Source organism: Brevibacterium sp. AGC70, from assembly GCF_057334195.1.
The window spans coordinates 373,767-431,437 of sequence record NZ_JBHFIH010000014.1 but is presented as its reverse complement, the minus strand read 5'-3'; the positions used below and the strand labels follow the sequence as shown (position 1 = coordinate 431,437).

The 57,671-nt window shown below is 61.2% G+C and carries 50 protein-coding genes (1 of these 50 only partly in view); 26 read left to right on the top strand and 24 right to left on the bottom strand.

Annotated elements, in window-relative coordinates; all coding sequences use genetic code 11:
- On the top strand, positions 1 to 839 hold the 3' portion of the coding sequence (locus tag ACE03M_RS12150; RefSeq protein WP_485934136.1) for an AraC-like ligand-binding domain-containing protein. The gene continues 106 nt to the left of window position 1, outside the view; the window shows 839 of its 945 coding nt (coding positions 107-945); the start codon falls outside the window, past its left edge; the stop codon is at positions 837 to 839.
- 80 nt (positions 840 to 919) lie between these two features.
- Here the strand turns inward: ACE03M_RS12150 and ACE03M_RS12145 are convergent, their stop codons facing one another.
- Positions 920 to 1,834 (bottom strand): LysR substrate-binding domain-containing protein, encoded by a 915-nt coding sequence (locus ACE03M_RS12145; protein WP_485934135.1) that lies wholly within the window; start codon positions 1,832 to 1,834, stop codon positions 920 to 922.
- Between the two features lie 137 nt (positions 1,835 to 1,971).
- On the opposite strand from ACE03M_RS12145, the gene ACE03M_RS12140 reads away from it, so the two are divergent.
- The 3 genes from ACE03M_RS12140 (at position 1,972) to ACE03M_RS12130 (ending at position 5,846) form a co-directional block, all read left to right on the top strand.
- The gene (locus ACE03M_RS12140) at positions 1,972 to 5,106 is read left to right on the top strand and encodes a cytochrome P450 (RefSeq protein WP_485934134.1); all 3,135 of its coding nucleotides are present in this window, start codon (positions 1,972 to 1,974) and stop codon (positions 5,104 to 5,106) included.
- 176 nt (positions 5,107 to 5,282) lie between these two features.
- Entirely contained in the window at positions 5,283 to 5,432 is a 150-nt protein-coding gene (locus tag ACE03M_RS12135; RefSeq protein ID WP_485934133.1) for a hypothetical protein, read from the top strand.
- Between the two features lie 45 nt (positions 5,433 to 5,477).
- Complete coding sequence (locus ACE03M_RS12130) at positions 5,478 to 5,846, top strand: MFS transporter (protein WP_485934132.1); 369 nt, start codon at positions 5,478 to 5,480, stop codon at positions 5,844 to 5,846.
- A gap of 242 nt (positions 5,847 to 6,088) precedes the next feature.
- Here the strand turns inward: ACE03M_RS12130 and ACE03M_RS12125 are convergent, their stop codons facing one another.
- From ACE03M_RS12125 to ACE03M_RS12110, 4 genes are read right to left on the bottom strand one after another with little or no spacing between them, the layout of a single operon-like run.
- Positions 6,089 to 7,606 carry a gamma-glutamyltransferase gene (locus ACE03M_RS12125; RefSeq protein WP_485934131.1) on the bottom strand — a complete coding sequence of 506 codons (1,518 nt, stop codon included), beginning with the start codon at positions 7,604 to 7,606 and terminating at the stop codon, positions 6,089 to 6,091.
- Positions 7,607 to 7,660: 54 nt separating this feature from the next.
- Positions 7,661 to 8,440 (bottom strand): amino acid ABC transporter ATP-binding protein, encoded by a 780-nt coding sequence (locus tag ACE03M_RS12120; protein WP_485934130.1) that lies wholly within the window; start codon positions 8,438 to 8,440, stop codon positions 7,661 to 7,663.
- A 46-nt stretch (positions 8,441 to 8,486) separates the two neighbouring features.
- Positions 8,487 to 9,314, bottom strand: a complete 828-nt coding sequence (locus ACE03M_RS12115) for an amino acid ABC transporter permease (RefSeq protein WP_485934129.1) — start codon at positions 9,312 to 9,314, stop codon at positions 8,487 to 8,489.
- On the bottom strand, positions 9,311 to 10,198 hold the full coding sequence (locus tag ACE03M_RS12110) for an ABC transporter substrate-binding protein (RefSeq protein WP_485934128.1): 888 nt from the start codon (positions 10,196 to 10,198) through the stop codon (positions 9,311 to 9,313). Before ACE03M_RS12110 ends, ACE03M_RS12115 begins: the two co-directional genes overlap by 4 nt.
- A 313-nt stretch (positions 10,199 to 10,511) precedes the next feature.
- Here ACE03M_RS12110 and ACE03M_RS12105 point away from each other — a divergent pair, with 313 nt between their 5' ends.
- Entirely contained in the window at positions 10,512 to 11,189 is a 678-nt protein-coding gene (locus ACE03M_RS12105) for a FadR/GntR family transcriptional regulator (RefSeq protein ID WP_143921146.1), read from the top strand.
- A 208-nt stretch (positions 11,190 to 11,397) separates the two neighbouring features.
- Here the strand turns inward: ACE03M_RS12105 and ACE03M_RS12100 are convergent, their stop codons facing one another.
- On the bottom strand, positions 11,398 to 12,186 hold the full coding sequence (locus ACE03M_RS12100; RefSeq protein WP_485934127.1) for a fructosamine kinase family protein: 789 nt from the start codon (positions 12,184 to 12,186) through the stop codon (positions 11,398 to 11,400).
- A 54-nt stretch (positions 12,187 to 12,240) separates the two neighbouring features.
- Positions 12,241 to 13,683, bottom strand: coding sequence for a YfcC family protein (locus ACE03M_RS12095; RefSeq protein WP_485934126.1), 1,443 nt, complete (start codon positions 13,681 to 13,683; stop codon positions 12,241 to 12,243).
- A 165-nt stretch (positions 13,684 to 13,848) separates the two neighbouring features.
- Between ACE03M_RS12095 and ACE03M_RS12090 the strand changes: the two genes are divergently transcribed.
- From ACE03M_RS12090 to ACE03M_RS12060, 7 genes are all read left to right on the top strand, one after another.
- Entirely contained in the window at positions 13,849 to 14,850 is a 1,002-nt protein-coding gene (locus tag ACE03M_RS12090) for a LysR family transcriptional regulator (RefSeq protein WP_485934125.1), read from the top strand.
- A gap of 117 nt (positions 14,851 to 14,967) precedes the next feature.
- Positions 14,968 to 15,231: a (2Fe-2S)-binding protein gene (locus ACE03M_RS12085; protein ID WP_143921150.1), complete on the top strand. Its 264-nt coding sequence runs from the start codon at positions 14,968 to 14,970 to the stop codon at positions 15,229 to 15,231.
- Positions 15,228 to 15,533, top strand: coding sequence for a (2Fe-2S)-binding protein (locus ACE03M_RS12080; protein WP_143921151.1), 306 nt, complete (start codon positions 15,228 to 15,230; stop codon positions 15,531 to 15,533). The genes ACE03M_RS12085 and ACE03M_RS12080 overlap by 4 nt, the downstream gene beginning before the upstream one ends.
- Positions 15,530 to 16,738 carry an NAD(P)/FAD-dependent oxidoreductase gene (locus tag ACE03M_RS12075; RefSeq protein ID WP_485934124.1) on the top strand — a complete coding sequence of 403 codons (1,209 nt, stop codon included), beginning with the start codon at positions 15,530 to 15,532 and terminating at the stop codon, positions 16,736 to 16,738. The genes ACE03M_RS12080 and ACE03M_RS12075 overlap by 4 nt, the downstream gene beginning before the upstream one ends.
- A complete protein-coding gene (locus tag ACE03M_RS12070) occupies positions 16,735 to 17,925 on the top strand; it encodes an NAD(P)/FAD-dependent oxidoreductase (RefSeq protein ID WP_485934123.1) in 1,191 nt (396 codons plus the stop codon). The genes ACE03M_RS12075 and ACE03M_RS12070 overlap by 4 nt, the downstream gene beginning before the upstream one ends.
- A complete protein-coding gene (locus ACE03M_RS12065; protein WP_485934122.1) occupies positions 17,922 to 19,343 on the top strand; it encodes a TRAP transporter large permease subunit in 1,422 nt (473 codons plus the stop codon). Before ACE03M_RS12070 ends, ACE03M_RS12065 begins: the two co-directional genes overlap by 4 nt.
- Before the next feature lie 8 nt (positions 19,344 to 19,351).
- Positions 19,352 to 20,053, top strand: coding sequence for an aspartate/glutamate racemase family protein (locus ACE03M_RS12060; RefSeq protein ID WP_143921155.1), 702 nt, complete (start codon positions 19,352 to 19,354; stop codon positions 20,051 to 20,053).
- Positions 20,054 to 20,136: 83 nt separating this feature from the next.
- Here ACE03M_RS12060 and ACE03M_RS12055 read toward each other — a convergent pair whose 3' ends face one another.
- The 8 genes from ACE03M_RS12055 to ACE03M_RS12020 form a co-directional block, all read right to left on the bottom strand.
- Positions 20,137 to 21,585, bottom strand: coding sequence for a dihydrolipoyl dehydrogenase family protein (locus ACE03M_RS12055; protein ID WP_143921156.1), 1,449 nt, complete (start codon positions 21,583 to 21,585; stop codon positions 20,137 to 20,139).
- Positions 21,586 to 21,603: 18 nt separating this feature from the next.
- Positions 21,604 to 22,503, bottom strand: coding sequence for a macrolide 2'-phosphotransferase (locus tag ACE03M_RS12050; RefSeq protein WP_485934121.1), 900 nt, complete (start codon positions 22,501 to 22,503; stop codon positions 21,604 to 21,606).
- 71 nt (positions 22,504 to 22,574) lie between these two features.
- Positions 22,575 to 23,576 carry a sugar kinase gene (locus ACE03M_RS12045; RefSeq protein ID WP_485934120.1) on the bottom strand — a complete coding sequence of 334 codons (1,002 nt, stop codon included), beginning with the start codon at positions 23,574 to 23,576 and terminating at the stop codon, positions 22,575 to 22,577.
- Complete coding sequence (locus tag ACE03M_RS12040) at positions 23,576 to 24,220, bottom strand: bifunctional 4-hydroxy-2-oxoglutarate aldolase/2-dehydro-3-deoxy-phosphogluconate aldolase (protein ID WP_485934119.1); 645 nt, start codon at positions 24,218 to 24,220, stop codon at positions 23,576 to 23,578. The genes ACE03M_RS12045 and ACE03M_RS12040 overlap by 1 nt, the downstream gene beginning before the upstream one ends.
- 14 nt (positions 24,221 to 24,234) lie before the next feature.
- Positions 24,235 to 25,479, bottom strand: coding sequence for a D-mannonate dehydratase ManD (manD, locus tag ACE03M_RS12035; RefSeq protein ID WP_485934118.1), 1,245 nt, complete (start codon positions 25,477 to 25,479; stop codon positions 24,235 to 24,237).
- Between the two features lie 76 nt (positions 25,480 to 25,555).
- Complete coding sequence (locus ACE03M_RS12030) at positions 25,556 to 26,956, bottom strand: MFS transporter (RefSeq protein ID WP_485934117.1); 1,401 nt, start codon at positions 26,954 to 26,956, stop codon at positions 25,556 to 25,558.
- A 128-nt stretch (positions 26,957 to 27,084) separates the two neighbouring features.
- Entirely contained in the window at positions 27,085 to 28,089 is a 1,005-nt protein-coding gene (locus ACE03M_RS12025) for an L-idonate 5-dehydrogenase (protein ID WP_485934116.1), read from the bottom strand.
- 17 nt (positions 28,090 to 28,106) lie between these two features.
- Positions 28,107 to 29,582 (bottom strand): mannitol dehydrogenase family protein, encoded by a 1,476-nt coding sequence (locus ACE03M_RS12020; protein ID WP_143921163.1) that lies wholly within the window; start codon positions 29,580 to 29,582, stop codon positions 28,107 to 28,109.
- Between the two features lie 185 nt (positions 29,583 to 29,767).
- On the opposite strand from ACE03M_RS12020, the gene ACE03M_RS12015 reads away from it, so the two are divergent.
- Positions 29,768 to 30,547 (top strand): IclR family transcriptional regulator, encoded by a 780-nt coding sequence (locus tag ACE03M_RS12015; protein WP_143921164.1) that lies wholly within the window; start codon positions 29,768 to 29,770, stop codon positions 30,545 to 30,547.
- Between the two features lie 167 nt (positions 30,548 to 30,714).
- Here the strand turns inward: ACE03M_RS12015 and ACE03M_RS12010 are convergent, their stop codons facing one another.
- Entirely contained in the window at positions 30,715 to 31,437 is a 723-nt protein-coding gene (locus ACE03M_RS12010) for a DUF998 domain-containing protein (RefSeq protein ID WP_485934115.1), read from the bottom strand.
- A 149-nt stretch (positions 31,438 to 31,586) separates the two neighbouring features.
- The gene (locus tag ACE03M_RS12005; protein ID WP_485934114.1) at positions 31,587 to 32,762 is read right to left on the bottom strand and encodes a hypothetical protein; all 1,176 of its coding nucleotides are present in this window, start codon (positions 32,760 to 32,762) and stop codon (positions 31,587 to 31,589) included.
- Positions 32,763 to 32,978: 216 nt separating this feature from the next.
- Here ACE03M_RS12005 and ACE03M_RS12000 point away from each other — a divergent pair, with 216 nt between their 5' ends.
- Together ACE03M_RS12000 and ACE03M_RS11995 are read left to right on the top strand one after the other, a co-directional pair.
- On the top strand, positions 32,979 to 33,179 hold the full coding sequence (locus tag ACE03M_RS12000) for a hypothetical protein (protein ID WP_485934113.1): 201 nt from the start codon (positions 32,979 to 32,981) through the stop codon (positions 33,177 to 33,179).
- Positions 33,180 to 33,387: 208 nt separating this feature from the next.
- Entirely contained in the window at positions 33,388 to 33,849 is a 462-nt protein-coding gene (locus tag ACE03M_RS11995) for a nuclear transport factor 2 family protein (protein ID WP_485934112.1), read from the top strand.
- Between the two features lie 149 nt (positions 33,850 to 33,998).
- Here ACE03M_RS11995 and ACE03M_RS11990 read toward each other — a convergent pair whose 3' ends face one another.
- The gene (locus ACE03M_RS11990) at positions 33,999 to 34,526 is read right to left on the bottom strand and encodes a Dps family protein (RefSeq protein ID WP_485934111.1); all 528 of its coding nucleotides are present in this window, start codon (positions 34,524 to 34,526) and stop codon (positions 33,999 to 34,001) included.
- Between the two features lie 125 nt (positions 34,527 to 34,651).
- Here ACE03M_RS11990 and ACE03M_RS11985 point away from each other — a divergent pair, with 125 nt between their 5' ends.
- Positions 34,652 to 35,905, top strand: a complete 1,254-nt coding sequence (locus tag ACE03M_RS11985) for a phospholipase D-like domain-containing protein (protein ID WP_485934110.1) — start codon at positions 34,652 to 34,654, stop codon at positions 35,903 to 35,905.
- Between the two features lie 24 nt (positions 35,906 to 35,929).
- On the opposite strand, the gene ACE03M_RS11980 is transcribed toward ACE03M_RS11985, so the two are convergent.
- Complete coding sequence (locus ACE03M_RS11980; protein WP_485934109.1) at positions 35,930 to 36,859, bottom strand: LysR family transcriptional regulator; 930 nt, start codon at positions 36,857 to 36,859, stop codon at positions 35,930 to 35,932.
- A 223-nt stretch (positions 36,860 to 37,082) separates the two neighbouring features.
- Between ACE03M_RS11980 and ACE03M_RS11975 the strand changes: the two genes are divergently transcribed.
- The 3 genes from ACE03M_RS11975 (at position 37,083) to scpC (ending at position 41,416) form a co-directional block, all read left to right on the top strand.
- Positions 37,083 to 38,495, top strand: a complete 1,413-nt coding sequence (locus ACE03M_RS11975) for an MFS transporter (protein ID WP_485934108.1) — start codon at positions 37,083 to 37,085, stop codon at positions 38,493 to 38,495.
- On the top strand, positions 38,492 to 39,796 hold the full coding sequence (locus ACE03M_RS11970; RefSeq protein WP_485934107.1) for an amidohydrolase: 1,305 nt from the start codon (positions 38,492 to 38,494) through the stop codon (positions 39,794 to 39,796). The genes ACE03M_RS11975 and ACE03M_RS11970 overlap by 4 nt, the downstream gene beginning before the upstream one ends.
- A gap of 114 nt (positions 39,797 to 39,910) precedes the next feature.
- Positions 39,911 to 41,416, top strand: a complete 1,506-nt coding sequence (scpC, locus tag ACE03M_RS11965) for a succinyl-CoA:acetate CoA-transferase ScpC (protein WP_485934106.1) — start codon at positions 39,911 to 39,913, stop codon at positions 41,414 to 41,416.
- 81 nt (positions 41,417 to 41,497) lie between these two features.
- Here the strand turns inward: scpC and ACE03M_RS11960 are convergent, their stop codons facing one another.
- The 3 genes from ACE03M_RS11960 to ACE03M_RS11950 form a co-directional block, all read right to left on the bottom strand.
- On the bottom strand, positions 41,498 to 42,793 hold the full coding sequence (locus tag ACE03M_RS11960) for an ArgE/DapE family deacylase (protein WP_485934105.1): 1,296 nt from the start codon (positions 42,791 to 42,793) through the stop codon (positions 41,498 to 41,500).
- Positions 42,794 to 42,952: 159 nt separating this feature from the next.
- On the bottom strand, positions 42,953 to 44,080 hold the full coding sequence (locus ACE03M_RS11955; protein ID WP_485934104.1) for an RsbRD N-terminal domain-containing protein: 1,128 nt from the start codon (positions 44,078 to 44,080) through the stop codon (positions 42,953 to 42,955).
- A gap of 112 nt (positions 44,081 to 44,192) precedes the next feature.
- On the bottom strand, positions 44,193 to 45,449 hold the full coding sequence (locus ACE03M_RS11950; RefSeq protein WP_485934103.1) for an SLC13 family permease: 1,257 nt from the start codon (positions 45,447 to 45,449) through the stop codon (positions 44,193 to 44,195).
- 328 nt (positions 45,450 to 45,777) lie between these two features.
- On the opposite strand from ACE03M_RS11950, the gene ACE03M_RS11945 reads away from it, so the two are divergent.
- The 3 genes from ACE03M_RS11945 to ACE03M_RS11935 all read left to right on the top strand — a co-directional run bounded on the left by ACE03M_RS11945 (position 45,778) and on the right by ACE03M_RS11935 (position 50,194).
- Positions 45,778 to 46,245, top strand: a complete 468-nt coding sequence (locus ACE03M_RS11945) for a YybH family protein (protein WP_485934102.1) — start codon at positions 45,778 to 45,780, stop codon at positions 46,243 to 46,245.
- Positions 46,242 to 47,612: a purine-cytosine permease family protein gene (locus tag ACE03M_RS11940; RefSeq protein WP_485934101.1), complete on the top strand. Its 1,371-nt coding sequence runs from the start codon at positions 46,242 to 46,244 to the stop codon at positions 47,610 to 47,612. The genes ACE03M_RS11945 and ACE03M_RS11940 overlap by 4 nt, the downstream gene beginning before the upstream one ends.
- Positions 47,613 to 47,941: 329 nt before the next feature.
- Complete coding sequence (locus ACE03M_RS11935; protein WP_485934100.1) at positions 47,942 to 50,194, top strand: HNH endonuclease signature motif containing protein; 2,253 nt, start codon at positions 47,942 to 47,944, stop codon at positions 50,192 to 50,194.
- Between the two features lie 221 nt (positions 50,195 to 50,415).
- Here the strand turns inward: ACE03M_RS11935 and ACE03M_RS11930 are convergent, their stop codons facing one another.
- Together ACE03M_RS11930 and ACE03M_RS11925 are read right to left on the bottom strand one after the other, a co-directional pair.
- A complete protein-coding gene (locus ACE03M_RS11930; RefSeq protein WP_143921178.1) occupies positions 50,416 to 51,102 on the bottom strand; it encodes a response regulator transcription factor in 687 nt (228 codons plus the stop codon).
- A gap of 189 nt (positions 51,103 to 51,291) precedes the next feature.
- Positions 51,292 to 52,575, bottom strand: a complete 1,284-nt coding sequence (locus tag ACE03M_RS11925) for a sensor histidine kinase (RefSeq protein ID WP_485934099.1) — start codon at positions 52,573 to 52,575, stop codon at positions 51,292 to 51,294.
- A 369-nt stretch (positions 52,576 to 52,944) separates the two neighbouring features.
- Between ACE03M_RS11925 and ACE03M_RS11920 the strand changes: the two genes are divergently transcribed.
- The 4 genes from ACE03M_RS11920 (at position 52,945) to ACE03M_RS11905 (ending at position 57,642) form a co-directional block, all read left to right on the top strand.
- Positions 52,945 to 53,892 (top strand): DUF4352 domain-containing protein, encoded by a 948-nt coding sequence (locus tag ACE03M_RS11920; RefSeq protein ID WP_485934098.1) that lies wholly within the window; start codon positions 52,945 to 52,947, stop codon positions 53,890 to 53,892.
- A gap of 334 nt (positions 53,893 to 54,226) precedes the next feature.
- Positions 54,227 to 55,666, top strand: coding sequence for a sensor histidine kinase (locus tag ACE03M_RS11915; RefSeq protein WP_485934097.1), 1,440 nt, complete (start codon positions 54,227 to 54,229; stop codon positions 55,664 to 55,666).
- Positions 55,663 to 56,403, top strand: a complete 741-nt coding sequence (locus ACE03M_RS11910) for a response regulator transcription factor (protein ID WP_143921180.1) — start codon at positions 55,663 to 55,665, stop codon at positions 56,401 to 56,403. The genes ACE03M_RS11915 and ACE03M_RS11910 overlap by 4 nt, the downstream gene beginning before the upstream one ends.
- 87 nt (positions 56,404 to 56,490) lie before the next feature.
- On the top strand, positions 56,491 to 57,642 hold the full coding sequence (locus ACE03M_RS11905) for a fatty acid desaturase family protein (RefSeq protein WP_260847975.1): 1,152 nt from the start codon (positions 56,491 to 56,493) through the stop codon (positions 57,640 to 57,642).
- Positions 57,643 to 57,671: the final 29 nt, after the last annotated feature.

Sequence of the window (57,671 nt, the reverse complement as noted above, 5' to 3'; positions counted from 1 at the left end):
GCCGCCGTTTTGATGATGTCAACCTCTCTCGAATCTCAGCATCGGTGCATCAAGTTGATCGGTTGCCTAAAGACATCAGGTCGGATGAAAACCGGTATTACAAACTGAGCTTGATACTCTCGGGCTCGGGGTTGATTGTTCAAAATGGTCAGCAGGCGACTTTGGGGCCAGGCGATATGGCGCTATACGACACGGGACAGCCATACAGTGCGACCTTTGCTGACCACACGGATTCAATCGTGATGGTCTTTCCGCGAGAAGCAATGAGCGTTCCGCGAGATGATGTCGACAATCTTTTGGCTCATGCTCTTCGGCCTTCCCAGCCAGGTTTAATACGTGTGGCTTCGAGCTTTCTGGAGCAAGTCGGAACTGCTCTCGGAACAGTTTCGGGACATACCGGAATACTTCTGGCGCATAACGCGCTCGACGTAATGAACACTGTGTTATATGCGGAGCTTGGTCTCGACTCAATTGCGTCACCGCGCGCATCAGCAGTCGCGGCAATTAAGGACTATATTGAACACCAACTTGCTGATCCGAGTCTGAGCCCCAGTACGGTTGCCGCTGCTCACTTCATGTCGACGCGACGTTTGCAATATCTGTTTGAAGAGGCGGGAACCACCGTGTCCAGTTGGATTCGTCAACGAAGGTTAGAACATGCGCGGCGGGATCTGCTTGATCCGTCGCTTGCCGATCTTTCGTTGATTCAAATATCAAGTCGCTGGGGTTTGGCAGACGCTCCACATTTCAGTCGCTCGTTCAAATCCGCGTTTGGCGAAGCTCCTAGTGAATACCGACGGACGGCGGAGCAGAACGGTGACCGGGAGCGGAGCTCCTGAGATTGTTGACAGACTGGATTACGTGGGCCATTCCTGTGGAAGTCGAAATCTGACCATGAGTTTGAGTGTTCGATGCAGGATCATTTCCATTTTCGAGAGATGGCAAATTTAATCAGATTCTTCGCCCGCCTGGTCAATGCCCCGCCCGAAGGCCAAATCACCTCAACCCCGACCGGTTCAACCGCTGGCTCAATCTCCTTCACCACCAGCGGATACCCCTCATAACTCGAAATATTGTTCAGCCGCTGAACCAGCACTCCGTAGCCAAGGCCACGCCCGACGAGTGTCCGAACCACTTCATAGCTGGTCGTTCGGTGACGGATCTTCGGTTGCAGGCCGCGGTCGGTGAACATTGACAGCGTGTGCTGGCTTGATGGGGGAGAGTCGAGGAGGATCATGTCGCGTTCAACCAGGTCTTCCAGCCGAACGGTCTCCCGTGAGGCGAACAGGTCATCCGCCGCCAGAACGACGTGTGCCGGCTGAGAGAAGAGCTGCGCATGGTTCGGAGCACCAGGGACGAGCGTCTCGTAGACGAAGGCAACGTCGATCTCGCCTGACTCCAGTTTGCCCGCCATGAGATCCTGCGTCGTTTCGACGATCTCGAGGCTCACACGCGGATGCTGCTGGCCGAACTCAGCGAGGAGGACCGGCAGGATCATCGGTGCCAGCGTCGGATAGCAGCCGATGGTGATCGGCCCGGCGAGCTCGCCATCGCGGGTTTTGAGGTCGCGTTCCAGTTCGTTCGCCTCGTTGATGAGACTTGCTGCTCGCGCTGCCACCTGCTTTCCGGCTGCGGTAAGCACCAGGCCGTGTGCCTTCTTACGGATACACAACTGTGCACCCATCTCATGCTCGAGGGCAGTGATCGAATCAGAAATCGCAGACGACGAAACGTGCAGTTCGGACGCCGCGGCAGAGATCGTGCCCAGCCGTGCCGCCGTAATGAGATACGAGAGCTGGCGCAGTGAGAAGTTCGGGACCTGGTCAATGTACATGTTTGCTTTTCCGGACTAGTTGTTAGATTTATTCCGCTTTTCCTTTTATAGCATCAGTCCCAGACTGGACGGTGAACGCGGTCACACCGACCGCATCCAACAAGTGCATGACGAACTCAACGATGAGGGAGACGACGATGACTTCTGGGCTCCACATGAACACGGACCAAGCGACCACCTCGGTGCCGGTGGCGGACTGGGTGAGGATTCCGGATCTCTATGAGAACCCGTTCCCGATCTACGAACGGCTCCGCGCCGAAGGCGGTGTCCACTGGGTGCCCGCGGTCAACCGCTTCCTCATCACCAGCTACGAGGCCGTCAGCGCCACCGAACACGACCAGAAGATCTTCTCCGCAGACGAAGAGGGCTCCCTTCAAATCCGCGCCATGGGCCACTCCATGCTCCGCCGCGACGACCCCGAACACTACGAACAGCGCCGCGCCTGGCAGACCGTCCTCAAGCCCGGATACGTCAAGCGTGTCTGGACCAAGATGTACCGCGAAGTCGCCGAAGACCTGCTGGCCGAACTCATCGACAAAGGCCCCGGTGCCGACCTGATCTGGGATTTCTCCGCGCCGTACGCCGCGGAGACTCTCCGGCGCATGCTCGGCCTTTACAACGCCGACCAATCCGACCTCCAGCGCTGGTCCCAGACCCTCATCGACGCCACCGGCAACTACGCAGATGACCCCGACGTCTGGGCCAAAGGCGAGAAGTCCTTCAGCGAAGTCGACACGGCCCTCGACGAGATGCTCGAACACCACCTCACTCATCGCGACGACTCGCTCATCTCAGGCCTGCTGTCCATGCCCGGCGACATCATGCCGATCGAGAAGATCCGCGCGAACATCAAGATGACCATCGGCGGCGGACTCAACGAACCTCGCGACGCCCTCGGCGTGGCAGCCCTGGCCATGTTCAACCACCCCGAGCAACGCAGCGCCGCCATCGCCAACCCCGCGCTGTGGCCGACCGTGTTCGAAGAGACAATCCGCTGGATCGCCCCCATCGGCATGTACTCCCGCCAGACCACCCAGGACACCGTGCTTGCTGGCACCCACCTGCCCGCCGGTGCGAAGCTGGGCATCTGCGTGCTTTCGGCGAACCGGGACGAAGCCATCTGGGACCGGGCTGATCAGTTCGACATCCACCGCGAGGCCAAACCACACCTTGCCTTCAGCAAGGGTGTCCACGTGTGCCTGGGCAACTGGGCGGCACGAGCCGAGATTGCCGAGGTGGCCCTGCCGCTGCTCTTCAACAGCCTCGACGGTCTCGCCATCGACGAGACTCAGGAAACCCGTGTGGGCGGCTGGGTCTTCCGCGGAATGCTCAACCTCCCCGTCACCTGGTCCAAAGCCAGCGCCGGGCCCAACTACGGGGTCACGGCCAGCGGGGGAGCCACCTCGGCGGGGGATTCCGCTTCCGCCGAGGGGAGGGGACCGAAGGTTGCGGTCATCGGTGCCGGGCCGGCCGGCTGTTTCAGCGCGAAGGAGATCCTGCGTCAGGTGCCCGGATCCACCGCTGACGTCTACGACCGACTTCCTGTGCCCTACGGGCTGCTGCGCTACGGCGTCGCCGCCGACCACCAGGGCACCAAATCCGTGTCCACACAGTTCGACCGTTTCTTCACCGATCCCCGGGCGACATTCATCGGAAACACCGAGTTGGGCACCGACGTGACCATGGACGAGCTCAAATCCAACTACGACGCTGTAGTCCTCGCCAGCGGTCTCTCCCACGACCGTCCCCTCGGCATCCCCGGCACCGAACTCAAACACGTCTACCGAGCCGGCACCATCACCCGCCTGCTCAACGGCCACCCCGACGAGACTGAGACTGATTCTTCCGAAGTCGAGTCGATGGTGCTCGGATCGCGGGTGGCCGTAGTCGGCCAGGGCAATGTCGCCGTCGACATCTTGCGATTGCTGACCTGTCAGTCGGCGACGTTGGAGGGCAGCGACATCGATGACCTCATTCACGGATCTCTGCGCAGTGACATCGCTCGCATCGACGTCATCGGCCGCTCCGAACCGCGTGCCGCGAAGTTCGACCCCGTCATGATCCGCGAGCTCGCCCGCGTGCCGGGGCTGACCCATGTGCTCCACGGGGTCGACCTCGACGCGGTTCCTGACGGCAAGGATGCGAAGCTCGACGCGCTGCGCGATCTGCTCGACCCGGAGAGTCGGGTGGGTGGTGACTTAGATCAGGGCTACGCCTCGGCGGAGGATATCGAACTGCACTGGTGGTTCGCGAGCACCCCGGAGCAGATCACCGGGTCATCTGTCGGCGAGTCTTCGCCGTCGGAATCGACTGATGCTGTCGCCGGAATCGACTTCACCCATGCTGGTGAGGCGGTCCACCTCGATGTGGACTCGGTCATCACCGCCATCGGCTTCGTCCGTGACCCGATGGCGGTCGCGAAGCAGGGCATCTGCCCGGTCTCGCCCATCCCCACCGACGGGAAGATCAACGACGGACTCTTCGCCATCGGCTGGCTCAAGGGCAATGGCCGAGGTACGATCCCCGACCAGCGCACCGAAGCTCGCGCCTTGGCCGCGACGATTGCCGCCGAGGTGACCGCCGGGTCGATCTCGACCGGTTCGGCAGGCATCGAACCGCATGAGAACGCCACCGACTTCAACGGGTGGCGCCGGATCGATCTCAAGGAGCGCCTCGGCGCTGGTGTCGGTCGATGCCGCGCGAAGATCAGGACTCGTGCGGAACTGCTGGAGGCTGCACGGGACGACAGTCTCGACGAGCAGCTCACGGTCGCCTCCGCGGGTGCTGCGAAGGACCTGGCTCCGGGCACGCCGTTGTCCATCCTCTTCGGTACGGAATCAGGCAACGCAGAACTCGTCGCAGAGGAACTAGGCACGTTCCTGGGGGAGAGGTCAGATCTGGAGGTCTCCGACCTGGCAACGGTGTCTGCGGGGGACCTGGACCCGGAACGGTTCTACCTGCTCGTGAGCTCGACGTATGGAGACGGTGACGTCCCGAGCTCGGCCACACGGTTCTATGACGAGCTGAAAGGGATGGACGTCGACCTCGCAGGAGTGCGCTTCGCCGTGTTCGGGATGGGCGATGCCAGCTACACGAAGACGTACTCGCGCGGAAGCGAGCTGCTCACCGAAGCGCTCGAAGCTCGTGGCGCCACCCGAGTGGGCGAATACGGTCGCCACGACGCCGGGGGACCCGTGCCCGCAGTGGAAGCCGCCAGCGAATGGGCTCAAGGAGTGCTGACGAGCCTGACGACGGAACTCGTGCGGGCCTGAACCGGGCCCACCGTTACATTTCTCCTGATACACCACGAACGACATGACACCGCTGACCAAGGATGTTGCCAGCGGACCGGGACTGGGCGTCGAGATCAACGAGGAAGACGTAATCGAACGCGCTTCTGAGGGGCACCGCTGGCGCAATCCGATCTGGCGCCAAGCGTCATAAGCGGATGCGCTACTTCATCGCCGCCCTACTGTTCATCACTGTCGTGGTCAATGACATGGACCGGGCAAATCCGTCCATTGCGATGCCGGCGCTCTCTGCCGAGTTCGACATCTACACCGCTCAGCAAGGACTGCTGCTCTCGGCATTCGGCTGAATCTACGCCGTCATGAAGCCGCCCGGCGGCTGGCTCGTTGACAGCGTGAGTCCACGCGTTCTCTATGTCTCGTACCTGATTCTCTGGTCACTGGCCACCCTGTTCATGGGCATGTCAGGCGGCTTCATCGCCTTCATCATCCGGGGATTGCTTGTCGGCGGCTTTGAAGCACCGGCATATCCCATCATTAACAAGGTCGCCACGGCCTGGTTCCCGGAGAGCGAACGGGGACGTGTCATTGCGTTCTACACCTCCGGCCAATTCATCGGTCTGGCGCTGCTGGCCCTGTACTGTCGTTGCTGCAGACTGTCGTCACCTGGCACTGGGTCTTCAGTCTCACGGGTGTCGTCGGCATCATATGGGCTGGCATCTGGTGGTTCGTCTACCGCGAGCCGCGGAATAAGGAAGGAGTGAATCAGGCCGAGATCGACTACATTGCAGATGGTGTGGACTGATCGACGTCGAGACCGGGTCGACGAAAGAATCGAAGTCGAAGCTGTCCTGAACCGACGTCAAGGTCGTCCTCTCAAGGCGGAAGCTCTGGGGAATCTACATCGGCCAATTCTGCTTGACATCGACGCTCTGGTTCTTCCTCATGCCTGAGATGGCCAAGCGCTCGCGCCGGTACGCTTCCGCAACGATTCAACGCAATGGGGTCACCCGATCCAAGCCGAACCATCGGATCGCGGGTCCGAGGCTGCAAGAATCTTCGCACCGCGCAGATCGATGACGTTGGCGTGGCCGAGAGAATCGGAATGCTCCGGGGTTGTCCGGACATCCCCTTCGGCGCCGTGACTCAGGATGGTCCTCAGCTCGGTCGACACATCGTCCTCGACCGTGATGGTTCGGGCCGGGTCCTGTTCCGCCTTCGCTCCCGACACCCAGCGGGGCCTGGAAATCGCCTCACTCGGAGAGTCTCCTTGCAGCAGATGGATGAGTAGGCGAGCATGGATCTGAGCCTGGGCTTTACCTCCCATGGTGGATTGCACGATCTTCGGGACATTGGCTTTGTCGGTGATCATGACGGGCATCAGTGTGTGTGGTGGTCGCACTCGGGGCTTCACATACTGAGGCGACGAGGCGTCGAGTGCGAACATCGAGCCGCGGCTCTGAAACAGCACACCGGTCTCGGGATCGAAGCACAGTGAACCGAACGACGAGTACAGGCTTTGGATGAGAGAGATCGATATGTGACCATCCGTGGCAGCCAGTCCGATCGTGTCGCCGCCGGCGGACGGCGCCGGCACTGGATTCGATGCGCTGAGGGAGGGAGAGAGCAGTGCCTCGCCGTTCACTCCCTCAGCAAGTATGGAGTCTCTGATGGCATCGGAACGGGTGAATGAATCGATCCAAACTTCCGCGAGTGCGGCATCGGTCATGGCCGTTACATCAGAATCTGTGCCCAGTGACTCTCTGAGGTCATGGAGGAATCGGAGGAATGAGAATCCTTGTGAAGGTGCACCTCCCGTGTGTACCCGCAGACCGGCGAATTGCATCGAGAGTGACTGCTCCAGCTTCACTTCGTAGTCGGCGAGATCGGATAGGGCGAAATCTGGTCGTATCGAGCGAAGATAGGAATCGATTTTCATCGCTACCTCGCCACGGTAGAAGTCGTCGAGGCCAGCCGCCGCGAGTCGCTCCAGAGTTGCTCCCAAGGCGGGATTGCTCGCGGTTGTGGCAGTCTCGAAATCATTGCCGAACAGTGAAATTATGAGTGCCCGACCGGCTTCCGACTCCTGCGACACCTTCTCGATGAGAGTGCGAACCGAGCGGCCGATTTCGTAGCCGTGGGAATGTTCAATTGCCGGAGCCAGGATGGTCGCCAGTGGCAAGGACCCGTACTCATCGTGGAGGTGCTTCCAGCCCTTCACCGCGCCTGGGACGGTGATCGACTCAGGACCCCGGGAGGGAACTCGCCCCGATGACCCCCATCGTGTGCCGTCGACACCAGCGGGCGCGTAGCCGAACCCATCGACAAGCACGGGGTCGGTCGACCCTGTCGATACAAGCGCGGTGAGGTCACCGCCGATCGAGGTGTTATGGGGATAGACGACCGTCAGTACAGCCGCGGCCGCAAGCGCGGCGTCGACTGCATTGCCGCTCTTGGCGAACATGTGTTCTCCGGCTGAGGTGGCAAGGTGATGGGGCGTGGCGATGGCGCGATCTCTGGTCATGGAACTCCTCCGTGAGCTTCTTGATTCAGGCAAATAAGTGTGGCGGGCGGTCGATCACAGGATGCGAGAGAAGAATGACTTCGTTCTCTCGTTCTTCGGCCGTTCGAAGACTTCTGCCGGTGGACCTTCCTCGACGATTCCGCCATCGGCCATGACGACGAGGCGGTGAGCCACTTCCCGAGCGAAGCCCATTTCGTGGGTGACGAGCATCATCGTCATGTCATCCTCGGCGAGTTCTCGGACGACGTCGAGGACCTCGCCGACCATTTCGGGATCGAGCGCCGAGGTGGGCTCGTCGAACAGCATGAGTCGGGGTCGCATGGCCAAGGCGCGAGCAATCGCCACACGTTGCTTCTGACCGCCAGACAGGCGAGAGGGTTTCGTATCTGCGCGATTCGACAGACCGACCCGTTCGAGCAACTGAAGCCCGCGTTCATTCGCCTCGGATCGCGAGAGACCAAGGACTTTGCGCGGAGCATGGACGATGTTCTCCAATGCGGTCAGGTGTGGAAAGAGATTGAAGTGTTGGAAGACGAATCCGATCTCCTTGCGGGCGTCCCTGAGCTTGGGCCCTTTGAGCTTGCGCGGAGTTTCTTCGCCGTGCTGCCGCTGTTGCACCTCGATTCCGGCAACGTGCACCTGTCCGCTGGTGATCGGGTTGAGTCCGTTGACGGTGCGAAGAAGGCTGGTCTTTCCTGCGCCGGACGGGCCGACAAGGACGACGACCTCTCCTCGGTTGACCTCCAGGCTGACAGAATCGAGGATTTTGACCCCGCCGAGTTCGAGATGGACGTCTTCGATCCGAACCAGGGGAGCAGCAGGAGAACTATTCATGGATCGTGTCGTCTCCTTGGATGATGGTGTAAGAATTTCTGACATATCAGACCGCCGTCCTTGCCTGGTCATTGACAGAGATAGGAGAGATGACGCCGGGGCGGTTCGCCCGACGGCTGGGAACGAGCAGCTCCACGATCCGAGACAGAACTCCTTGCTGAGAATCGATGCCCATGTACTTGTCGAGACGATTTTCGATGAGCCCTTGAACGAGTGTCCAGACAGTCGTCAGCACCAGATAGTACAAGGCGGCGACAAGGAAGATCTCGAAGGTCCGGAAGGTTGCTGCGCTGAATCCCTGGGCCACAAGGAACATCTCACTGACTCCGATGATACTGAGCACGCTCGTCTCCTTCATCAGCTGATTGAAGATGTTTCCCAATGGAGGAATCATTGTGCGTACTGCCTGTGGAAGCACGATGGTGAGCATCGTGTGGTGAGGTTTGAGTGCAAGCACTTCTGAGGCTTCGAACTGCCCCGTGTCGACGCTCGAGATGCCGCTGCGGACGATTTCCGCGATATAGGCCGCTTCGTGGATGGTCAGAGTCACGATGGCTGCCTGAATGACAGCCTGGATGGTGAACGCACCTGCGGTGATGTCGTTGAAACGGTAGATTCCCGCCGCAGCCAATCCCGAATAGACGATGACCAGTTGCACCAGCAGAGGCGTCCCCCTGATCACCCAGATATAGATGTTGCCGATCGTCCTGAGGACGATGTTGCGTGAACGCAGCAACAAGGCAATGAGTACACCCAACAGCAGAGACAGCACCATGGCGACGACGGATATTCCGATCGTCACCCAGAGCCCTTCGATGAAGTCGGCGTTCGGAGTGAGGAGATTTGTCCAGAAGAACGGCCAATCGAATGTCATTTCTTTGCCTCGAGCGCCATGTCGGCCGAATCGTACTGGCTCAGGATCTCCTCGTACTGGCCGGAGGCCATCAGCTCATCAAGGGCCTTCGAGAGCGCATCCTGCAACTGGGCGTTGTCTTTCTGCACAGCCGCACCGATCTCAATGAGTCCGAAAGGCTTGCCGACGACCTGCAATTCCCCATTAGTTTTGCCTGCAGTGTAGACCGAGGCTGAATTGGTATCGATGAAGGTGTCGACCTGGCCTGTCTGAACCTGTTGCATTCCCATCGTGCCGTCTTCGACTTTGACCGTGGCGATCTCTTCGCCTCCGCCTTCGCTGCACTTCTTTATCTGCTTTTTGACATACTCCTCAGCAGTGGTCGAAACCTGGAAACCGATTTTCGCTCCGCACAGGGAATCGTCGTAGCCGGTGATCTTTTTGGGGTTGTCCTTGCTCACCACCACGGCTTGACCGGACTGCATATATGGCACGAAATCGACGATCTCCTCTCGCTCCGGCTTGATGTAGAGAGACGCCATGATGACGTCGCACTGCGTAGCTTGAAGGGTCGGGATGAGGGAGGCGAATTTGGTTTCGTGGAACTGCGTCTCCAGACCCATGAGCGGGCCGAGGACACGAGCGATATCGGTCTCGGCCCCAGTCTCGACATGATCGGAGGTGTAGTACGCATTGGGTGGATTGCCGAATGATGCGCAGACTGTGAGAGCCCCGTCTGTCATCGTCTTGGGTGCGTCGACGACTGCCTTCACATCTTTTCCGAGGTCCTCATTGGCGGTTTCGGCCGCCGGACTGTCGGAGCTCTCAGATGACCCGCACGCTGAGAGGGCTAATACCGCGGCGGCTGCAGCTGCAACCGATGTCCTAAGCAAGGGAGACTTCATCGTCTATACCTTTCAAGTGGTCCGACCAGTTTGCTGTGGTTGACAGTAGCAGGGCAAATGTGACGTGCGCAACAATCCTCGTGTAGATTCAGGCTCATGGCCTGTGTCTCTGGGAATTGTCCCAATGGTCGATGTGAAGCGTCGTGAGTATGGTTGCGCTAGGAGACCTACCGCAGCGTGTTCGAGAGTAGTGGTTGGACCAATGTGTAGAGGTGCGAAGCGATGGTACTAGGAGGATTCGCAGCATGATCAGGGGCTCGGGTGCAGGTATTTTGGAGTCCTGTTGTGTCTATCCCAGGGAGGTGTTCTGACCATGGCGAGTATCGGTCACACTGGTACATCGGCTGTGATGCAAGCGGTCATGAAATCCATCCGTGTTGGAGAGCTCGACCAGGGGGAGAAGCTCGAATCGGAGCGCACCCTCGCTTCTCGGTTCGGGATCAGCCGGACCACTGTGCGTGAAGGTCTCAAGGAGCTGGAAGTGCGCGGCTTCGTACGCCGTGTGCAGGGCAGTGGCACATTCGTCAGCTTCGATCGAGATAACGAACATAAGAAGTCTATGCTGGGAACGGGTACTGAGACCGAACGGCAGTTCCGCGAAGTGATGGATCTGCGGCAGTCCCTCGAGCCTGCAATCGCCTTTCGCGCTGCGAAGCGCAGCAGCGCCGAAACCGACAGTCTGGATGAGATCATTGCCCGCGCAGAATCGCTGGACCCCTCCCACCTGGAAGAGCTCGCTGCGCTCGACACTGAATTCCACATCGCTATCGCCGCTCTGACACTGAACCCACTCCTTGTTGATTTGCTGACCGAGACACATGAGGTCTTTGGTTTTACTCGGCGATCGGAGTTTCAATCGGCAAGCCGAATCCGAACCTCGTTGAGCGGACATCGCGCGATCGCGGATGCGATCAGCCGGGGCGATGGTCCCGCGGCACGAAGCTGTATGGAGGAACATCTTTACGACGTGTCCCAATCAATCGTTTTCTGAACCCCGCTTTCTGAGGATGAGCGGTGCGCTGATGATCGGACTACGAGAGGTTCCTCGCATCGCGCATGCCATTGCTTCAATCGAAGACTTCGACATCCAGCGCCACGGAAAATTCGGAGACCTATCGTCGGTCTTATAGAACAGGAAAAGTCGTGAGACTGAGGTTTCAATACTCGACGCGAATCGTCTTGGAGAGCTGCCTGAGTTGTCAGGCCTCAAGCTCGGCGGCCCGGTCGATGATCGCCCGCGCTGCATCAAGCGTCTGCCCCAGGAACCCCGCTCCGAACAGCTTGACATGGGCAAGCAGTGCGAAGAAGTTATGCACCGGAAGGTCGTCTCTCCACCCCTCGGCCATCGGATGGACCGCCTCATAACCGGTGAAGATCTCCTCAAGGTGGGGTGTGCCGAAGAGCGCCAGCATTGCGAGGTCCTCGAGCCGATGACCACCGTGGGCGGCAGGATCGATGAGGGTGCAGCCCCCTGGCGTCCACATGAGGTTCCCAGACCATAGGTCGCCATGGACTCGAGCGGGCTTCTCCTGCCCGGTCCCGGAGATTCCGTCGAAGACACCAGTGGAGATCGCATCGATCGCCGAGGTGATTGCTGACTGGTGATCCTGCGACACACTCCCGCTGATGGCTGCGGCGATCGGATTCAGCCGGCATTCCACCCAGAATTCGGTGAACGTGGCACACGAGGCGACTTCGACTTCGAAAGGGGAATTGAGAGGGCCGAACCACGCGGGTTCCGCTGGTGCCCAACCAAAATCTGGCGCACCGGAGTCGTGCAGCAGCGCGAGCTGGCGACCGAAGCTGAACGCCGATCGGGCATCTGGTGCAGAAGCCTCGAGACGGTCCAGGCGCAGACCGTTCTGATCCTGATCGACAACACCAACCACAGGAACGACGTCAGGTTCGGCCAACCACTTCAGGCCGGCAGCCTCGGCAGCGAAGAAACCCCGCGGGGCACCGGTACGTTCCTTGTCGAAAGTAGCCATGTTCCCAGGCTAGTAGTTCATCCGGTCAGTTGCAGAAGCGGGGACAGCCGGCGCTCAGCTGTACCCGATGAGGTGTGCAAACACGACGGCGGCGATCGCGATAGCGATCTGAACGGCGATCAGCGGCAGCATCCAGCGAACCCATCGGATCCAGGGAACTTTGGCCAGAGCCAAAGCGGCCATGAAGAAGCCGCTGGTGGGGAAGCAGAGATTGCCGATGCCGTCAGCGAGTTGGAAAGCCAGGACCGCGGTCTGCTGAGTCACGCCGACCATTTCTGCCAAGGGCGAGAGAATCGGCATCGTCAGTGCCGCTTGGCCGCTGCCGGAGGGAACGATGAAGCTGACCAGGCCCTGGAAGAAGAACATGCCGACGGCTGACAGCCACGGCGGCAGGTGACTGATGGCCGCGGCGAGGTTGACCAGAATGGTGTCCAGGATCTGACCGTCTTGGAAGATCACGAGGATTCCGTAGGCGACGCCGATGACGAGTGCACCGGTGACGAGGTCCCTGGCACCGTCGATGAAGGCCTCGGCGGTTCCGTTCATTCCGAGCCCACCGACAATGCCCATGACGATTCCCATGAGCAGGAAGAGCCCTGCGATCTCCGTGAGATACCAGCCCAAGGTGGAGACACAGATGGCGAGTGTCACCAGCGAGGCGATGAGGACAACGAAGACCAGCTTGTGGCGCAGAGTGAAAGTCAGGGTCTCCGAGTCGCCCTTCTGCCTGATCTCGTCGGCGAGGGAGTCCTGACCGTAGAGCATGCCCTTTGTCGGATCCTTTTTCATCCGCTGCGCGTAACGCATGACGAAGATGATCGCGACACCGAGGAGGAGGACCCAGAGGACGAGTCGCAGCCACATGCCGGAGAACAGGGGGAGTCCAGCGATTCCCTGGGCTACGCCGACGGTGAAGGGGTTCATGAATGCGGCCATGAAACCTGAACCGGTGCCAAGGAGCACGACCGCTGCGCCGACCATCGAGTCGTAGCCGAGGGCGACCGCTATCGGCACAAGGATCGTGATGTAGGGGATGGTCTCCTCGGCTAGCCCGAGCATGGCGCCGGTCAGTGAGAAGAACGTCATGAGGACAGGGATGAAGAGGATTTCCTTGCCCCGCAGCTTGCTCGTCATCGCAGCCACCGCAGAGTCGATGGCACCTGTTGCCCGCAGAACCCCGAAGGATGCGCCGACGATGAAGACATAGAAGATGATGTCGGCGGCGCCGATCATCCCGTTGAACACCGCGGTCAGGACGTCCCAGAACGATGCCGGTGTCGGATCGACTGCATGGAATGTTCCATCGATGATGACGTCGCGGCCATCGACCGTTTTACGATCGAAGACGCCGGCCGGCACGAAGTGAGTGAGAATCGCGGCGATCGCGGTGACGGCCATAAGAATGACGAAGACGTGCGGCATCTCGCGTTTTCGCCGAGGTGGGGCAGTGGTTTCACGAACCTCGGTGTCCTGTGATGACTTTTCGGAATCAGCCATGATTCTCCTGCTTCATTGCATAGGCACGACAAGAATATTTCCGTTGAATCACCCTACCCTGGGTGCAATTCGGTGAGACGGCAATCAGCATCGGACCAGTACTGCTGGTTTGAACGAGACCAGATGTACTCTGATGGGGTATCTCGTACGGCAAAGGAGCAATGAGTGGACGCACGGTTCCAGTCCGCGCTTTCGACTGTGAGCTTCACACATGTGCGTGCGCTCAGAGCAGTCGTCGAACACGGGTCACTGAGCTCAGCGGCGAAAGATCTCGGGTACACCACCTCGGCGATCTCACAGCAGATATCTGCACTTGAGCGAAGCCTTGGCGTCCCTCTCTTCGAACGTGGACCACGAAGCGTCCGGGTCACAGCCGCCGGAGAACGGATGTACGAGCTGAGCGCGGAATTGCTGGAAAGCATCGCTGGGATCGCAGACATTATGCGCGGATATGCAAGCGCAGAACAGGGCATGCTCCGACTCACGGCTGCGGGAAGCGGTGCCGCGCAGCTGCTTCCCCGCGCAGTCGCCGGCATTGCCTCGAAACATCCGGCAGCCGAGATCTCCTTGGTCACCCCGGGAACCTCCGACAGCGTTGTCGAGTCGATCAAGGCCGGATTCGCCGATATCGGAGTCATCTACGAATACTCACCGACGCCCCAACAGCTCCTTGAAGGATTGACCAGTACACCTCTCCTTCACGAAGAGATGGTGGTCATCGGCCGCGATCAAGGTCCTTCCGGTGAACGCAGCTCGATCAGAGACTTCGCTGATGAGAATTGGGTCTGCGGAAGCAAGGGGAGTACCCAAGACCAGATTCTCAAGCACCTCGGCGAACGTGAGGGTTTCGTACCGAGGATTGCCCACCGCAGCGACGACCCTGACGTCATTCGAGGATTGGTCAACCAGGGCCTGGGAATCGCATTGGTCCCTGTCCTGTCGCTCGGCATCGACCGCAGCATCCATCTGTATCGACTCACGGATCGCCCGGTGCACCGTCGAGTCCAGCTCCTCCATCGCGCAACGGATCACAACCCACTCATTGCCTCGGCCATTCACGCTTTCGTGAAGGCTGCTGACGACTATCTCACCTGGACTCTGACCGCATTCGGAGTGACCTTCGACCTCCCCATGCTCACCTTGGACACCGAGCTTCAGGGAAACTGAACCTTTCCTTCAATAACCTTCAACCTGAAAATCCACTCGATGTGCGGCGGCATGCGCTTGAATGAGTATCCATACATACTCGTGACACAGCAGTCGCGAACGGGGAGAGGGCCGAGTATGGACGACTACATCGTCTGCCGCTGCGAAGACGTCTCTTTCGACGATATCCGGCACTGTGTCGACGAATCCGACACCATCGATATCCATGAGGCGAAACTCCGACTGAGAGTCGGAATGGGCACCTGCCAGGGCCGTGTGTGCGGGCCGCTGCTCGAACGGTGCTTCGCAGGTCACGCGATCGGTACGCTCGAGCGCAACTCAGTACTCAGGCCAGTGCTTCTGGCCGACATTGCCTCCGAGATGGTTGAGGGCAAAGAATGAGGCGTATCGAGAACCACCCTGTCCTGGGCCCCGATAGTTCTGAAGATGTCGGGATCACCGTCGACGGCCGAGAGGTGACCGCAAAGGCGGGCGACTCCGTCGCCGTCGCGCTGTGGGCCGATGGGCAGAAGGTCCTGCGACGCAGCAAGACGGGTCAGCCGCGGGGAATGTACTGCGGGATCGGCCATTGCTTTGAGTGCCGCCTCCTCGTGACCGGCGACGACGGTGCGAAAGTCAGCGTTCGTTCATGCCTCACACCTGTGCAGCAGGATATGCGCATCACCACGGAGTCCGGAGAATGAGAACCGTTGACGTGGTTGTCATCGGTGCGGGACCCGCTGGGCTGTCGGCAGCCTCCCGCATCGCCGAGGCTGGTCCCACCCAGGTGCTCGTCGTCGATGAAGGACCGACCCCGGGTGGACGACTGCGGTCCCAGCTCTATCGTCGCGGAAGCGATTGGCACATCGGTGCCGAGCGCGCCGCATCCCTGACACAGCGGGCACTCCGAGCCGGCGTCATCATCGAATCCGGTCGGCAGGTCTGGTCACTCGACCCGGAGTTCGTCCTCGGGCTCAGCGGCGGGGAGTCGATCAGCGCCGACTACATCGTCATCGCCACGGGTGCGGCAGAGAAGACATTTGGTCTGCCGGGGTGGACGATTCCGGGAGTCCTTGCCGTCGGTGCCGTTCAGACGATGCTCAATGTCAACCGTGTTCTGCCGGGGGCGCGCCTCGCCGTCATCGGAATCGACCCGCTCTCCCTGTCAATCGTCGACGAGCTCGCCGCCGCCGACATCGGTGTCGCAGGCGTTTACCTCCCGCCCCCAGCCAAGTTCAGCGCGCCGGAACAACCGAGCGCCGTGTTCACACGGCTGGGCAGTCTGCATCGTCTTGCCCCGAACCGGTTGCTCGGCCTGGCTATGAAGGCATTGACGATCTCCGGTATAGCCGAGGTCGTTGCACGAATATGGCCCACTACTGGTGTCCGCATGGCCGGAATGCCCCTCCATCTGCGTGAATGTGTCGTGGGTATCGACGGTGACGACGATGTGCGATCCATCCGCACGAGGCGAGTGAACACGAACGGTGAACCTGTCGGCAGGGAACGTGTGATTCACGTGGACGCCGTCTGCCTCAGCGGCGGTCTGTACCCCCTGCAGGACCTCACTCGTGACTGTCTGCTCGTCGACGTACCGGAGCTCGGCGGGCGAGTCCCCCTCCATGGACCCAACCTGGAGACAGGCACCGCTGGCATGTTCGTCGCCGGCAACATCACGGGAATCGAATCCGCCGAGGTGGCTCGCGCCCAGGGTGAACTCGTCGGGACCGTCATCGCTGAGAAGATCGCGGGCCACGAAGACCAGTCGGAAGCTGTGATCACTGCACGGGCTGACGTCGAAGAGGCTCGTGCCGCTGCACCTCTGACGTTCATGCCGGAGATCCATGCAGGGCGGCGTCGAATGCACGAACTCTGGTGCGATCACCTCGGCCAGGATGTGAGCGCATGAACGACCCCGCCGTCGACGTCGTGGTCATCGGCGCGGGAGTCATCGGCACATCGGTGGCCTGGCGACTGGCTCAGTCAGGTCTGCGCGTTGTCGTCATCGATTCCATGGCCCCAGGAGCTGGCGCATCCGGATCCTGTGACAAAGCGATCTACCTCCAGTCGAAACGGCCCGGGCTGCCGATGCACATGGCACTGGAATCACGTGCGATGTATTCGACCCTGTCCGAAGAACTCGACGCGGACATCGAGTTCGCCCCTGATGGGGGAATGGTGGTGATCGAAACCGAATCGCAGCTGGAGTTCATGAAACGGTTCATCGTCGAACAGAAGAAGGCAGGGATACGGGTTGAACTTCTCAACGGTGACCGTGCCAGAGATCATCAGCCAGCTCTTGCCGAGCATGTTCTGGGAGCCAGTTACAGTCCCGACGACGCCGAGGTGAGTCCGCTGGCTCTCAATGCCGCGCTCGCCGACGCAGCTGTTCGCGCCGGTGCTCGCATACATCGGCATCGAGAGTTCCTCGGGGTCATAGCCAAGCGTGGACGAATCGAAGGTGTGAGGACTGCGACCGGTGTGATTCCGACGCAGATGGTCATCAACGCTGCGGGTCCGTTCGCCGGCCAGGTCGGGGAGCGCGCTGGCATCCGCACGCCGATCACACCGCGGCGGGGGACCATCCTCATCTCCGACGCGCAGCCGCAGATGGTCCGAGGCAATCTGCTGTGCGCTCAGTACGTCGCAGCTAAACATCTGGCAGATATGCCCGGTGCCGAAGAGCCGCCGCCATACGGCATCGGGCTCTCACTGGGCCAGACCGCATCGGGGACCCTTCTGGTGGGTGGAAGCCGCGAATTCGCCGGATTCGATAAGCGTCCGCCCCGGAACGTGTTGACCGCGATAGCTTCCCACGCGGCACGGATCGTTCCGGGGCTGCAGAACGTGCGCATCATCCGCGCGATGACCGGTTTTCGCCCCTACACCGGTGACGGTCTTCCGATCATCGAACGTCATGACGAACTCGACGGGTGGATCACTGCCGCCGGCCATGAAGGCGACGGCATCGCCTTGACTCCGATCACCGGTGTCCTCGTGAGAGACCTTGTGACGGGAGAACGCACAGCAGGAGACTACCTTCCGCACTTAAGCAGAGCACGGTCGACATTGAACCCACGAAAGCAGGCATCATGATCGTCGTCATCGGATCCTTGGTGGTGCTCTTCGCCATCGCGCTGATCAAGAAGATTCCCTATATCGGCGGCAATATCCAAGTCGCGCTGCTCGGTGGTGGCCTCGCTGCTGCTCTGCTGTCCGGAATGGCGCCGCTGAGCTACATACAGGCGACTATCGACGGGATCGACACACTCGCCTGGGTCATCGCGTTGAGCATCTTCGGCAGCATCTACGCCGAGACCCAGGTGAGGATCGGTGCGATGGACACGACGATGTCGTTCCTGCGCATCCTCTTCGGCAGATCACCTCGGGGACTCATCGCCGCGACGTTCGTGACACTCACGCTTGCCGGCTCCCTCCTCGGCGATGCCATTGCCGCAGCCACTGTCATCGGCTTCCTTGTGATCCATTCTCTGGCGGAGATGAAGATCAAACCGGCGCAGATCGGCATGATCATCCTTCTCGGTGCTTCCCTCGGCTCGATCATGCCTCCTATCAGCCAAGCAGTGTATCTGGCAGCTTCGCTGGTGGATACCGATCCTGACCCGGTGACCCTCTGGTCGTATCTCACAGTGACGATCGGAGTGATCCTGGCGATACTCGAATCCTTCCGATTCGTGCGTCGGCCCCGGATCCCAGGAACTGATTCCTCTGCAGAATTCGACCCGGGCGGCAGCTTCACAACGGCAGCTGCAGTCCACGAAGCTCAAGAGACACGATTCAGTCAGCTGCGCACGTTGGGCCGGGAACGGTGGGCCAGCATGATCCCTCTGGCCGTCCTGGTCGTCATAGTTCTGCTCAAGACCGGGCTCGGATATGACATCTTTGCGGAGATCCCTGGGATCAAACAGGCGACGGCGTGGATGAACACCGTGCCGATTCTTGCCGGTCTGGCATTTCCTGTCGTCATGGCAATCATCGTGGCCACAGTCGTCTCCTTCTTCTTCAAGAAGGTGCGTCGGGAACCCATGACAACGGTGAGGAAAGGTCTGAAGAATGTCAGGCAGACCGTCGCTATTCAGCTGTGCGCAGCCTTTCTCATCGGATGTTTCTACGAGAGTGGTGCGGTCGATACAGTCTCTGCCATGGCCGAGCACGTTGCCGGCTCCGGAGTCGCCGTCATCAGCACCATTGCCTTGATGATCCTGGGTATGCTCATCGGCTCGCAGACCGCTGCGCAGACCGTCGTGGTGCCATTCGCTTCACCGATACTGGAGAACGCCGGCGTCGACCCGACGAACATCGCCGTGGGAATGAGCCACATTGCTGCTTCCTCTCAGAACCTGCCGCCTGTTGGCCTCACCGCGTTCGTCGTGTGTGGTTTGGTGGGCGCGACTTTGAAGACCAAGGTTGATCCGGTGAAGGTCATGGTCCTGGCTCTGCCGAACTCGATGTACTTCATCATCCTCGGATTGCTGTTCCTCCTCCTCGGGTGAGAACAAGAATGACACAGAATAATCGACCGCTCGGTGTGCTCATGCTGGAGAACGGATTCGATCGGATTCCCGGCGATATCGGCAACCCGGATACCTTCGACTTTCCCGTCATCTATCGCACCGTGACAGGCGCGACGTCGAAGCGAGTCGTGCACCAACAGGACGCTGGCCTGATCGATCTCTTCGCCGAGGCGGCAATCGAACTCGTCGATGACGGTGCTGCTGCGATGACGACGAGTTGTGGGTTCCTTGCGAGATTCCAAAGCGAGCTCTCCGCCCGGATACCCGTTCCATTCACAGCCTCGTCCATCGACTATCTGAATAGGCTCAAGGGGTTTCACTCTGCGGTGGCAGTGATCACGGCGGATGCCGGCGCACTCAATCCGAACGTCCTGGGCCCGACGGCTCTGATTCCAGCCGCGATCGTCGGGTTGGAGAACTGCCCAGCCTTCAGATCCGCCATCCTTGAAGAGACTGCTCGGCTCGATCCAGCAGTCGTCGCGCGAGAAGTCGCCGGCGTAGCACTTCAGCTCGCTCATGAGCATCCTGGGCTGGACGCCGTCGTCCTCGAATGCACAAATCTTCCGCCCTACCGGGCTGCCATCGCAGAAGTCCTGCAGATTCCGATCTACGACTCGGTGACTCTGGCTCATGATCTTATGGGGGAGACCACCACGGATCACGGAAATGCGGCTGATCGCGACCTGTGAGGGGCGCAGGTCGAAGACGACCAGCCACATCTGATCATGGCGACCGTAGCCTGGTGGGCCTTGCCGGCGTCAAATACGTGTTTTCAACTGCTGAAACGGAGCTGGCGAGGCAATCCCTCCAGCAACGGCAGCCACAGTTCAGAAGCTGCTGGGAAGCTCGGAACCGCATGGCGCAGAACATGAACAGGTAACTGCCCGACGATCGCCACCGTCGCTGGGTGAACCAGTTCGGCGGCTTCTGGGCCGACGAACGTGGCTCCGAGGAGCAGGCCGGTACGAGCGTCGACGACAATCTGTGCCGTTCCCTCGGCATCATCGCGCAGAAGGGATGTGCCTGCGCTGCTGGTGAACGGCAGTTGGGAGACTTCAATCTCGTGCCCATCCTTCTGGGCTTCTGCCTCTGTCATTCCCACCGAGGCAACCTGCGGATCGCTGTAGACGACTTGAGGGACCGGAACGTCTTCGGGGACGGATTCGGATTCTTCGCCTGTGGCACGGGCACGGATCTGTGCGCCGATGACGCGTGCACGATATTTGCCCCAATGCGTCAGCGGTGCTTCACTGCTGGCATCTCCGACGGCATACAGCCAATCGGGCAGACGTCCCGCTGCGATGTCCTCGCCAGCGAGTCCCACGCTCTCAAGTCCGAGTTCGTTGAGCCGAGGCTCTCGGCCCGTTGCCACGAGGATCTCATCCGCTGTGACTGTGGACTCTCCGGCGGGGCCGAGCGTCTGGACTGTGACCTGTCCGCCGTGGACCTGGCCCAGCCCGGTGTCTTCGGCACCAGGACGGTAGCAGGCCTCAACCTTGGTTTCCAGGTCGATGATGACTCCTGCACTCTCGAGTGCCTTGGCGACGTGCTCTCCTGCGAACGGTTCCTGACCGGATAGAAGGCCCTGACCTCGCACGAGCATGTGGACACGAGTGCCAAGTGCTGCCATCCACGTTGCGGCTTCCACTGCAACGACACCGCCACCGACGATGATCAGCGAGTTCGGCACCTCCCTGACGCCGGTCGCATCACGGGAGAGCCAGGGTGCGACATCGACAAACATCTGAGGCACGGTCGGCTGAGAACCGGTGGCGATGACAACCGCATGTCGCGCTTGAACGACCACTGGATTCGGTTCGTTGATCATGACTCGCCGTTCGTCGATCAGCTGTGCGTGGCCGCGTTCTACCCGCAGGCCAGCACCCTGAGCCCAGTCGATCTGGCCCTTGTCTTCGTAATGATTGACCCACTCATCGCGTCGCTGCAGAAGTGCCTCAGCATCGATATGAGCACCGCTGAGACCATCCAGGTGCTGGGTCACGTGGGCCAGTTCAATGGGACGCAGCATCGTCTTCGAAGGGATGCATGCATAGTAAGAGCACTCTCCGCCCAGCAGCTCCTCCTCAACGATGATTGCCTGAAGATCGGAGTCTTCGGTCGCATACTGGGCCGCGTTCTCACCGACAGGGCCACCGCCGATGACGATGATATCTGTGGTCAGTGTTTCAGCCTTGGCGATGTTGGCGTCTTCGGCACTCATCTCGAACCTGCGCTTCCTTCATTCGGTGGGATTCAGTTGTGCTTTCGCTGCCTCTATATGGCCAGCATCGCCCGTCTGCAGTGCGTAGAGCCCGAGCTCGACCGGCGAAGTGGAGAACAGTTCGCCGCAGTGTTCGGCGAATTTCGGCCAGATCCTGCCGCCCTTGTCGACATAGCGTTTGATCGTCGCGTCGAAGACCTCGGTCGAGACGCTGGCGTGATGGAACATGAAGTCCCGTGCAGGATCCCCGATGGCGGCGGTCGTCCAGTCGAGAATGCTGAGATTGCTCTCACCGTCCATGAGCTGATGTGCCGGATAGACCTCACCGTGGGTCACCGTCGTCCATTCAGGCCAGTAGCTGTCGTCGTCGAGCCACTCAGCCCACCGTTCACGCAAACTCTGGGCCACATCGAACTCAGCCACGACGCGAACGATGTCATCACTCTTGCGCTGCCTGACCTCGGCGGGGGAGTACTCAGCGATGCCCGAGGGGCGAACGACCGAGGGATCGACGGAGTGGAGCTCAGCGAGGAAATCGCCGAGGGATTCGGCATACTCGCGCGACTCGAGGTCGAAGTGCCATTGCGGCTGACCCTGCTCATCGATCGTCAGCCCAGGTTTGCCGGGCAGAAGCGGGTAGGCGATGAGGTCGTCAGTGTGGACCTGCCAATCGGGGACCGCGACACTGAGATGGGGTGCGATGGACCGCAGAAAACGACCCTCGACGGCGGCTCGATCGGTGACGTCTGGGCGACGTGGGATCCTCAGCACCCACGACCGGCCATCGACCGCCTCGGCGATGGCGACCTGGAAATCGAGACCCAGTTCATTCACGGTGATGGTCTCGAGGACGATGTCGAGTCCATGGTTCGAGGCCAGGTCGCGGATGGCTGCTGTGCCGGCGGAGTGCATCTGCATGCTTCACAGCTTCCTGGTCGGGACAGACAAATGCAAGAGCACGAACGATGAGCTCTGCTGCTGCCGCGGTCCTAGCGCTGCACAGGGTCCGCACCGGAATCGAGGAACTCATCAAGCTCCGCCGGAGTGGGTGAGGCCTCCCAATCCCCGGGGATCGTGCACATGAGCGCGCCGCAGGCATTCGCCCGGGCCAACTTCTGCTCGATCGTCCATCCTTGCACATCTCCGCTGAGATAGCCGGCGACGAACGCATCACCGGCGCCGACGGTATCTACGACGTCGACCGTGTGGCCTGCCGCCGTGACGGAAGCACCTCCGTCGACGGACGTGGCCCCGAAGGCACCGCGCTTGACCACGACCTCGCGACGTCCATCGGGATCGAAGGAGCGGACCAAACCGGCGATCGCCTCGGCGCTGGTGGTCCCAGTCGAGGTTCCCTCGCGCAACTGTGAAACGGGGGACACGAGGGCGATCTCTTCCGGTGACCCGAAGACGAGGTCCGCGTATTCACACACCTCGCCGATGGCTTCGGCTGCGACGCCGGGCTCAGCGAGGGAACACCGGTAGTTGATGTCCAGGCTGACCCGCACCCCGGCGTCATGAGCACGCCTGACGACGCTCAGACAGGTCCTGCGTGCCGACTCAGATAGCAGGGGAGTGATCCCCGTAAGATGAACAAGCGAAGCGTTCTCGACGACCCCGGCCGCGATGTCGGCGGGGGAGAGCCGCGAACCTGCAGAATTCGAACGATAGTAGGTCACCCGTGAGGTGCCGCGACCACGGAACTCCTTGAGCATGAGGCCGGTGGGGACATCCGGATCAAGAGTCGCACGAACGTCGACTCCCTCGCCGCGGATCTCCCGCACTACGCGGTTGCCCAGCGAATCATCGCCGACACGACCCACCCAGGACACTGGAATGCCGAGCCTGGCCAATCCGACAGCGACATTCGACTCGGCCCCGCCGATGCCGATGGTTGTCTGAGCCACATGGGCAAAGGATCCGGTCTGAGCACCTGAGAACAGGCCCATGGTCTCGCCGAGAGTGAGTACAGAGCCGCTCGTGTTGGCCATCAGAAATCACTTCCGGCACACAGATCGACGAAGGCGCGGCCACGATCGGCAAGTGCACTCAGATCGCCGCCGGCCAGAGCATCACCGAGCAGCGGCCCACCGACGCTGACCGCAGCCGCACCGGCACGAAGCCACTGGGCCGCCGACTCCAGGTCGACGCCACCTGACGGAACTACGACCATATCTGGAAACGGTCCCCGCAGATCCTTGACGTAACCTGCACCGAGGCGACCGGCCGGAAACACCTTGACCGCGGCAACTCCGCGACTCCACGTCGAGAACAGCTCACTGGGAGTGAACCCGCCGGGAATGAGCGGGACACCGGTCTTCAAGCCACGGTCGATGACAGAAGGGTCGGTGACCGGAGTGACAAGGTAATTCGCTCCCGCACTGATGGCTTGGTTCACTTGATCGGGTGCGGTGACAGTACCGATCCCGAAGTCCACCTCCCCGCCATACTCCTGTGTGAGGGAAGGAAGCAGGCCAAAGACGCCAGGGGTGGTGAGGGTGAGCTCGAAACTGCGCACACCCTGCTCCGCCAGCGTTTCGATGACCGGGGGCAGATCCTCCGATCGATTTCCCCGGAGGACGACGACGAGTCGGGATTCGGCGGTGGCCTGAGGCAGCACCTGACGGTTGTTCATCTGGGGTCTCTTTCTCACCAGTCGTGGAGGCTGCCGTCGTGAAGACGGTTCACCGGAAGGTACGCGGCAGTGTAGGGGTGTTCGGCCGCGAGCTGTTCGTCGAGTTCGACTCCGAGGCCGGGTGCTTCGCCGGGGTGGAGGAATCCGCTGTCGAAGGTGTAGGAGGTCTTGAAGACCTCGAGTGTCGCGTCGCTGTGCGGCATGTACTCCTGGATCCCGAAGTTGTGGATGGCCAGGCCGAGGTGCATATTGGCGGCCATGCCGACAGGGGAGACATCCGTGGGACCGTGCAGACCCGAGCGGATGCCGTAGATATCGGCGAAATCGAGGATCTTCTTCATCGCAGTGATCCCACCAGTGTGAGTGGTCGAGGAGCGCACATAGTCGATGAGCCGATCGGTGATGAGCGTCTGATAGTCGTAGACGGAATTGAACACTTCACCCGTGGCCAGTGGTGTTGTCGAGTGCTGCCGGATGAGACGGACGGCTTCCTGGTCCTCGGCAGGGGTCGAATCCTCGAGCCAGAACAGATCGTAGGGTTCGAGCGACTTCGCCAGTCGTGCCGCTTCGATGGGGGAAAGACGGTGGTGGGCGTCGTGGAGCAGGCGCAGTCCGGGCCCGAACTCCTCGCGGACCTGGGCAAAGATCTGCGGAACATGGCGCAGATAGGAATGAGTGTCCCAGTCCTCTTCTTCCGGGCGGGTCGCAGCCGTTCCGTCTGCGGCACGGTGGGCCGGCTCGTAGTCGTACTTCTCGCCCGGCTTCGCCGTTGCCGAGACCCCGTAGACCGTGTCCAGACCCGGTACTCCGGTCTGGATTCGAATCGCTGTGTAGCCCTCATCGGCATATCGGCGCATCGCTGCCGACAGGGTCGCATAGTCGTTTCCGGAAGCATGGGCATAGACCCGCAGCGCATTCCGACTCGCCCCGCCGAGGAGCTGGTAGAGGGGCACGCCGGCACGTTTGGCCTTGATGTCCCATAGCGCCATATCGACAGCGGCGATCGCACACATCGTCACGGGGCCTCGGCGCCAATACGCTCCGCGGTAGAGGTACTGCCACGTATCCTCGATGCGGTTCTCGTCGCGACCGATGAGCGTGGACGCGAGATGGTCGCTCAGGTATGACGCGACGGAGAGCTCGCGACCGTTGAGGGTGGCATCACCCCACCCGACGAATCCGTCGTCGGTGGTGATCTTCAGTGTGACGAAGTTGCGTCCGGGACTGGTGATGATGATTTCGGCTTTCGAAATACTCACAGCGGCAGTGTCCTTTCGAGAACCGCCGACCGGCGGTGGCGATTGATAGGTGGAGTGTATTCAGATGCCATCGCGATCAGACTGCGTTTCGCGGATCGCGCAGGTCACGGCCAGCGACCTCAGGCATGAGGAATGTTCCGATGAGCGGGCAGACGGTGAAGAACGCGAGCATGACGGCCACGGGGATCCATGAGCCAGTGGTGGCGCCCACCCATGCTGCGGCAATGACTGGACCGATGCCTGTCGCTATCATGGCCGCGATCTCACGGATGATTCCGGTTGAGGCATAACGATGGCGTGAGCCGAAGATCTCCGGCAAGGTGAGGTTCTCCAACGAGGCCAAAGCCATGACGGATACATTGTGCATAACGACGTAGGCGATGAGCAGGGTCGGCATCTGGGCACCGGAGATCGCCATCATCGTGGGGACGATGAGAATGAGCGAAATGATGCTCATCACCTGGTACATGCGGCGTCGGCCGAACTTGTCGCCGAGGGCGCCGACGATCGGGACAGTCGCGAAAGCGACCAGGGAGGACACGATGACAACGGTCGTGCCGACCGACGGTGACATGGCGAGGGTGATGGTGATGAACGAGACCATGTAGGTCTGCAGGATTCCCGAGTTTCCTGCCTGTCCGAAGCGAAGGAGGAAGGCCGGCACCATGGCACGCCACTTCTTCTGTTCGAGGGCTTCGAGCATGACGGAGTCATTTTCGGCGGTCGCTTTGGCACGAATCGCGTCCTTGGACAGTGCGACTCCCTGGTCGACGTGGGTACTCTCCTCGAAGACCGGACTCTCCTTGAGCCGGTAGCGGATCCACACTGCGAAGACGAGGATGAGCGCGCTGGCGAGGAACGGGATCCGCCACCCCCAGCTGAGCAACTGCTCTTCGGAGAGCACGGCGACGAGGATACCCCAGATGGCCGAGGCGCCGAGGGTTCCGCAATTGGTTCCAAGGGCCACGAGTGAAGCAATGACTCCGCGTCGGTCCTTTGGGGCATATTCAGCGAGCATGACACCGGCGCCGGAGATCTCCGCACCCGCGCCGAAACCCTGGACCAAGCGGAGAACGACAAGGAGGATGGGAGCGAGAATTCCGACCTGATGGGCAGTAGGGAGCGCCCCGATGAGCGTCGTGGCACCACCCATGAGAGCGATCGTGATGAACAGAATCTTTGTGCGTCCGATCCTGTCACCAAGGCGACCGAAGTACCAGGCGCCCAACGGCCGGGCCAGGTAGCCGACAGCATAGGTCGCCATTGCCGACACGACCGCGAGTGCGGGGCTTTCACCGACGAAGAACAACTGACCGAAGACGAGTGCTGCTGCCAGCGAATAGAGCTGGAAGTCCATGAACTCGAGTGCGGTACCCAACCAGCCGGACATGGCGGCGCGCACGAGATCTCCAGTGCTGCGTTTTGCCTCTGCGGGCGAGGTGCCGCCCGCAGCAGATGGGTTGGTGGAAGTCGACATCGTTGTTCCTCCTGTGGTGGTGCGGAACCCTCGTTGGTGCCGCTGAACGTGTTGTGGATGATGTTGTGGGTGGTGCTGAGGTGATGCTGGGGACGTCGAAAATGACGAGCACTCTCGAGCTCAGGTTTCTAGAACTCGATGAGAACCTTGCCGGACACGGCCGAGTCCTTGGCGATCTCAAATGCGGAGACAGCCTCGGCAGCAGGAAGGACGTGCGTGACGACCGCCGCAGCCGCAGAGTCCGCCGTGAGCATTTCGATCGCATCGTCGATCTCAGTGCTGAAGCGGAAGGTGCCTCGCAATTGGATCTCCTTTGACACGAGTCCCGAGAGATTCACGGTGATGTCGGCGTCGGCGAGCGTTCCCACCTGAACGATGACACCGGCCCGGCTCGCCGAGGTGATGGCTTGGGAAAGCGAAGGCGGCGCAGCCGAACATTCGAAGACGACGGGAAATGCAGTCGAGGGAATCTCATCCCTGCCGACAACGAAGGTCTCATCGGCGCCGAGGCTGCGGGCACGGTCAAGGGCGGATTCCTGGATGTCACCGACTGCGACGTGTTCCACACCGCGAGCTACGAGGGCAGCGACGATGAGGAGACCCACCGGGCCTGCCCCGAGGACGAGTGCCCGATTGCCCAACTGCTGCCCGGCGGTGGTGAGTGCGTGGAGCGCCACCCCGAGCGGTTCGGCCAGAGTGGCGTCGCGCAGGGACAGATTCGGCGGAAGTCTGCGCAGCATGTGCTTCTCGACTAGGATGTACTCGGCTGCGGCACCTTGTCGGTGCGGGAAGCCTGCGGCGCTGCCGAGGTAGTCACCTCCGGGCCACAGATGAGGATGATCCGCGATGTCGTCCTCTGGGGTGCCGTATCGTGCCGGGTGGACGGTGACGGGAGTCCCGGGCCCCCACTGCCCGGATGGGTCGCTCTCAACAAGGGCTGAGAGTTCGTGACCCGGAGTGAAGGGTTCGCGGATCAGGTTCTCGCCGTTCTTCCCGTGGAAATAGTAGTGCAGATCCGAGCCGCAGATGCCGACGAAGCGCACACGCAGCAGGACTTCGCCCGCACTGGGTTCGGGGACGGTCGTGTCATCGAATCGCATATCTTCGGCACCGTGGATGAATAGTGTCTTCATGACGGAATGCTCCTGTTTCAGCGTGCTGTGGAGATGTCGGCGACGGCGGCCCGTGGGCCCTTGCTGATGATGAGGGTGAGCAGCTGGGTCACTCGCGTCGTGAACGCGTCGTGACCGGCGAGCTCGCGGGGGAAGAAGCCTCCGTCGATAATTCGATGAACGTGATCGTAGATGGTCGTTGCTCCACAGACGGCTTCGGCGAGGGACTTCCTGGCCGGTTCGACGATCGATGCTGCGAGTGGACCTGGAGAGAAGTCCAACGGCGGTGCGACACATGCGATCCATGCCGCTGTGCACAGGGCCAGGCTGTGTGGAACCGTGCCGCGTTCGAGATTGAACAGTGCCGCCTCGGGGATGCGTTGGAGGAGTTTGAGTGATCCGTCGGAGGCGACCTGAGTCGTAGCGTGTCCGATGAGGGGATTTCGCCAACGCGCGTCGAGTGCCGAGACATAGGCCTTGGCATCGAATCCAGTAGGGAGATTGATCGTCGGCAGGTAGTCGTGCTCGATTCCGCTGATGACAGCTTCCTGCACGAAGTCCAGACTCCATGCGGTGTCGATCGTGGCAGCATCGGAGAGGATACCGAGGTAGGCGATGAGTGAATGTGAGCCGTTGAGTAAGCGCAGTTTGACCAGCTCATAGGCTTCGACCTCGTCGGTGAAGAGCGCGCCTGCAGACTCCCATGACGGGCGTCCAGCGGCGAAGTCGTCTTCGAGGACCCACATTGAGAATTCCTCGGCAGGCACGGGGGAGAGGTCCGTGATTCCGAGTAGCTCGGCGACCTTGGCGCTGTGGGCATCGGTGGTCTTCGGTACGATCCGGTCGACCATCCCATTGGGGAAAGTCACCGATGACGCGACGAAGTCGACGACGTCAGAAGGTGCTCCGGTGGCATCGAGATATTGGGTGACGACGTCTCGAGTGACGTCTCCAGCCGACTGCAGATTGTCGCAGCTGAGGATGGTCATCGGCTCGCCGGTCTGAGCGCGGTGGCTGAGCCCACGGGCGATGAGGCCGATCGTCGACCTCGGCGTTGTGGTGCCTGCGATCTCAGCGGCGATGGCGGGGGAATCGACGGCGAGATCTCCGGTGGTGGGATCGCGTGTGTAGCCGGCTTCTGAGACCGTGAGGGTGACGATGCGATGTGCCGGATCGCTGATGGCGTCGATGACCGCATCCGGATCCGCCGAGGCGACGCCCGAGTTGCGATGGACATCGATGAGGCCCGCGCTTGCGCCGGACTCCGTCAGCTGGAGAACCGAGTAGAGATTGTCCTGAGCTTGCATTGGGTCAACGACACGAGCCGATGAATGGGCGAACCCGCGGATTCCCCAATCGCCTCCGGCCGCAGCCATGGCCTGGGCAGTGTAGACCGCGGCGTGCGCGCGATGGAAATTCCCCAATCCGAGGTGGACGATGCCGGTGCGGTCTGAGGCGCAAGCCCCGATGAGGGAATCAAATGGTGCAGTGGAGCGGTCGAGTGCTGGTGTCATGACGTCGTTGTCTCTCCCGGACGAGTTGCTATTGAACTAACGACGTTTCGATATACGAAACGCAGATTTCGTTTAACAAAATGGACTGTACTCTGGGAGCGTACCCAGCGCAAGAACATGCCGGGTGCAGTGGACTTGAGTTCGGAAGCGAGGCAACGATGACTGTGACGCGCAATAATGGGAGTATGACCGCACGCGACACTCCTTCGGCCCCTGTGACCAGTCTCGATCGCGCTCTGGATGTGCTCGAGGTGGTTGCAGCTGCGGGCCCAGAGGGAATGGCGCTTGGCGACATCGCAAAGACGACGGTAATCAACAAGGGCTCGGTTCATCGACTGCTTTCGGGTTTGGTTCGTCGGGGATATGTCCTCCAAGACGACAGTGACCGCAGGTACGTGCTCGGCGAGGCTTCTCACCGGCTGGTGCAGTCATTCGGGGTCGAGGCCAACCTTCCGACCCTGTTCCGACCGCTGCTGTTGGAGCTCTCACGTCAGACCGAAGAGCTGGTCCATCTGGGAACGCTGGACGGGCGGAGAGTGGTCTACCTCGACAAAATCGAGCCGGAGCGATCCATGCGAGTGTGGTCGCGAGTGGGACGTCGCGTCCATCTTGCAACGACCGCACTCGGGCGCGCCTTGACTGCGGCGGAGCCGCACAGTGACTCCTTGGTGTCCAGCCTCGTCGCCGAGGCAGATCCTGGACACGACCAGCCTGACCTGGAAGCGCGCTTCGTTTCCGCTGTTGACAGCGCGCGTGAGAGCGGTTGGGCGATTGAGAACCAGGAGAACGAACCGGGCATCGCCTGTGTGGGAATTGCACTGGTGTCATCGACTTCGAGCGACGTAGCCATCAGCGTCACCGGCCCCGCCGACCGGATGTCCAGCGCGCGCTTGGACGAGGTAGGTCAGCTGCTGCTGTCTTTGGGGGCGCGGCTGGCGCCTGAAGGGTATCGGACCACCGTATGAGGCGAGCAGAATGATCCGCTACCTTCATCTCTGAATGACGGCCCGCATCTCTGAATGACGGCCTGGTCAGTCGCACCATGAGCCGGGAGCCGACACCGTCACCCTGGTGTACCTGTTCCCAGGTGATGCTTGCCTCGGCGAGGCAGAGAGACTATGCCGAATACGGCTCAGCCCAGTGCTCCGACCGGGGAACCTGTTGGGATCGATTGTCTGTGCTGACGGCCGAGCAGAACAGCACCGATGAACATCTCCCACGCCACGATCGCGTACATGCCGATGCGCTCCCAGGTGCCGTCTGGAAGAAGCGTCCCCGGCAGGGCGCGGACGTCGACCTGGAGCATGACGATGCCGAGAATCCCGATGGCCCCGATCATGACGCTGAAGACTCCAACGCGGCGGCTGCGGCGGGTGAGAAGCAGGGAAGCGCCCATGCAGATCGCCGTCAGGTGTCCGCCGAAGAAGGCGAAGAACGCGCCGAGGAGGTGAACCCAGCCGAGACCGAGGTCGTTGTTGTGCTGACCGCCGTTGACGACCGCAATCATCACCATTCCCAGGGCGTGGAGGCATGCGAAACTGATGGTCCCTGGCCGCAGGGGAAGCTTCAGGCTGCGTGCTGCGTACAGCGCCGCGGTCGCGAACAGAAGCCCCTGGATGACGAAGGCGACGTTGATGACCAGGTGAAGGGGCGAGTCAATGGGCCTATTGCCCAGCATTTCGATATCTGGCACGCCGAGGTCGCTGATGTAGTTGAACGAATACGAATAGTGGTTGAACGCGGCGGCGGTGACAGCTTCGGCGAAGAGATAGACCACGCCGGCGAAGATCCAGCAGATCGCCGCTGTGACGGTCGACCGATTTGAGGCGGCAGCATCAGATTGAGTCTCACGCATGCCGCCAATAGTAGACGGGAAAGTAGGTTGGACAAGCCGTTTTGCCACTTTGATTCGACCGACACACCCTGAACGGGATTCTGAATGCCCTTGTCAGGGGTGAATTGCCGTGCAAATATGAAATCATCCTGTTGATCGGATCCACATGATCAATGAGAACCGAATAGGCAGCAAGGAGAGAGCGCATGAGTACAACTACCATTATCTGGATAGTCGTTGCGATCGTCGTTATTTTGATTGTCGTCGGCATCATCATCGCGGTCAGCCGTAAGGCCGCAGCTAAGAAGCGCGAACACCAGCGCAAGGAGGCCGCCCGGATCCGTCAGGAGACAGCTGAGTCCGAGCATGAAGTTCATGCTCGGGAAGCGGACGCCGAACAGCGTAAGGCAGAGGCCAAGAAGGCCGATGCCGACGCCGAGGTTCAGGCCGCAGAGGCTAAGCGCAAGCAGGCTGAAGCCGAGAAGCTGGACGCTGACGCCGCTGAACGTGATCGTCTTGCCCAGGAGAAGCGTCTCGAACAGGAACGCCAACTTAAGCGCGCCGATGAGCTCGATCCCGACGTCGACACGCACGGCAACAAGAACGCCGCTCCCGGTGCAGCTGCTGGAGCCGGTGCCGCCGCTGGTGCGGGGGCCGGTGCAGTGGCCGGTCATGACCGTCACAATGACGACCGTCCGGTCGCCGATGACCGTCACCAGGATGGTCGGCCTGTGGCCGATGACCGTCACCAGGATGGTCGGCCTGTGGCCGATGAGCGCCACCATGACGGTCAACCGGCTGCCGATGGTCGTCCGATTGCGGACGAGCGTCATGCGGGCCACGATCCTCGTGCTGCCGATCAGCGTCCCGTCGATGACGGTCGCCCCGTTGCAGACGGTCGCCCTGTTCCCGATGAGCGCCGCGTAGCCGATGGCCGTCCAGTCGCTGATGGTCGTCCGGTTGCCGATGATCGTCACCATGAGGGACGCCCCGTTGATGACGGTCGCCCTGTTGGCGACGGCCGTCCCGTTGCCGATGAGCAGCATCACGCGGGTCACGATCCTCGTGTCGCTGACCAGGCTCAGGCACCACGGACTCAGCAGCCGCCCGTTGCAGGCGATCCTCATGTCGCTGACCAGGGGCAGGACGCAGGCCAGCAGCCGCCAGCTGCCAACGACCCACGGGTCGCTGACCAGCGTCAGGCTCAGGAGCCGCCGGTCGCCAACGATCCTCGTTTTGCTGATCAGGGTCAGCCACCACAGGGTCAGCAACGACCAGTTGCCGACCAGTCGCCAGCTCCCAATGATCCTCGCTTCGCTGATCAGGGACAGCAGCCACAGGGCCAACAGCCTCCGGCTGCCCACGACCCTCGCTTCGCTGATCAGGGTCAGCAGCCACAGGGACAGCAGTCCCAGGGTCAGCAGCCTCCGGCTGCCCACGACCCTCGGGTCGCTGACCAGCGTCAGGCGCCGGCCGGACAGGATCCGCGCTTTGCCGACAACGGTACAGGCCGCGAACCGGGCGATCGTCTCGGCGATCGACCTGTCGACGATGGCCGTCCGGTGGCGGACGACGACCAGCCGGTCGAGGACGATTACCGTATGGGCGGCCGCAACCGACCAACTGCGGATGGTCGTGCTCCTCGGGCTCCCGAGGGCGATCCGCGTGCCGCTGAGAACGATCCTCGTCTCAATGACCGCAGCTACGATCCTCGGCCCACCGAGAAGAGGACTTTCGAGGACCCGGACACTCCGCGGCACTGAGAGAGCTTCCGACTCCCAGCAGGTTCCTAGACCTATCCTGACCTGCCGAGACACCACCGCGGCGCCTCAACCCACTTCAGGGTTGGGGCCCCGCGGTGCGTTGTCGGCATACGTGTCACGGAGTCATCCGCAACGTCCAGCACCGGGGCAGGTGCGGGGCTACAGTGGCTGGTGACACCCGACGTCATTGACTCAGAGAGGAACCGTCATGTCAGAGGCTCGCCCGCCTTTCCCACCTTTCACCGCCGAAACCGCCGCACAGAAGGTGCAGGGCGCCGAGGATGCGTGGAATACCCGTGACCCCCAGAAGGTCTCGCTGGCGTACACACCGGATTCGGTGTGGCGAAATCGCGATCAGTTCCTCTCCGGTCGCACGGAGATCGTCGACTTCCTCACCAAGAAGTGGGAACGCGAACTCGACTACGCACTGCGCAAGAGTCTGTGGTCGTTCAGTGAAGATCGGATTGCCGTGCGCTTTCAGTACGAATGGCATGACACGACCGGCCAGTGGTGGCGCAGCTACGGCAACGAACTGTGGGAATTCACCGGTGATGGTCTCATGTCCCGTCGCGAGGCAAGCATCAATGATGTCACCATCGCCGAGGCGGATCGGCGGATATTCGGTCCCCGTCCAACCGGGGACCGCGGCCAGGACATCGACCTCCGCTGACGGAGAGCCACCTCGGCGGCGGTGCCGGATTTGTACGGACCTTGCACGGTGCTGACAGCGTAGAAGAACCACCGGTGATCAGGTCTGCCTGCGACGTGATCACCGGTGGTTGTCAGTCTGCGGACCGTCACGGGTGACGGTCCGTCATGTCAGTTCGACGGAGAGCGGGTCTCCGCGCTGAGGAACCATGCCTGCTGCTCCAGCTGTGAGATGAACTCATGGAAGATGTCTGCCGTGGTCGGGTCGGCCTCATCGACTTCGTCGTGGACCTTGCGCATGGTCGCGACCGTGGCTTCGACGGCGCGCACGCTGAGGTCGATGGCGTCATGAGTCGTGATCTCTCCGGCCGGGAATTCCGGCAGCGACGACTGCTCGGCAACAACGCTGGGGCGACCGTCGGCGGTGGCATGCAGGGCTCGCATCCGCTCGGCAATGCTGTCCGAACCTGTGCGGGCGATGTCCACAACCTCATCGAGGTTGAGGTGCAGGTCGCGGAAGTTGGGGCCCACGATATTCCAATGAGCCTGCTTGGCGACCAGCTGCAGGGCAATGAAGTCGACGAGGACGGACTGCATATTCTCGGCCAGAGCGGGGGAGGCGGTGAAGCCATGTTCCGCGTTCTCGGCCTTGGTGGTTTTCGTTCCGGCTGGCTGGGGTACCTTGACTGATTGAGCCATGATTCGTTCCTCCTAGAACAGTGCAACGACGTGCCGTATCCGGGCACCTGGTGCCGACGATAGCCCTCATTCTTGGGTATGAGGTTAACGTTGCCCAGAATTGGGAGCAGTTAGACTGCACGGTTATGGGATCTACTCCTCGCAACCTTCGTCAGGGAATACAACGTCTGCGCACCATCGCCCCCTGGGCTGCCGCCGGTGTCGCGTGCGCAGTCCCCCTCACCGTGGGTGCATCGATGGCCATCGACCTGGTCCAGAAACGCGGCCGAAAACAGCGTAAGGCACCACGACCAGGCACCTTCCACGCCGACGTCGAGGACTCGCGGCTGAGCATCTACACCGACGGATCGACGCTCTACGATGACATGCTCGATGAGATCGGGTCCGCGACGGAGTCGATTCAGATGGAGACCTTCATCTGGAAGAACGACGAGGTGGGCCAGAAGTTCATCGACGCTTTCAACGCAGCAGCCAAGCGCGGCGTCGACATCCACCTGATCTACGACGGCTTCGCCAATTTGACCATTCCCCGGTCCTTCTACGACCAGCTCGACGAGTCGATCAAGGTTCTGCGGCTGCCGGTGGCCAGGAAGCTCTGGAAGGGGCCGGTGCGTCAATCCGGGTTCAACCACTCCAAGATCCTCGTCATCGACAATGACGTCGCCTTCGTCGGCGGCTTCAACATCGGTTCGCTCTACGCCCGTCACTGGAGGGACACCCACCTCAAGGCTGCCGGACCCGGTACCTGGGGGCTGCGCCAGTCCATCGCGCAGATGTGGAACGAATTCCATGACTCCGATGAGCAGATCGAATGGGTCGCACCGACCGCATGGGAGTCGAAGCTTCGGGTCTCAGCCAACCTGCCGATCCAGCTCGTCTACCCGATCCGCTCGATGTACATCAACGCCTTCGAGCGCGCGCAGGACCGGATCTGGTTGACGACACCGTACTTCATCCCCGATCAGCAGCTGCTCAAGGTACTGATCGACGCGGCCGCCCGTGGAGTCGATGTGCGGGTCATGGTGCCCCGGGAATCAAACCACATCCTCGGCGACTATCTCTCACGAGGATTCTTCGAAGAGATGTTGCGCTCCGAGGTCACAGTTCTGCTCTACGACGCGGCCATGATCCACTCGAAGATCGCCACGGTCGACGGGAAATGGTCGACGATCGGCACCGCGAACATCGACCGTCTCTCACTGTCGTTCAACTATGAGACCAATGTCGAAGTCATTGATCCCGACTTTGCCGCCGAGGTGGAGAAGACCTTCCTCAGCGACGCCGAGCACAGCAGAGTGTTGGGCCGCGACTGGCTGGACCGGCACCCGCTGGCCCAGGTCGTCGAGTTCGCGTTGCGGCCCATGCGGCCTTTCCTGTGAGCGTCTGACCGTCGCGCAGAGTTCCTAGCCGAGGTCTCTGCCGAGTTGGGTCATGACTCTCTGTGTCTCCGAAGTCAGGAGTTCGAGGGCGAAGCGAATCGTGGGTCGGCTCTCGGCTCCTGCACGAGTGACCGCGGCGATATGGCGAGTGGGTGCGTGTTCACCGGAAAGAGGGATGCGTCGAACGGGATGGAGATCCTGAGACCGGGAGAGGCGAGAGGCGACGCAGACGCCGAATCCGTCGTGAACGAGGGCAGTGCCGGTGTTCCAGTCGTTGGCGTAATGGCCGATTCGGGGAGTGAAGCCGGCGCTGGCGCAGTTGGCCACGACCAGCTGATGGTAGGTCGTGCCCGGTCGGCCGAGTATCCACGTCTCTTCCTTGGCGTCGGCGATCGAGACCGATGCATGATTGGCCAGGTGATGGTCGAGAGGGACCATGAGATCGAGAGGATCATCGGCGAGGAACTTCTGTGTGAAGCGATCGTCGGCTCCCGTCGGCGTCTTGGTCGTCACGGCTACGATACCCAGGTCGACTTCTCCTGAGAGCAGAAGGTCGTAGCACTCGCTTGGTTCGGCTTCGATGGTCTGCGTGGCGAGGTGTGGGAACTCTGCATTGAGAGCACGCATGGTCTGTGGCAGCAGGATGCTCGCCGCGGTGGAGAACGCGCAGAGAGTGATTGATCCGGTGACGGTCGTAACATAGGCGTCGATGTCCGCCAGAGCCCGCTCCCATTCGGCAGCCATGACGTCGAAGTGCCCGAGCAACGAGTGTGCCGCAGGTGTCAGTCGAATGTTGCGACCGCGCTGCTCAAGGAGAGTGACACCCAGTTCCGTTGCCAACTGCTTGACCTGGTGAGAGACGGTCGAAGGCGAGTAACGCAATGATTCAGCGGCGGCGGTGACCGTGCCGTGCCTGGCGATCATGCTCAACATCATGAGCCGATTGTCAATCATTCGATTCCTTCGAACGGTATCTTGTACTTTCTTACGATAGACAACACTACTTCATGCACCGCACCCTGGACTTAGGACGCCATCAAGGCCCGAACGAATGTGCTGATCCCAATGATGCACACCCGCTCAGGGTCCGTTTTCGATCGTGGCGTTCCAATGACACCCGAGGGCAGCTCTGGACTCTGCTGCTCGATAGGCACCACGTTCAGAAGGAGGTTCCTGATTGCCCGAATACGCTCGCATCAGAGGGTCGAGGCGACAGTTGTGGATCGGTGCCGCTGTGCTTTTCGCATTGTCTGCCGCAGCTAACCTCGCCAGCCCGCTGTATCCTCACTTCAAACTGGCCTACGCCATGACGGATTGGACGATGACCGCGCTGTATGCGACCTACGTCGTCAGCTGCCTGCCCGCCCTGCTCCTGTTCGGTTCAGCCGCCGATGCCTTCGGTCGCAGACCGGTGCTGCTCGCAGCAATCGGAAGCGTCAGCGTCGGCACTGCGCTGTTCACCATCGATACGATCGGGGTGAGCGGACTCTTCGCCGGACGTGTACTTACCGGTGTCGGATTGGGACTGGGAACGGGCGCCGGCATCGCACTCATGGTCGAAGCTTCACCTGCCCGCCGCGCATGGCTGGGGTCGACCGCAGCCACCATGTCTTTCGTGCTCGGTACAGGAGCGGGACCTATCATCGCCGGCGTCGTATCTGAGCTGACCGCCGGGTCCACGTCAGGAGCCACGTTGTTGGTGGCTCCTTTCTCGGTGATGCTTGCTCTCCTCATCGTCACCGGTCTGCTCGTGACCACCCTGCGTTTCCACAGCCCCATGACCCGGCAGCGCTGGCGGCCGACCTGGCCGTCGGTGCCGGGACCGATGCGCTCGAGCTTCTACATAGCCGCGGTCACCGGGCTGCTCGGCTGGGCTGCGCTCGGGCTCTTCCTCGCTCTGCTGCCTTCGATGACCGAGGCGACCCTGCCCGAGCCGAGCACGCTGACGTCGGGACTCATCGTGGGCACCGTGCTCGTCATCTCCGCTGCCAGTCAGCTCCTGGCTCCGAAACTCCAGCCACGGGCCGCGCAGACCATCGGCCTGACGCTCTTGGGGCTCGGAGCTGCCTTACTGCTCAGTTCCAACCTGCCGAGTCTGGGAGCCACCACGGCACTTGTCCTCATGACAACCGCTGCCGTCGCCACAGGTACCGGGCACGGTTTGAGCTATTGGGGAGCAAACCGGGAGATCGACATGCTCACCCCTTCGCGTCAACGCGCTGGAATCACTGCGGCTCTCTATCTCGCGTTCTACACGGGAGCGGGCTTGCCTGCGATCGTCGTCGGTGCGATCGCCATCGGCACCTCACTCATCGACGCGATTATGATCTTCACCCTGGTGCTGCTCCTGGCCGTCATAGTCTTCATTCCGGTGCCAAGCCTCGCACTGACGACAGTGCGCAGGTCCCGTGCTGCGGTGGCGGCAGCACTGGAAGCCGATAGTCATGCCGGTCACATCCCCGGGGTGGCGGTCCTGCAGGGTAAACCCGCAGCTCATCTCACTGAGGAGCCGTCAGCACCCTTCTCATTTGAGGAGGACTACCATTCGAATGGAGGAGTTTCAGCCACCGATCCAAGGACCCCACTATGACGTTGACGCCGGCACTGACGACCCAGCTGAAAGCTTGGCGACGAGACTTTCACAAGTACGCGGAACCGGGATGGACGGAGTTCCGGACCACCTCGGCGATCATCGCTGTGTTGCGTGACTTGGGATGGGACACGGTGTACGGTCCCGAACTCCACGACGCCGATTCTCGGCTGGGGGTGCCCGACGCCGAGGTGCTCGCGGGTGAACGCGATCGCGCGGTGTCGCAGGGCGCGGACCCGGAGCTCGTCGAGGCGATGGGTGACGGATTCACCGGTGTCCTCGGCATGCTGGAGACCGGACGGCCCGGGCCGGTCGTGTGCTTCCGCTTCGACATCGACTCCAACGATCTGGTGGAACTGGCCGATGAGACCCATCGGCCCTTCGCCGAAGGATTCGCCTCGGCCAACGAGGGTGCCATGCACGGGTGCGGTCATGACGGCCATGCCGCCATCGGACTGGGGTTGGCCACGAGATTGTCCCAGCTTAAGGACGAGCTGTCCGGGAGGGTGAAGATCATCTTCCAACCCGCCGAGGAGGGGGTGCGTGGCGCTCATTCGATCGTGGCCGCGGGATGGTTCGACGATGTCGATCTGTTCGTCGCCACCCACCTGAAGTCCGATGATGAGAAGGGCAATGTGCTCACCGGGTCCGATGGGTACCTGGCGAGCACGAAGCTCGACGTCACCTTCACCGGCGTCGGTTCACACGCCGGGGGAGACCCCGAGAGAGGCAGGAACGCGCTTCTCGCAGCCGCCTCGGCGACCTTGAATCTGCATGCGATACCCCGGCACTCGGCTGGGGCCAGTCGCATCAACGTCGGCACCTTCCATGCTGGTGAGGGCCGCAATGTCGTGCCCAGGGCAGCGACGCTCAGGGTCGAGACGCGCGGCCAGTCGAGCGAGATCAACGAATTCATGTTCGAGCGGGCGCAGGACGTCATTGCTGGTGCCGCGAGGATGTACGACGTCGACGTCGAGTCGACTGTCGTCGGCAAGGCGGACCAGGAATCACCGAGTCCGGAACTGCTGCCCTATATCCGGACCTGTTTCGAGGGTGTCGATGGAGTCGCCGAGATCAGCGACACCGGCGGACTGGGCGGATCCGAGGACGCAACGGCGATGATGAAGCGAGTCAAGGAACGCGGCGGCCTGGCGACCTACGTCCAGATCGGCATGGACACCTCCTGGGGCCACCACACCGAACGCTTCGACGTCGACGAGGACATGCTCGCCGTCGGCGTGGAGGCCGAGGCGAAGATTGCGATTGGGGCGGGGGAGTTCTTGACAGGGCTGGGGCGCTAGTCGACTGGCGGTGATGGCCGCGGTGTCTCTGCTCCCACCTCGGCGAGTGCACGGTTCTTCGTCTCGAAGCAGGCGGAGTCAAAGACGGAAACTGCGTCCGATAAACTCATGTGAATGTCGAGAATTACGTGCCCTGACCTGAGTTCGAAGGTCGTCACCGCAGAGGCAGCGGCTGTTCACATCGGTCACGGCGACCGCGTCGCCATGAGTGGATTCACCGGTTCGGGATACCCGAAGTCGGTGCCGGGTGCCATTGCAGCGCAGGCTCGCACTGAGCACGATGCCGGTTGTGACTTCGGCATCGAGCTGTGGACCGGCGCCTCGACCGCACCCGAACTTGACGGAGTCCTCGCCGAGGCGGGAGCCGTGAGCAAACGACTGCCCTTCCAGTCCGACCCGGCAATGCGGAACTCGATCAACGTCGGCGACACGGAATACGTCGACACACACCTCAGCCACTCGGCCCAGCAGGCCTGGTTCGGCTTCTACGGAAACCTCGACGTCGCCGTCGTCGAAGTCGCTGCGATCCTACCCAACGGTCTGCTGATTCCCGGCAGCTCGGTGGGCAATTCGAAGACATGGCTCGACCTGGCCGACAAGGTCATCCTCGAAGTCAACTCCTGGCACCCGCGCGCCTACGAAGGCTTCCACGACGTCTACTACGGAACCCGCCGCCCGCCCGAGCGCCTGCCCATCCAGCTCCTCGAGCCCATGCAGCGCATCGGCAACCCATACCTGCGCGTGGACCCGTCCAAGGTCGTTGCCGTCGTTGAGACGAACGCACCCGATCGGAACCTGCCGTTCAAGCCCGCCGACGAAGATTCGAAGGCCATTGCCTCCCACCTCGTGGACTTCCTCCGCCACGAGATCAGGGCCGACAGGCTGCCGGAGGAGCTGCTGCCGCTGCAGTCGGGCGTCGGCAACGTCGCAAACGCCGTCATGGGCAACCTGGCCGACAGCGAATTCGAGGGCCTGAGCGCCTACACCGAGGTCATCCAAGACGGGATGCTCGACCTCATCGACAACGGCAAGCTCGCCTCTGTCTCGGCCACAGCCTTCTCGCTCTCAGCCGAGCGCGCCGCTGACTTCAACGAGAACATCGAGTCCTATAAGGGACGCATCCTCCTGCGCACGCAAGAGATGTCGAATCATCCGGAAGCCATCCGCCGCCTCGGCGTCATTGCGATCAACGGGATGGTCGAAGCCGACATCTACGGCAACGTGAACTCCACCCACGTGATGGGTTCGTCCATCATCAACGGCATCGGCGGGTCCGGCGACTTCGCTCGCAATGCCTACCTCAACTTCTTCGTGTCGAACTCCTTGGCAAAAGACGGAGCGATCTCCTCGATCGTGCCCTTCGCCAGCCACATCGACCACACGGAACACGACACCCAGATCCTCGTTACCGAGCAGGGCCTGGCCGATCTGCGAGGGCTCTCCCCGGTGGCGCGAGCACGCACGATCATCGCCAACTGCGCGCACCCGAGCTACCGGGACCGCCTCGGCGACTATCTGGATCGGGCGATCGCAGAGAACCCGAACGGACGCCACACTCCACACCTGCTGGGTGAGGCCCTATCCTGGCACGGAAACTTCCAGACCGACGGGAGCATGTGAAGCCCGCCAGTGTGGTCTCCTGAATCAACCAGTGCGGTTTCCTGATTCAAGGAGCCGGCCTATGCGTCGATCCCGCTTCACCTATTCGACGATCCCGCACCACTCGGCGATGAAGAGCGCCATGGATTTCGTGCACTTGCGCACCGACTCGATGCTCACACGCTCGTCGAATCCGTGGATGTTCTCCGAGACTGGACCATAGACCAAGGTCGGCATCTGTCCGTAGTTGACGAAGACTCGACCGTCGAGATAGCCGGGAGTGGTGAAGCTGGTGAGCTCGGCGTCGAAGGTCTCACGGTGGGTGCGTTCGAGGAGCTCTTCGGCATCACTGCCGGGCTCGAGGACGTAGCCGTCGGCGTAGAAGCCGTTCGGAGTCAGGACCGTTTCAAAGGTCGGGCGAGCTGAGGAGCCGCCGTCCGGTGACCTTCCGGCTCCGGCATCGGACACGCATTTCTCGACTTCGGCCCAGGCCTCATCGGCGTTGGTTCCGGGGTAGGTGGCGACGCGGACCTGGAGTTCGCACCAGGCCGGCACGCTCGAGGGCCAGTCGCCGCCGCGGATCTCACCGAAGTTGAAGTTGATCGGGTGATCGAGGTCCTCGAAATACGGGTGCTCACCCTTCCTGTCATTCCATGTCTGTTCGAGAACGCGCAGAGCCTGCATCACGTCGAATGCGGCATCGATGGCGTTGAAGCCATTGGCCATCTCGCGTGGATGTGTGGGGTTGCCGCTGACTCGTACTGTGAACCACAGAACCCCCACATTGGCTCTGACCAGGGCATCTTCCTCTGGCTCGGAGATGATGACCGCGTCTGCGGTGTATCCGCGCAGCAGTGCCGCCAAAGAGCCGTTTCCGGTGCATTCCTCTTCGACGACGGACTGGAGGTGGACGCGGCCGGTGAGGTCGAAACCGGCCTGACGGATGGCGTCGAATGCGTACAGATTGGCGATCAGCCCTGCCTTCATGTCACCGGCACCGCGGCCGTACATCCACCCGTCGACCACTTCGGCGTCCCAGGGTGAGCGCGACCATCTGTCGTCTGGACCCTGTGGCACGACATCGATGTGGCCGTTGAGGATCAGGGACTTCCCGCTGTCCTGGGCAGGCTGGTACGTGCCGACGATATTGGTCATCCCCGTGTAGTCGACGGTGGAGGGACCGAAGCCGGGATGGGCCTCCAGCTCGGGGGAGTCGATGATCCATCGGTCGATGTCGAGGCCGAGGTTCTGCAGTCGGGACTCGATGAGATCCTGTGCGGGCTCCTCATGCTCACGTCTGGACGGCGAATTCACCAGCTCGGCGGTCGCCGCCAACTGTTGGTCGAATCGGGCGTCGACCGCCGCGAGGATCCGTTGTTTTGCGTCGTTGGTGATCATTGGCTCTCCTTCGAGTGCAGCTCGTTGAGGTGTGGGGTGTCGTCGAGGTGTGCGGTGCTGATTCGAGACTAGGGGACCGCAGATAAAGGGTCATTGGATGAATGTCTCGGCTTTGAGCACAGCGGTGTGCATTTGAACCTCTGTGCCGGTCAGCGTCGGTCAGTACCGCTGCGTGTCCTGCGTCAGGATCAGCGCGATCGCCGCATCACGGGGAATGGTCACGTCCAAACCGGTGATGTCGTGGAAGGACTGCAGACGTTTGAACACGGTGTTCCTATGGACATAGAGCGAATCCGCCGCCTCCTGAACCGAACCGTTTTCCAAGTAGGCGGCGATGGTTGTGGCCAGACGTTTCAACCTCTCATTGGGCTTTTCGCCCACCGAGCTGACAAAGTCACCGAGAAGTTCATGCTCGAAGCCGCTGATGAGGGTCTCCATCGCGGTGCGGGCGATGGCAGCGAATCCTTCCTTCAAATTGACTGCAGGGCGACCAGGATGAAGCTCGCCGAGGTGTTTGGCCAGTGCCGCTGCCCGTGACATCTGGCTCAATCCCTCGACTTTCGAGATGTATCCGCCTGCGAGCTCGGGCAGTTCGTCGACCAAGCTGATCAGCGTGCGCCGATGACGGAACACATAGGTCATCTGTTCGTCTTCGTACGAATGTGCCTCGAGGGTCGAGAAGCTCTGCTCCAGACCATCGGTGATGACGTTGGTGGGAATTGCCATGAGTTCGAATTCACCGTCGTCTCTCATGCCGAGAACCGTGGCGATGGCACTGACGTCGTCATCGTCGGCGTGACCGGAGAACAGTTTTGTCAGGGCGCGTTCGCGGGCGGTTCTGCGCGAACGCGCCATTTCCCCCGTCTCGTTGAGGAAGGACCGCTGCACTTCTGTCGCATAACGTTCGACAACATCGAGAACGCGTTCCCCGTAGTCCATGAGCACACCGGTGAGATCTGGCTGCGCGGCCCGATGAAGTGCACGCCACAGCACCCGAAAGTTGATGCGCACAGCCTCAGTGAACTGATCGACTCGCAGGCCCTGTCTGGCACGTCGTCGTCCCAGAGCATCTGGAAAGGACGATTCGTCGGCCATATGTTCAGCGGTGGACAGCCGCCGGAGGAAGAGGTCGAAGACCTGCTCAGCGGTTCCGGTGAGATCGGAGACGGGAACGCGACCGTGGGCGTAGCCCTCAAGCTGAGCAAGTTCGGCGATGAAGTCGTTGAGAAGCTGCGGGGTGTCCTGTCGCACTCGCTCGAGGAGTTCGTGCCAAAGCGGATCGTTCATACTGCATTGTTGCACTGAGGAACTCAACCCTGGTGAGCTGAGGGGCCTGGACGAGACGAACGGACGCCGGGCCAGGGCTTTCACACGGTCATCAACCTTGACCGGTCAGCACTCACCTCGTGAGAACCGTCGGCACCGCTGCGACTACCCAGGCCAATCCGGGACCGATGAGGCACATGAGGCCGGCGTAGCCGATCATCTGCTTGTAGTAGCGATCACGGATCTTAGTGTGCACATTGGCCAACAGCATCGCACCATTGGTCGAGAACGGACTGATGTCGACGATGGTTGCCGCGATCGCCAGCGCGGCGACGAAGCCTCCCACATGCACGTCACCTGATTCGAGGAACGGCACGGCCAGGGCGATGACGACGCCGATGATCGCCAACGATGACGCCAGTGCAGAGATGAGGCCCGACATGTAGAAGAGCAGCAGGGCAGCCAGCAGTGGGATGCCGATGGCCGAGATCCCGGCCGAGACCCATTCGACGGTGCCCGCGGCCTGGAGCACGGCGATGTAGGTGAGGACTCCGGTGATGAGAATGACGACCGACCATGACACCTTGGTCATCGCGGCCTTACCCGCTGCCGGGTTGATGAAGGTGAGAACGACGGCGATTGTGATCGTCACGATCCCGACGTCCCAGCTGAAGATCAGCACGGACAGAGCCATCGCGATGAGTCCGATCAAGGTCGGCACCTGGCTCCGAGTCAATCTGATGGTGCTGGGACGCTCGGTCTCGGCGGATAGGGCATCGTCCGCCTCGGCGCGCAATCCGGGTCGCCGGTGAAGGACGAAGTAGACGACGAGAGCGAAGATCAGGTTGAAGATCAGCGGTGCCAAGAACAAGGACAACGGTGTCGGAGTCAGGCCGTTCTTGGCCAGGTAGTCGTTGATGAAGATGCCGTAGACGCTGATGGGGGAGAAGGCCCCAGCCAGTGCACCGTGGACGACGAGGAGGCCGACCATGAACTGGTTGATCCGATGTTTGCGTGCGAACGACAACGCCAGCGGCGCGATGATGGCCACGGCGAAGAGAGCACCCAAGGAGATGAGGATCGCGGTGAGGGCGAAGAAGATCCACGGCATGAGCGCTGTCCGACCGCCGACGAGCTTGACGCACCAGTTGACGATGACTTCGATGACGCCATTGTTCTGGGCGAAGCCGAACAGATAGGTCAGTCCCACAAGGGTGAGGAACAGGTCGACGGGGAAGCCGGCGAGGAACTCCTCTGGGGCCTGGTGGAGGACGAGTCCGCCGACTCCTGCCGCTGCGACGAAGCCCAGCAGGCCCATGTTGATGTCACGCCATGTGCCGATGACGAACATCAGGCCGAGGACGATCACGCAGATCAGTTCCGCACTCATGGAAGCAGTGTCTCCTTCATCTTCACTATGACGATCATCGACGCACGGTTGCGGCGGGAGCTGCGGATGCAGCCGCACGTCACACGCTCTTCAACCTAAGCGAAATCTCAATTGCTGACAGCGCTATCTCGCAATGCAGGCAGCAGCTTGGACGTGGAGTGCGCCGCTCTGGGTGGTCGGTGGTGCAGTCCGCAGTGGACAAGCAACTCCAAAATCACTCCACTGCGTACAGTGTGGTGGGTCACCAAATCACTAGAGTTTCACTCGGCCCATCAGCTCTGCTTGCGACCGGCCGCGAGAACTGCGACAAAGAAAGTTGACGATCGTCATGCCCAACGATGTGAATGAACCCAGCCACGCCGAGGTGCTTCGCGCCGCCGACGCCATCGTCGCCGCCTATACGACGACTGATGCGAAGGCTTACTTCGCAGCCTTTGCCCCCGACGCCACATTCATCTTCCACCCCGAGAACAGCCGCTTGGATTCACGTGCGGAGTACGAGGAGGCTTGGAACTTGTGGATAGCCGACGGATGGTCAGTCGCCGACTGCGTCTCCTCAGCCAGGCTTGTGCAGACTTTCCCGGGCGGAGCGATCTTCTCTCACACCGTCGATACGACGGTGATGACGAGGGAAGGCGAGGAATCGTATCGGGAACGTGAGAGCATCATCTTCCGCCACCTCGGCGACGGTAGACTCCTGGCGATCCACGAACACCTGTCGACTGTCCCCGACGCTGTGCCTGCGGATGCCTCCGCTGATGCAGAGCCGAACGTCGCCGAGGTGATCGCCCAGTGAACTGGTACCGCAGCCTCGAATCGCGCTTGGAATCTGGAAGCGACGACTCGGGAGTCATCCGCGGGCACTTGGGCACCAGACGAATGTTCTTGATCTGGTTGGCCGCCAACCTCGTCGTGACAACCATGCTCACCGGCACACTCTTCGTCCCGGGCATCGACTACGTCACCGCCGTCATCGTCATCATCGCAGGCACGATCATCGGCACAATCGTGCTCACTCTGATCGGGAACATCGGCACTCGCACCGGCCTGGCCACCATGGCGATCACCAGGGGAGCATTCGGACCCAAAGGCAGCTATCTGCCTGTCGCAGCCAACGTCGTCATCCTCATGGGCTGGAGTTGGGTCCAAGCCATGCTCGCGGGCATCAGCGTCAACTTCGTCGTCGCGCAGACAACCGGATTCTCCAACCCGATCCTCTTCTCCGTGCTGTGCCAGGCCCTGGTCGTCGGGCTTGCCATCCTCGGGCATGAGGGCATTGAGAAGGCCGAACCTTGGTTCGCGCTGCTCATTCTGTTGGTCATGGCCTACGTCTTCGTCATCGCCTTCAACGGGCACTCGCCGAGCGAATACACTGCGATCCAGGCCGATCCCAGTCTGGAATTCACCTCTGTGCTCGCTCTCGACATCGTCATCTCGACTGCGATCTCGTGGACTGTGCTCTCTGGTGACCTCAACCGCCTGGCCAAGAGTCAGAAGTCGGGGATCATCGGCTCAGGCCTCGGCTATATCGCCTCCACGGTGCTTGCTATGGTCCTCGGTCTCACCGCCTACAGCTACATCCTCCTCGACGGTGCAGACGCGGCTCCCTTCGACCCGACCGTGCTGGCCGCGGAATTCGGGTGGGCGTTGGCGATCGTCATCTTCCTGTCCGTGATGGCGACGAACACGATGGTGGTCTATGGGATGGTCAACTCGGTCGTCGGCGCGCAGAGGCGGACGAAGCTGAAGTTCCTGCCGGTGGCATTGGTGCTCGGAATCGTCTCGATTCTCGGATCGACCTGGTTGGCCCTACTCGACCAGTACACCGACTTCCTCACGATGATCGGGGCCTTCTTCGTTCCCGTGTTCGCGATCCTCATCGTCGACTACTACATCATCAAGCGCCGGACCTATACGAGGGACATCGTGAGTGACGCCGGAGGTATCTACTCCTACACGCGCGGCGTCAATTGGGCAGCAGTCGCCGTGTGGATAGTCGGCGCCATTGTGTCCTACCTGCTCACCTATGCATTCCCGAGTCCGATGGGCGCAACGATCCCGTCGTTCGTGGCATCATTCCTTCTGTATCTGGGCCTCTCATGGCGTTCACGACAGCAGTTCGCCGAGGTTGCCAGTGGTCATCTGTCCAAGTTCAGTGAGTGAATGGGTTGAGCTGTCAGTGCCGCACGACCGTTTTCATGTCAGTGCCGGCTGAGATCATCAACCAACAAAACAATCCGGACGGCTCCAAAGCATCGGGAAACTTTCGGAAGTGGTCATAGATGACATCTGTACAATTAGCATTCGAATAGGCTAGAATATGAGCATCAGTTAGATTCGTCAGTGCTCTACTCACTCTTCCCGACAAAGATGTACGAGGCAGGTGATACACGATGAAAAGCGCATCCGAAACACATGACCGGCAATGCAGCGAACGAAGCAAAAAGCCCGACTCTGCTGGCAAGGGCGCCGGCGCGAGTGCGGATGAAAGTGTGTCGCCGCGCTACAGCGTTCGCTGCGAATCGAGCGTCACCAATCTTGGCCGTGCATCTGCTGAATACGACCGGGCGCAGCTGAAGGTATTCGAGCTCAGTGCGGGAGTCATCCTTGAGCAGGTCATCCAGCACAACGGAGCCGACGTTCCCGAAGGGGACGACCCGTACACCTTCGCCACGATTGCCGGCTCAGTCGATCGATGCCCAGAAGCTTCGGAAGAGGAACGAGTCAGAGAAGCCAACCTACGGATGCCCGTCAGTGATTTGGCTTGGAACTCGGGGCCACCGGAAGAATTCGAGCTCGACGAGCCCTGCACCGAGCTCGTACTCCTTGTCGACACTCCGACGACCGTGATGGCCTACGATGCCGAATTCGCGCAGAGTGTTCGAACGCCCACGGTTGACCCCGAGCCAGAAGCTCCTGAACCTCCGGACTTCCCTGGTTTCGAGCCCGACACCGACTTCTCGCGGTGGATCCACGACAATGTGTTCACCGAGGACCTCGTTGAGATTTCGGCAATCTTCGGAACCTCGACTCCGCGTACCTACCGCCGCCTGACTGCGGCGATGACCGTGATACACGGTCTCCCACGATTCGCCGACCGGGTCCGAGGCGGCGAGTTCACGCAGGCTCATGTTGATGCCGCTGCCGACCTATGCCAAACGGTTGCCATGCGATTCCTGCCCCGACTGGACGAACATCTCTCTGTCAGGAGAGCAGACGTGACGAGCGAGTACTTCCGAACCGCACTGAGGAAGAAGATCCAACTCCTCGAACCTGCAGAAGACCGGGCAGAAACAGCCGCCCGTCGACGTAGAGTCGATGTCGACACATTCAAGGATGGAACGGCATGCATGACTCTGACAGGGCCGGCGGCTGAGGTGCATGCCAGCTTTCAGCGCATCCAGGCCATGGCGCGTGCGATTCATGCGGGACAGGCCAACACGTTCAACCTGGCGCCTGGAGTTGAGGTGATCGACGAGCGCACCATCAGCAATCTCATGTTTGACATTGCGACCCGGCCACAGCCGAAGCTGAGCATCAGGGTCAGAGGAATCGACCCGGTGACGGGAATCCAAGGCACCACAGAATCCTCGCTTCTTGATGACAGGGGAAACCCACTGTTTGATTTCGACGACCAAGGAGTCAGTGGGCTGATCGATTGTGCGAAAGATGCCGCAGGGTCGACTCCGAAAGGCACCGCCTTCTGCCAGGCTCCGCCGCCGCAGGAAGAGATCACAGAATATGACGTAACGGTCGGCATGCCCACTGATCAGTGGTGGATAGCGAACCAAGCCGCCGTCGTGGTCACGGTCCCGTACCTGACGTTGACCGGCGAATCAGAGCTTCCGGGAACTCTCGCTGACGGTTCGCCGGTGCCAGCAGAGACAGCCCGACGCATCGGTGCCCGTTCGAAAACGCTGACGAGAATACTGACGGATCCGGCGACAGGCACCCCCATCGACGCGAAGGCCACCACCTACAGAATTCCGAACGATGTTCGGAGAACGCTCATCGCAAAATGGGCGATCTGCACAGTACCGGGGTGCAGTCGAAGGGCGGAGAAGTCGGAGATCGACCACGTCATTCCATTCGACCATGACCATCCTGACCAGGGCGGACTCACTCGCTTCAGCAACCTGCATTGTTTGTGTAAAAAGCACCACGCGGTGAAGACTGCTCGAAACTACTCAGTGCGGATGCCGGAATCTGGCCTGGTCGAATACGAATTCTCCCATGGCGTGACAACCACGGTCGCGGCTCCCGACCAGCCTGTCGACGCAGCTCAAGCCATCGAGTTCTACGCACTGACTGGTATCCGTCCCAGACGGTGGCGATTTCCGAAAGATAAGGTTCCTCCACCGCCGTACGTCCTTGAACTCATGCCCGGAGAGACGGCGATTCGAGAACGCGACGAAGCGAGGCAACGCGAACAAGCAATCGCCGACCATCAGCGACACCTGCAGGAGAGCTATGACCTGGCGAAAGCCACGCGCCGACAATTGATGATCGATCGGATGTCGGACTGGCAGAACGCGGTATTCCAGCGCTGCCTACCGCCGGGGACGGACCCGGTGACGATGAAACGTCTGCCGAGAGGTCGCCGCAGGAACCAGCCCTACCGCAGAGCGAAGAAGACAGCCGATCACCGTGCTTCCAAGGTCGAGTACGTGCGCATCAAGAAGGCTTGGCAAGAGGCACGCGTGCAATGGGAACACGATCTCGCGAAAGACCCGCCGCCGTTCTGAGCAGGCCGCCATTTCGAGCAGACTGGATACGTCCGGACTGGCAGACTGGATTCGTCCGGACTGGCAGACTGGATTCGTCCGGACTGGATAAGTTCACACCGGATCAGGCAAGACTGGGGCAGTCCACCTGGCTCGATTCCCGCCTGGTTCAGATTCCCATCTGGTTCAATTCACGAGGTATTATCCGTGTTGGTTTTGAGACCTGAAAACGACGAGCCTGTTCAGATGATGCCGGAACCCGCGGTCAAACCGGACCGCTCGACAAGGACAGCGATACGGACCCGGTTGCTGGCATCGAGTTTGACGTTCACCCGGTTGAGATGAGTCTTCACGGTGGCCTCGCTGGAGTAAGTCGCCTCGGCGATCTCACGATTCGACAGCCCTCGTGCGACGAGGACAGCGATCTCACGTTCCTTCGCTGTCAGGGTGGAGATGAGTGTGGCGGCATCGCGTTTGGTCCGATGATCCTGTTTGGCCGTGATGGTTCTGATGATCCGCAGCGTCGCCTGCGGTGCCAGAATCGACTCACCGGCATGGACCTTCCTGATGGCCTCGGCAAGCTCCGCAGGACCGATGTCCTTGAGGAGGAAGCCACTGGCACCGGCTTCGAGAGCCCCGAAGAGATAATCATCGGAATCGAAGCTGGTGAGAGCAATGACCTTGGGCGGTCGCACGCTGTTGGTCAACCGCCGTGTTGCTTCGATGCCACCGATTCCCGGCATCCGCACATCCATGAGCACGATGTCGGGAAAATGAAGTGAAGCTTGCTCTAGTGCACCTTCGCCATTGAGGGCAGTTCCGACCGTGTCAATGTCCTCAGCGACCTGAAGTATGGCCCTGAGACCAGTCAGCACCATCGAGTCATCGTCGACGAGGAGGACGCGGATACTGGGAGAAGTCTGAGGCATGAAAACAGACTACAGGAGGCCTAGGACACGACAGTGGCGAAGCCGCGTGGGCACAGCATCGGCAGGGAAACGGTGCCACAGAAAAGCGCCTTGGCACCGGTGACGAGCGTCAGCCCCGAGTTTGGTCAGCCCCGAGTTTGGTCAGCGATGAGAAGGGTCAACGGGGAACCTGGAAAACGCCGAGCCTGTTCAGCGTTGGGGCCGGCGTTCGAAAGGCGGGAAGGACACATCGACGACGAACAGGCCCTCACGCGGTCCGATGCTGACCGTGCCCGAGAGCAGGTGCGTTCTTTCGCGGATTCCCTCGAGCCCGGCTCCCGAACCACTCGTCGATAAGTCCGATTCCGGATGTTCGTTCGTCCTGGTCGTCGGCAGCGCGTTCGCTACGACGATGCGCGCTCCCTGGTTGGCCGAAACGCTCAGGCTCAGATCCACAGGTGTGCCGGGGGAGTGCTTCAATGCGTTAGTCAGGGACTCCTGCACGATGCGATAAACCGCCCGGTCAAGCACCGTGGGTGCACTCTCAAGGTCCTGCATGATGATTGACGGACGAATCTGCGTGCCCGTCGCCTGAACCGAGGCGATGAGGTGCGGAATGGAGCCCATGGAGGGCAGACTCGGCGGAGTCGACGTCGGCCCCAGCTGGCTCTGTCCACCGAAGGTTCCTTCACGCACACCGCCGACAAGGTCGCGCAGATCGTCCAACGATGCACGTGCCTCTCGGCGGAGCGCCGAGGCGACAGTCGCCACCTCGGCGTCATCCTGGGTTCCGACTTCAAGCGCACCGGAGTGCAGGGAGATGACGGATAAGCGGTGGGAGAGGGTGTCGTGAAGTTCGCGGGCCAGAAGGTTGCGCTCGGACTGGCGAGCGAGTTCCGTGGACAGCGATTCGCTGCGCTCGGTTTCACGCTGGGCGATCGTCTCGACGGCTTTCATTCTGCGAGTCCGGCGCAGCAGCAGCCCGAACCCGATGCTCACCCCGAGTCCGACGACGCCGGCGATGACCGTCAGCAGATTCATAGCCAACAGAGAGTCCGCAGGTGGGGCAGAAGCTTCGACGTCGGTGATCACCGCAGGATCACCCACGATCATGAGACCGAATGGGTTGAGCGCAGGAGGCAGGAGACAGTGACGGATCACTCCGGCGATGACGAGCACCGACCCGATGACGGCGGTGACGATCATCCGCACTCGGGTTCCGCGAATAACGATGTGGAACAGGCCGATGAGGAGCAGGAGACCATCGCCCCAACTCGCGGCGAGGAGAGCTCCGGCGATGAATGGCACGAGAGGCCAACGACGCCGGACGAAGACGCTGAGCCAAACGAGACTCAGCAGCAAAACCACGACGATTCCCGTATTCGTGAGTTCACCGTTGCTGCCGAAGGCCCACGGGTTAGCCTGCAGCGCCAGCGCCGAAATGACTAAGCCCGTCACATTGGCGATGACGCCCACGAGGATGCTCGCCGCCAACTGGACTCCGTGCCGTAGACGCCGTTTGCGTTCCGAGTGCGAGGCAGCACCCGGGTGTGGCCTCGCGGAGGCAGCAGGCATCGGTGGCTGGGCCGGCCTCGGCGGGACGGAAGAGCCATGATGAGGCGGCGGGAACGAATGAGCTGTCACAACAGGAATCGTAACTGCACACACTGACACCGGACGTCAGCCATCAGGCTGCCGTCGCCTGGCCGATCGATGATCGAGGTTGAGCCGATCGGTTGATGTCCGATCTTCGCCGAGGCGGAATGCTGAAGGAGTATCAACGCGAACCTCACTATTTCAATTGCGCCAGCCACTTAGAACCGCCTTCCAACGGAGCACGGCGCTCTTCATCAAAGGAGCATGATGTCCACTCACAACGACCCACACACGCAGCCCGGTGCTCAGCCGCAAGCACAGCCCGGTGCCCAGCCTGGACCCAATGTCCAGCCTCAGCCCGGTGTCGATGCGCAAGGTTCAACCTACCGCGTGCCTGGCCCGCAGATGGCCGGCACGCCTATGGCTGACCCGCAGGCGTCCGGTTTCCCGGGTGCTGGACATCCGAGCGCGGGACCCACAGGACCCAGCGGCTACGGCGGACCCGGTGGGTACGATTCAGGTGCGTATGGCCAGGGCGCCTATGGATCCGGTGGTTACGGTCCCGGCGCCTATGGTCCAGGCAACTCAGGGCAGAAACCACCGAAGCGGAAGAAGCCGCTGCTCAAACGCTGGTGGTTCTGGATTGTTCTCATCCTGGTCGTCGTCATCATCGGAAGTGCCATCTCAGGCGGGGGAGACGATTCGGCAGAGAATACCGAATCCTCTGCTGCCGTCGCCGAGGATGAGGCGACGAGCGGTGACAATGCGAAGGAAGAACCTGCGGCGGATAAACCGGCCGAAGAAGACGCCGCTGCCAGCTACGGAATCGGCGATGTGGTGGCAGCCGATGACTGGGAAGTCACCGTCAACTCGGTCAAGGACGGCGTCTCCTCAGTCGGCGACGAGTACATGGGCGCAAAGGCCCAAGGCCAGTTCGTCACCGTCAACCTGTCCGTCAAGAACACGGCCTCGGCGCCGGACTTCTTCTGGGAGGACAACATCAAGCTCGGCGACGAAGCCGGGAACACCTATTCCGCGGACTCGGAGGCCGGACTCTATGCCGACGGTGACTCCATTCTCTTCGCCGAGGAGATCAACCCGGGCAACACGGCCAAGGGCGTTCTCGTCTTCGACGTCCCCGCCGATGTCTCACCGGACAAGCTCACCTTCGAAGGGGGACTCTTCGCTGAGCCGATAGAGATCTCACTCGGCTGAGAGTCGTGGTCGGACCGGGTCGACCATGATCGGACTGGGCTGAACCACGCCGGATCGGACTGGACCACGCCGCATCGGACTGGATCACACCGGATCGGACTGGACGACTGGCAGAAGCCAGAGACCACCTCGGCGGTCTCTGGCTTCTGCTTTCCCATTTACCGGTCATTGGCAGTGTTCTCTGGTTCACGGCCGCGACGGATCCGAACTCTCACGGGACGCCTAGCCGTGTTTGCTACTGTCACACTGACGAAGTGTGCCAGGTGAGTCGACCTTTCGGGTCGACGCCGGGCCGAATAATCGGCGCAGGGCCGCAGAAGGAGAACCGGAATTCGTGCTGTTCAGCAAGCTGTTCGACAGATTCCTGCCACCGGACCGCAGATTCAACCCTGAGGCGCTGGCTTGGGTGGCGGTGATCTTCACTGCCATCGTGATGCTCGCCGTCGAGTCCTCCATCGCGGTGGGAGTCCATGAAGCTCCTGTGGCCCTGGCGTTCATCGTCACTGTGATCCACGCGGGGTCGATGCCGCTGTCGATGCTGCGCCCGCTCTTCGGCGCGATCGTCTCCGTCGTCGCCTGCGGTGCCCTTCCGCTGCTCGGCCCGTACCTCTCGGGTGTTCCCTGGCCATGGATGGTGCCGATGATGATCACCCAGATCCTCATCATCCTCATTGTGGGGCTCCGTGCCCACTGGGGGGTGGCCTTGGCGGCGCTGCTGGCGAGCATCGCAATCTCAGCGGCGGCTGCCGTCTTCGGGCATATTCAGTACCCCGAAAGCAGGTCGGAGTCATCGATCGTCAACATCGTCATCTTCTCCTGCATCGCAGGTGGCTTCTATGTCGCCGCGGTCATCGTCCAACAGTGGCATCTGATCCGATCGCAGCTGCTGCAGGAACAGGAGAATACCGCCGAGGAGCATTCGAAGCGCGTCGTGGTCGAGGAGAAGACGCGGATTGCCCGTGAACTGCACGACATCGTCGCCCACAGCATGTCGATCATCAACATCCAGGCCTCGAGCGCACCGTTTCGCCACCCCAACATCGACGCAGACGTGGGGAAGGAGTTCGAAGACATCTCCATCTCCGCCCGCAACGCCCTCACCGAGATGCGCGGACTGCTGGGAGTTCTGCGCAATGATGATTCGAACCAGGAGCTTGCACCTCAGCCGAAGTTCTCAGAGGTCGAAGGCCTGGTCAAGAAGGCACAGCAGGCTGGAGTCAACGTCACGATGGAACGCAGCGGGGGACCGCTGGATCGCAGTCTGCGCGACAGTACCGGGCTGGCCGGATACCGCATCGTCCAGGAAGCGCTGAGCAACGCCATCCGCCACGCCACCGAATCCCAGATTCACATCAAGGTCGACAGCGGCGGCACCGCCCTGTGGATCAACGTCGTCAACACTGCTGGGAAGGGCCCGTCAGAGGCGGCGAAGAACGAGGTCCACCGTCATCAGGGCCTCATCGGAATGCGAGAACGTGCGGCCTCGGTCGGAGGCGAACTCCGAACCGGCTGGACCCGCAGCGGAGGTTTCGAAGTCGAGGCCGTGCTGCCGCTGGCCGTGGCCGATTCGCCTCGCCCCGATTCCGGTGAGCGTGATTCGAGCGACCGTGATCGGGGCGAGGCTGACTCGCCCGAAGGCGGCGGTCGCGAAGTACTCGCGGACTCAGCCCCAGACGCCGTCGCAGATGACACAGACTTCAACGCAGACAACACAGACTTAAACGCAGACGACACATCAGATCAATCGCAGGGTGATGAGAGGAGCAACGCGTGATTCGCATCGTGATTGCTGATGATCAGGCAATGGTTCGAGCTGGCTTCGCCGCGCTGTTGGATGCGCACCCCGACATCGACGTGGTGGGTCAGGCGCAGGACGGCGTCGAATGCGTCGGCCTCGTCGCCGAGCTGAAGCCGGACATCGTGCTCATGGATGTGCGCATGCCGGAGCTCGACGGCATCGAGGCCACCCGTGAGATCCTCTCGGCCAGATCGCGGCAGGCGGTCCGGCAGACAACGACCCCGCAGGCGTCGGCGTCGGCATTGAGCACCCAAGACACAAGCGCCATCGACGAAGACGTGACGCGCATCATCATGCTCACGACCTTCGACATCGACGACTATGTCTTCGATGCGATCCGTGCCGGTGCCAGCGGCTTTCTCCTCAAGGACGCCCCACCCAGCGAACTCGCCGAGGCTGTGCGGGTGGTGGCATCGGGTGAGGGGCTGCTGGCCCCGAGCGTCACCCGCAGAGTCATCGAGCACTTCGCCGCAGGACCGCAGACATCGAACGCTGCGGCCCTGCCCGACCTCACCGACCGCGAACGCGAGATCCTAGTGCTGGTGGCGCGTGGTGAGACCAACACGGAGATCGCTGCCTCACTGTTCATCGCAGTGCAGACCGTCAAGACCCATGTTTCGCGAATTCTCTACAAACTCGACGCCCGAGACCGCGCTCAAGCGGTCATCGCCGCCTATGAATCAGGGCTCATCGTGCCTGGCGCCCAGGTCTGATGACACGACCCCCTACCTGGGTAGGGGGTGAAATACGGTGCTCTGGGGTGATGCCAAGGCGACGACCCACCTCGTACGGTAAGTAATATGGAACCAGTAGATGTCGTGAATAGGACGCTGTCGACGCCCACTCTTGGAAAAGAGTCAAGGGCTGAGGTGCTCGAGCAGAGGCGAGCCAATCGCGGAACCGAAAATCAGGAATTCACCAGCGACTTCAGTGCGCTGATGGCCCAGGTCAAAGAGGCCGGTCTGCTGGCACGACGCCCCGGCTGGAACACGCTGCGCTTCGTCCTCCTCGGACTCTCCTACGTCGTCGCCTTCGCGATGCTCTTCCTCATCGGCGAAAGCTGGTGGCAGATGGCCACAGCAGTCGTCTTCGGAATCCTCTTCACTCAGACGGCATATGTCGCCCACGATGCGGCGCACCGTCAGATCTTCACCAACGGCAAGGTCGGCGAGTGGGTATCCACCATCATCGGCAACCTGTTCATCGGCCTCAGCTACGGCTGGTGGCTGAAGAAGCACAACGCTCTCCACCACGCCAACCCGAACAAAGCCGGCGTCGACGGCGATATCGCACCGGGTGCTCTGATCTTCGACCCCGAAGATGCTCAAGGGCTCACCGGAGTGCGGAAATGGTTCGCCTCACACCAAGGCTGGTTCTTCTTTCCTCTGCTGACCCTGGCGGGCCTGCAGCTGCACGTGAACTCGATCAAGGCGATCATCAAGGGACAGTCCTCGATCAAGCGCCGCTGGATCGAAGGCATCTTCCTCGCCATCCGTATGATCGGATTCCCCATCATCGCCATCTGGGCTGCAGGACCGCTCATCGGCAGTGTCTTCTTCATCGTGCAGGTCATGGTCTTCGGACTGCACATGGGCGGTTCATTCGCTCCCAATCACAAGGGACAGCCGATCGTTCCCAAGGACGTGAAGATCGACTTCCTGCGCCGTCAGACACTGATGTCACGCAATATCTCGGGCGGTCGTCCGATGGGCTTCCTCATGGGTGGACTGAACTACCAGATCGAACACCACCTGTTCCCCAGCATGCCCAGCGTCAACCTGCACAAGGTTCAGCCGATGGTCCGTGAGTACTGTGCTCAGAAGGACATCAAATATACGGAGACGACGCTCTTCGAATCATTCGGCATCATCGTCCGGTACCTCAACCGGGCCGGACTCGGCCAGGCCGATCCCTTCGACTGCCCGGTCACCGCGCAGTTCCGCTCACGCTGATCTTCACAGCATCGCTGGATTCTCGGGGG

Excerpts from the sequence above, each read along its gene's own strand:
- ACE03M_RS11995 (WP_485934112.1), top strand. The coding sequence starts at position 33,388 with ATGTCAGAGGCTCGCCCGCCTTTCCCACCTTTCACCGCCGAAACCGCC.
- ACE03M_RS12095 (WP_485934126.1), bottom strand. The coding sequence starts at position 13,683 with ATGGCTGATTCCGAAAAGTCATCACAGGACACCGAGGTTCGTGAAACC.
- ACE03M_RS12125 (WP_485934131.1), bottom strand. The coding sequence starts at position 7,606 with ATGACCAGAGATCGCGCCATCGCCACGCCCCATCACCTTGCCACCTCA.
- ACE03M_RS12100 (WP_485934127.1), bottom strand. The coding sequence starts at position 12,186 with ATGGCTACTTTCGACAAGGAACGTACCGGTGCCCCGCGGGGTTTCTTC.
- ACE03M_RS12015 (WP_143921164.1), top strand. The coding sequence starts at position 29,768 with ATGACCGCACGCGACACTCCTTCGGCCCCTGTGACCAGTCTCGATCGC.
- ACE03M_RS12030 (WP_485934117.1), bottom strand. The coding sequence starts at position 26,956 with ATGTCGACTTCCACCAACCCATCTGCTGCGGGCGGCACCTCGCCCGCA.
- ACE03M_RS12110 (WP_485934128.1), bottom strand. The coding sequence starts at position 10,198 with ATGAAGTCTCCCTTGCTTAGGACATCGGTTGCAGCTGCAGCCGCCGCG.
- ACE03M_RS12075 (WP_485934124.1), top strand. The coding sequence starts at position 15,530 with ATGAGAACCGTTGACGTGGTTGTCATCGGTGCGGGACCCGCTGGGCTG.
- scpC (WP_485934106.1), top strand. The coding sequence starts at position 39,911 with ATGTCGAGAATTACGTGCCCTGACCTGAGTTCGAAGGTCGTCACCGCA.
- ACE03M_RS12105 (WP_143921146.1), top strand. The coding sequence starts at position 10,512 with ATGGCGAGTATCGGTCACACTGGTACATCGGCTGTGATGCAAGCGGTC.
- ACE03M_RS12050 (WP_485934121.1), bottom strand. The coding sequence starts at position 22,503 with ATGCAGATGCACTCCGCCGGCACAGCAGCCATCCGCGACCTGGCCTCG.
- ACE03M_RS12025 (WP_485934116.1), bottom strand. The coding sequence starts at position 28,089 with ATGAAGACACTATTCATCCACGGTGCCGAAGATATGCGATTCGATGAC.
- ACE03M_RS11950 (WP_485934103.1), bottom strand. The coding sequence starts at position 45,449 with ATGAGTGCGGAACTGATCTGCGTGATCGTCCTCGGCCTGATGTTCGTC.
- ACE03M_RS11955 (WP_485934104.1), bottom strand. The coding sequence starts at position 44,080 with ATGAACGATCCGCTTTGGCACGAACTCCTCGAGCGAGTGCGACAGGAC.
- ACE03M_RS12115 (WP_485934129.1), bottom strand. The coding sequence starts at position 9,314 with ATGACATTCGATTGGCCGTTCTTCTGGACAAATCTCCTCACTCCGAAC.
- ACE03M_RS12045 (WP_485934120.1), bottom strand. The coding sequence starts at position 23,576 with ATGGCCAACACGAGCGGCTCTGTACTCACTCTCGGCGAGACCATGGGC.
- ACE03M_RS12080 (WP_143921151.1), top strand. The coding sequence starts at position 15,228 with ATGAGGCGTATCGAGAACCACCCTGTCCTGGGCCCCGATAGTTCTGAA.
- ACE03M_RS12010 (WP_485934115.1), bottom strand. The coding sequence starts at position 31,437 with ATGCGTGAGACTCAATCTGATGCTGCCGCCTCAAATCGGTCGACCGTC.
- ACE03M_RS11985 (WP_485934110.1), top strand. The coding sequence starts at position 34,652 with ATGGGATCTACTCCTCGCAACCTTCGTCAGGGAATACAACGTCTGCGC.
- ACE03M_RS11960 (WP_485934105.1), bottom strand. The coding sequence starts at position 42,793 with ATGATCACCAACGACGCAAAACAACGGATCCTCGCGGCGGTCGACGCC.
- ACE03M_RS12070 (WP_485934123.1), top strand. The coding sequence starts at position 16,735 with ATGAACGACCCCGCCGTCGACGTCGTGGTCATCGGCGCGGGAGTCATC.
- ACE03M_RS11980 (WP_485934109.1), bottom strand. The coding sequence starts at position 36,859 with ATGATTGACAATCGGCTCATGATGTTGAGCATGATCGCCAGGCACGGC.
- ACE03M_RS11945 (WP_485934102.1), top strand. The coding sequence starts at position 45,778 with ATGCCCAACGATGTGAATGAACCCAGCCACGCCGAGGTGCTTCGCGCC.
- ACE03M_RS12040 (WP_485934119.1), bottom strand. The coding sequence starts at position 24,220 with ATGAACAACCGTCAGGTGCTGCCTCAGGCCACCGCCGAATCCCGACTC.
- ACE03M_RS11990 (WP_485934111.1), bottom strand. The coding sequence starts at position 34,526 with ATGGCTCAATCAGTCAAGGTACCCCAGCCAGCCGGAACGAAAACCACC.
- ACE03M_RS11920 (WP_485934098.1), top strand. The coding sequence starts at position 52,945 with ATGTCCACTCACAACGACCCACACACGCAGCCCGGTGCTCAGCCGCAA.
- ACE03M_RS12145 (WP_485934135.1), bottom strand. The coding sequence starts at position 1,834 with ATGTACATTGACCAGGTCCCGAACTTCTCACTGCGCCAGCTCTCGTAT.
- ACE03M_RS12060 (WP_143921155.1), top strand. The coding sequence starts at position 19,352 with ATGACACAGAATAATCGACCGCTCGGTGTGCTCATGCTGGAGAACGGA.
- ACE03M_RS12135 (WP_485934133.1), top strand. The coding sequence starts at position 5,283 with ATGCGCTACTTCATCGCCGCCCTACTGTTCATCACTGTCGTGGTCAAT.
- ACE03M_RS11930 (WP_143921178.1), bottom strand. The coding sequence starts at position 51,102 with ATGCCTCAGACTTCTCCCAGTATCCGCGTCCTCCTCGTCGACGATGAC.
- ACE03M_RS12120 (WP_485934130.1), bottom strand. The coding sequence starts at position 8,440 with ATGAATAGTTCTCCTGCTGCTCCCCTGGTTCGGATCGAAGACGTCCAT.
- ACE03M_RS12065 (WP_485934122.1), top strand. The coding sequence starts at position 17,922 with ATGATCGTCGTCATCGGATCCTTGGTGGTGCTCTTCGCCATCGCGCTG.
- ACE03M_RS11970 (WP_485934107.1), top strand. The coding sequence starts at position 38,492 with ATGACGTTGACGCCGGCACTGACGACCCAGCTGAAAGCTTGGCGACGA.
- ACE03M_RS12140 (WP_485934134.1), top strand. The coding sequence starts at position 1,972 with ATGACTTCTGGGCTCCACATGAACACGGACCAAGCGACCACCTCGGTG.
- ACE03M_RS12055 (WP_143921156.1), bottom strand. The coding sequence starts at position 21,585 with ATGAGTGCCGAAGACGCCAACATCGCCAAGGCTGAAACACTGACCACA.
- ACE03M_RS12020 (WP_143921163.1), bottom strand. The coding sequence starts at position 29,582 with ATGACACCAGCACTCGACCGCTCCACTGCACCATTTGATTCCCTCATC.
- ACE03M_RS12085 (WP_143921150.1), top strand. The coding sequence starts at position 14,968 with ATGGACGACTACATCGTCTGCCGCTGCGAAGACGTCTCTTTCGACGAT.
- ACE03M_RS11905 (WP_260847975.1), top strand. The coding sequence starts at position 56,491 with ATGGAACCAGTAGATGTCGTGAATAGGACGCTGTCGACGCCCACTCTT.